Source organism: Aureispira sp. CCB-E (assembly GCF_031326345.1).
In the GTDB taxonomy this organism is placed as follows: domain Bacteria; phylum Bacteroidota; class Bacteroidia; order Chitinophagales; family Saprospiraceae; genus Aureispira.
Genome location: NZ_CP133671.1, coordinates 230,686 through 288,356, shown reverse-complemented (window position 1 = coordinate 288,356; position 57,671 = coordinate 230,686). Strand labels below are relative to the sequence as shown.

Here is a 57,671-nt window from a genome sequence, read left to right as displayed (position 1 = left end):
GACGGCTTATTTAGCTTGGAAGGGAAACAACCAAGTTTTGATGGGAACCAAACGGATGTGCGAACGCCCTATTGGCGTCTTGGCTGATGCCCTGAATGAATTAGGGGCAAAAATTTGTTATGTAGGCAAGCAAGGCTATCCGCCTTTGCATATGAAAGAGCATAAAATTGATGAATGGGGACAACGTATTACCATAGGTGCCCATGTTAGTAGTCAATTTATTTCTGCTTTATTGTTAATTGCACCAGTCTTGCCAAATGGGATGGAACTGATCTTGGAAGGAAAAATTATTTCTAGACCATACATCCAAATGACCTTGAATTTGATGGAAGAGTTTGGAATATTGGCTTTGTGGCACAACGATATGATTAAAGTGCCAAATCAAGAATATGTTCCCAAGCCTTTTGTGGTAGAAGCAGATTGGTCGGCAGCATCGTATTATTATAGTTTGGTGGCTATTGCCGATGAAGCTACGATTCAACTAAATGGCTTACAACAAAATTCTGTTCAAGGCGATGCTGTGCTGGTTGATATTATGGAGTCGTTTGGAGTCAAAACAACATTTAACGAACGAGGTATTTTGTTAGAAAAAATCCCTTGTAGAATAACAGAATTTAAATACGACTGTTCTGATTGCCCTGATTTGGCACAGACCCTAGCCGTGGTTTGTGCTGCATTAAAAGTAGATGCGGAGTTAACAGGGCTAGAAACCCTAACCATTAAAGAGACCGATCGAATTAATGCGGTAAAAGTAGAGCTTGAAAAGTTAGGTTGTTTGGTCGATGCAACGGAAAATTCACTTAGTATAAGAAAAGGAATTACCAATCAGCAACAGTCTATAAAAGTAAATACGTACGATGATCATCGAATGGCAATGGCTTTTGCGCCGCTTGCTTTAATTTTGGATAAAGTAAGCATGGAAGATAAAAAAGTAGTTTGCAAGTCGTATCCTAAGTTTTGGGATGATTTTCAAACTTTAGGCTTAGGGGATTATGAGTAAATCCCCCAAATGCCCCTTTTTGAGAAGTTTGGTTTAAAGCTCTAAGTGTTAGAATGGAGTTGCTCTAACAACCAAGGACGTTCTGTCAAAGGAGAAGTTTTAAAAATAAGTTGGCGCAACTTTTCTCGTTCAGCAGGTAGCTCCATTTTGGCGTAGATCATCTTTCTAGTAATGGAAATGATATTCCCATAAATTTGACGATGGTAAGCGAGCACTTTTTTTCGATTCAAAAAAACAGAAAAACTATCTAGATGCGCTTCTAATAGGTCAAATTCATTGAGCTGCCAATATATTTTTAATGATAAAAGTTTGATAGCTAGACTTATAAATAAATCTATGGCATCTGTATCTATTAAAATTTGTTGTGCGGCTAAGATTTGGTCCTGTTCAAATAAAATTTTAGCTCTAATATAATTAGTATAAGCTTTTCGGTAGTAAGGCTTAATTTGAGGACTATATTTCTGAACAAAATTATCGACCCATTGGTAAGCCTTGAGTCGCAGTGCTGCTGTTGCAATATTTTTAAATGTACTATGGCTTATATAACCTCCTTCCAACCATATGTTTTGTTCCAAGCCTAAGGAATAAATTTCAAAAACTTCTTTAACATACATTTCTGCATCGGTATTGAGCCGTTTGATGCAATAATTAGTGACTAACAAGTATATATATTTTAACTCACTAATCGGCAATGGAATCTGCCCTTCTAAAAGCAGCTTTTTTACAATTTTAAAATGAATTTCCTCATTAGGTTGTGTCAAAGCTCTATAACAGTGATAATAACTTTTAACAACAGTATTGTTTTTATAAGTATCTGTTTGAGCTTCCTCTAGTATAGCATCTAATAATGGAATCTGATAATCATTCTTATATAAGCTTCCATGAGATATCGCTGTGCAAGCATTTTTTAAGGTAGCCACAATCGTAAACGTTGTTAAGTCACTAAAAATAGCCTGTAAATTGGTCTGATGTTGCCGCAATTCTGTGCCCTTTAGTTCGAATAATGATTGTTCTAGCAAAAAAGAATGATGGTAATAAAAATCATTGTGATAGGGACTATCGTTGAGAGCATCTTGAGCTTTTTCTAAATTTTTTTGTGCTAAATGTGGTAGGGATTTTTTTTGGTAAAATTCTGATAGAAAAAAAAGTTCTTCAATGGGTTTATCCTGAAGGGTTATAAACTGAATATAGGCTTCCATTACTTCAAGCGTAAAAGAAAGAACATGATTGAGTCGATGTAGATTATACTTGGAATTAGGGTAGAGGTGCTTGTAAACACGTTCTCTCTGAATTGAAATAGGGGTTAACTTTCTTCTAGAAAACAAAAAATTAGTGAGCTTAATGACATCTTTATGCTGATTATGGATAGGTGAATTTACCCATCGACGAAACCCTAATTTCTCTTTTCTATTGAAGCTTTTAAATATTTCTATTAATTTACTCTTATACATATCTTGAAGATAAGAATTACAACTAAGATATGATAAATATAGAATAATGTTTTTTTATTTACTTGATATTGAATTTACCTTTGTTGTGTGTTAGACATAATTCGTTAGCGTAAAAATGTATCTAAAATATAATCGTTTTAAGTAAAAAAACTGAATTGCTATATAGAGTTTTAAAGCATTGATAATTAAGTTGGTAAGAGGGAATGACTTTTCTTGTTTTTTATTTGATAAAAAGCCACGACCATGCCGTAGGTAGCAGTGCAGTATTAAATTTTAATAAGTTAAAGAAATGAAGGACATATTTTTTATTCTCTTGTGGCTCAACTTATGTTGTACTGTTATTGTTGGTCAACAAAATATAGAAGGGAGCGTTTATCAAGATTTAGATGCAAATTGCACATTTACCAACGGAGATATTAATTTATCTGGAATTACGGTAAAAGCGTTGCTTAATGGTAGCAATAATATTTTTTATTATGGGACGACGGATGCTGATGGGCATTACTCTATATCCTGCCCTTCAGGAACCTACACCGTTTATCCTGTAAGAACACCCTATACACAGCCCAATTGCACGCCTTTTTCAGGAGTAGTGACAACACAAGCATCGGATACAATTGATTTTCCTTTGGAAGTATATATTTCTTGTCCTGCGATGAACGTAGATGTTTCTGCTCCCATCTTGACCAAAGCTTTTTCGAGTACTTATGCGATAGAATATAGTAATAGAGGAACGGCTACAGCTAACCAAGTACAAATAGAATTAGAAGTTGATTCTTTTTTGAATGTACAAAGTTTTTCAATTCCTCCTGCGAGCCAGTTGGGCAATGTATACCTATTTAATATAGGAACGGTTGGAGTTGCACAAAGTGGAACTATTGATATGGAGGTGCAGGTAAAACCTACTGCTATTGATGAGCAAACACATTGTGTAAGAGCATATATTACTCCTGATTCTAGTTGTTATTCAGGTAGTGCGATGGACTGGTGGCTAGACATAGAGGGAACTTGTCGGAACGATAGTGTTTTATTTACCATTAGAAATCAATCCGCACTACCAGCAATTAGCAAGCCTTATTGGGTTTTTGAGGATGATATTATTATGCGTACAGGAAATGTTAATGTGGTGAATGGAATAGATACAATTATAGGTCTATCGGCATTGCCTAGAAAATTTTACCGTATAGAGGTGGGAGATATTAGCAATGCTCCAGATTCTATCTTTAGTGCTTTTGTAGAAGGTTGTGTTCCTGATAATAATGGCGAATTTAATACAGGTTTTCCTACTCAATATAATAATGCCAATAGAGTATCTTGGGATGCTGTAGATTGTCAACAAAATACAGCTGTTACTCTAGCAAATCGCAAAATGGCACAACCTCAAGGATATAGAGCAGGGCATTATATTAATGTAGGGCAATTTATTGATTATCAAATTAATTTTCAAAATACAGGAGCAAGCACTGTTCATAAAATAACTATAATAGATACCCTATCTAATTATTTAAACCCATCTAGTGTTCAACTAACAAGTGCTAGTCATCCATATACTTGGAGTATAAAAGATCAGAACATACTAGAAATTCAATTGGATAGTGTCAATTTACCTAGCAGTTCTGTTGATATATCTCAATCTTATGGTTTTGTAAAATTTAGAATAGAACAAAACTTTCCTAGTCCAATAGGAAATGTTATTGAGAACTTGGCAGATGTTTATATGGATCAACAGCCACCCATTCAAACGAACCTTACTATTCACGAAACTGCCTCTGACTTTTTTATTACTCCTATAATTACTATCTGCCCAGAAGTAGTTCCTCAAATGAAGGTTTATCCTAACCCTTTTAAGGATAGGGTAACAATAGAAATGGGGGGAGAACCGCAAGAAGTGACTTTAGTTGTGTACGATATTATTGGTCGAGAAATGGTTCGTATCCAAGAAAGCAACACAACACGAATGGTTTGGACCCCTAATAATTTAAAATCTGGTGTTTACGTATTTAACCTATTTGCAGAAGGTAAAGTTATAGGAAAAGGAAGAATTATAGCCCAATAGAATTTCAGTATCTACCCTTCGATAAATTAAATATTTAGAGCGTGTTGTACAAAAAATACCTTTGTGCAAGAATGGCAAACCCATGCCATAAATGAAACAATTAAAACTTCAACAAATAAAAATAACAATGAATAATTTAAGTTTTCTTAAAAGCATTTTGCTACTTATTACTTTGGGAGGAGTAGCGTCTTGTTATGGTCAGACCAAGCTTTGGGGAGTCGGTGCTACTAGCGGTCAAGCAGAAGCTGAATTCCAAAACAATTTTATACAATCAACAACAGCTTCCAATTATTCACCTACGGCTTGGACAGCATTGTCGATTAGCGACGCAAGTGGTGTTAATGTACCTGGAGCAGCGTATTGGACTAGAAATACCACAGGAGTATCACAGGGAACATATGCTATTGCCCAATCTGCAAGCTCCAATTCTGTAGCTAATGGTGTTGCTATCTTTGATTCGGATTTTTTACATACAGGCGGACCAGGTGGAACGGGAACTTCTCCTAATCATCAACATGGAGCTTTAATTTCTCCAAGAATGGACTTAACAGGGGCAACCGATTCGGCACTTGTGGTCGAGTTTTATTCTTATTATCGTCATTTTGATGTAACAGAATACTCAGTTGCCATTTCTGTCGATGATGGCGCCACTTGGAGTACTTCTTTTGATATTAAGTCGCTACAGTTTTCTGTTCGAAACAATCCCGTAGATGGAACACTGCGCATTTTATTTCCTAATGTTACAGCAGGCGTTGCAAATTTGTCACAATGTCGTTTGAAATTTACATTTAATGGGAGGTATTATTTTACAATAATAGACGATGTTTCGGTAGAAATTGCTCCAGATTATGATATTGCTATTGGATTCGCAAAAGAAGTATCTGGCAGTGCTACTTATGGAGAAATAGGGGATATTGTTCGCTTTAGCAACAACACGCATCGACCATTGGTTAATGTTAATCCAAATAACTTAGGAGACTGGATATGGGGGGCTAAAGTTGTTAACTATGGTACAAAAACCATTCAAGCAGCAGATAATCCAAGAATACGATGCTCTATAGATTATACAGATGCAATGGGAAACACAACGTATGGAGTGTATTCGGATACCTTAGTTGGAGGTGGAGCGGATTCTATTCCTACTAATGACTTTGTAGGTGTTACAATGGTGACTCAAGTGCGTGATTTAGATTTTATTATGACCCACAAGGCAGGAACGTATGAGGTGACCTATTGGGTGGAGCATAATCATGCGGACGGAAGCGCTGCTAATGATACTGTCAAGCATTCTTTTGTGATTACAGATGACCAAAATGGCACAGGTTCGTATTACTTAACAAAATCAAAAGTCTCTCCAATTGACAATAGAGTATATGGCGAAGATAGATTTACACCAGCTAATCTTGCTGCTTTTGAGTACGGTTCTATTTTTAGTTTTCCAAATGGAGCAAGAGATTCTGTCAAAATAGACTCGATAGATTTTGTTTATCACTTGCACAGCTCTTTTTCAGGTCCTGCAACACAGACTGTTTTTATGAATATCTATGAGTTTGTAGACGGGGCTAACGGAGGTGCTGCGGACGGTAGCATAGAAGCCGTAGAGTTGACAAAAATTGCTTTCACTCCTGTTGAACTAACAGGATTAGGTACGACAATTTCTACACCTAGTTATAATCGTGCGACAGCAAACAATTTTATAGACCCAACGGGTTCAGGAAATGCAATTCAATTAAAAGACAATGCTTTTTATTATATAGCGCTAGAAATAAATCCATCCCAAACAGGTGGAGCAGCAACTTTTAACAGAAGCACGTCTCCCTTTTTAGCTGAAACGAGATTGAATTATGCCATGAACAGACATGGATCGTCTAGTGCAAGTCCGATTAGTGCAACGACATCGAAAACGGTGAGTGCAACAGGAAATGTAGATTTTTATGACAGTATAAGAGAAAGTAATACCGTTCCAGCTATAGGTATACATTTGAGTGCTTCTAAGCAACCTACTCCATTGCCCCCTGTACCTGTATCTAGTATAAAGCTAGAGGTTTATCCCAACCCAGTCACCAACTATCTAACTATAGATGTAGAATTAGAGGAATCGGCAGCCATTCAATATATAATAACAGATATTTCTGGTCGTGTAGTTTATCATCACCAAAGTATGAGTGTTTTAGAAGAACATCATACGATTGATATTAGTGCCTTGCCAACAGGTGTTTATGTAGTTACAGCCCAAACAGCCAGAGGGGTATCAACCAAACGTATTATTCATCAGTAGGGGAACTGAATGGGTAAAATTAGGGATAGGAGGTACTGCTGTAAAAAGTGGTACCTCTCACTATTTTTGAGAAAGTTATGTCAATTGTTCTAACAGCCAAGGTCGATCTGTTAGTGGAGTCGTTTTAAGAATCAGTTGACGCAATTTTTCTCTTTCTGTTGTTATACTTAGGTTGGTAGCCATCATTTTTCGAGCCAAAGAGATGGTATTCCCATAAATCTGACGATGATAGGCAAGTACCTTTTTTCGATTTAAATAAACAGCAAAACTATCTAAGTGCGCTTCTAATAAATCAAATTCATTGAGTTTCCAATAAATCTTTAGTAATAAAAGCTTGATATCTAGACTAATAAATAAGTCAATTAAATCTGTTTCGACTAAGACCTCCTGAGCTTCGGTGTATAGACCTTGTTCAAAAAATAACTTAGCTTTTGCGTAATTCGTATAATCCTTTTGGTGGCTATTTCTCAACTTGGAACCATAGGTTTCGATAAATTTCTGTGTCCAAGGATAAGCCTTCAAGCGCAGAGCAGCTGTGACGATATTTTTAAATGTACTGTGACTCAAATGTCCCTGTTCAATCCATATGTTATGTTCCAATCCATAACGGTAAATATCAAATACTTCTTGTACGTATGCTTCTGCCCCCATATTCAACCGCTTGATACAATAATTAATCATTAACAAACAATGGTATTTTAGCTCTTCAATAGGAAGTGGTATGTGTTGAGAGAGCAATAATTTTTTTAAGGCCTTAAAATGGATTTCATTTTCAGGTTCTGCCAAAGCCATGTAACTGTGGTAGTAACTTTGAACGACAAAATTGTTTTGATAGGTGACCGATTGCGCTTCTTGAAGAATGGCATCTAAAAGAGGCACTTGATATTCTGTTTGGTAGAGGCTTCGATGAGAAATAGCTGTACAAGCATTTTTAAGTGTCGCTACAATAGTAAACGTAGTCAAATCACTAAAGATAGCCTGCAAATTGGTTTGTTGTTGTCGCAACTCAGTGCCTTTTAAGCCAAAAATTGCTTGTTCTAGCAAAAAACTGGAATGATAATAATTATCATTTTGATAAAGACTGTTTTCTAGGCTCAACTGGGCTTTTTTTAAAGCTTTCTGCGCCAAATGAGGCAAGGATTTGCTTTTGTAGTAATTGGCAACAGAAAAAAAATCTAAAAAACGAGTGTTTTTAGACATTAGATAGCTGATATATTCTTCCATTACTTCTACCGTGAAAGATAAGACATGATTTAAACGGTATAAATTGTATGGCGTATCGGGATATAGGTGTTGAAAAACGCGTTCTCTTTTAACGGAAGTTGGCGTTATTTTACGTTTAGATAACAAATAAACAACCAACTTAGTCACATCTTTATGCTCATTGTGAATGGGGGAATAGACCCACCGTCTCAAACCAGATTTTTCTGCTTTGTTGAAGCTTTGGAATATTTCTATGACTTTACTTTTATACATTTTGTAAAGGTAAAAAATACATTTGATTTCTGATAAATAGGTAATAATGTTTTTTTATTCGTTTGATTATAACTTTATCTTTGGATTAAACAGTTGAAGAGTACTCGATACTAGTAATTATCAATCAATAGTCAATGATTAAAAAACTAAAAATTAAGTTACAATATGAGATTAATTAATCAAAAATGGAAATCGATCTGTTTGCTAATTTTATGCAGCTGTCTTAGTCACACAGCTAGCTTTGGTCAACAGACATGGGAACGAGTTTATGGAGGAGCAGGCAACGAATCTGCAAAATCAGTACAACAAACAACCAATGGAGGATATATTGTAGGAGGATATACCAATAGTTTTGGTGGGAGTGATGCTGATATGTATTTGGTGAAACTAGATGCTTTGGGAGATACCTTGTGGACAAGAACGTATGGGCAAAGTGTTTGGGAAGAAGAAATTAATGCCCTTCAACAAACATCAGATGGTGGATACATCTTAGCTGGACAAAGAAGAATGCCATCTGGAGTATCTTCAGAAAATATTTTTCTAGTAAAAACAGATGCAAACGGAGATACGCTTTGGACAAAAAGTTATAATAGTTTTGGTGCTTATGATAATGCATACTCGGTACAACAAACAACCGATGGCGGTTACATAATAGGAGGAAGAGGAAACTACCCATCTGTAAATACATATCTAATAAAAACGGATGCCAATGGAAATGCCTCATGGACAAAAACATATGGAGATGGAGGAGGAGAAGCAAAAGTGGTACGTCAAACAATAGATGGAGGCTATATTTTAGGAGGAATTTATGAGCAGTCGGGCGTAAATATTTGTGGGATTGTAAAAACAGATATGAATGGAGATACACTTTGGACATATCGTGCAGCAATAGGTTATCATACCAATATCCATGATATACAAGAAACACTAGATGGCAACTATATCGTAGTAGGTCAGACCCTAAGCCAACACGCTCCTAATGCTCCTTATAATGGTTTGATGTTAAAATTAAGTGCAACAGGTTCTGCTATATGGATGGCTAATTCTTTGGGGATAGGAATGCCTAACAAGTCCTTTTATGCTGTTTATCCTACGGCAGATAGTGGCTATATCGTGACAGGAACAGAACAAGAAGCTATTTTTAATACTGGACAAGGATTTGTAGGATTTGATTATCACTTTATTTTAGAAAAAAGAGACGCTGTGGGAGATTTGGTTTGGACTAGAACATTCAATGGAGATTATGGATACGATCTTCAAGAGACAGCGAATGGTCAAATCATTGTAGTAGGGCAAACCGATGCTTATGGCATGGGGGGAGATGAGATGTATGTTATCTTAACCGATAGTCTTGGAAATTATTTAGGTGGACACATCGAAGGAACCGTTTATCAAGATGCTGATGTGAGTTGTACGCAAACAATAGGAGATATTAACTTGGCGGGTATTGTTGTACAAGCCTCTTTAAATGGGGCAACAAATTTTAATTATTATGCTACTACAGATACTGCTGGACACTATGTTATTCCATGTCAGCCAGGAGCATACACAGTGACAATTCCAAACTTGCATCCGTATTATGATTTGAATTGCCCTCAAAATTCAGGAACAATTATCGCTCAATCTTATGATACGATAGATTTTGCTCTAGAAGCAACTATTTCTTGTCCTGTTATGGAGGTCGATGCTTCTGTACCTGCTTTAAGAGCAATTATGCCAAGTGTTTACACCGTAGAGTATTGTAATACAGGAACGGATAGTGCTCAAAACGTAGAAGTAACTGTTGAGTTAGATTCGTTTCTAAATATACTAGGGTTTTCTCAAGCGCCAGTTAGTCAAGTAGGAGATACGTACGTCTTTAATGTAGGAACAGTAGAGGTTGGCGAATGTGGTACCATTAATATTACTGTTCAAGTAGATACTTCAGCTATCTTAGGACAAACGCATTGTATTGAAGTTTCGATTACACCTGATTCTTTGTGTCTGCCCAACAATTGGACAGGTATGCTGCTAGATGTGGAAGGAAAGTGTCAGAATGATAGTGTCTTTTTTGTAATCGAAAATATGAGTTCAGCTAGCACGCTTACCCCTAGAACGTATTGGGTGTTTGAAGATAATATTATTATGAGAACAGGTACGGTAAACGTTCCAAATGGAGGTACAGCTGTTGTTTCTGTGCCCGCATTACCAAGAAAGTTTTATAGAATTGAAGTAGAACAAGAGTCTGGTATTCCTTGGACTGTTTCAGATCCGATTGTCAGTGCTTTTGTAGAGGGCTGTGTGCCAGACGGAAGTGGTTTGTTTAATGTTGGTTATCCTACTCAATTTCCAAATGGTCACTCACCTACTTTTAGAGCTATTAGCTGTCGACAAAACAACGGTTCTTACGATCCGAACAACAAAGAAGCACAACCAGCAGGGTACAATTCATCGCATTATATTGCCCCTAATCAGTACATAGATTATCAGATTAATTTTCAAAATACAGGAACAGATACTGCTTTCTTTGTTACCTTGATCGATACTTTATCGCCATATTTGGACCCATCAAGTATTCAGGTAACTAGTGCTAGTCATCCTTATACTTGGAGCTTGAAAGGAAATGGAATACTAGAAGTAAAATTTGATTATATCATGCTGCCAGATAGTAATGTCAACGAACCAGCATCTCATGGTTTTGTGAAATTCCGAATCCAGCAGAACGCCAATAATCCATCAGGAACAATTATCAATAATTTTGCCGATATCTACTTTGATTTGAATGCTCCAGTGCGTACGAATACTACTTACCATGAAATTGGAGTGAATTTTTACATCTTAACGGTTGTGCCCTTAGAAGATGCACCACAAGTAACGGTCAATGCTTATCCTAATCCATTTACTTACGGAACAACTATTGAAGTGGAAGGAGCTGAGTATGATAATTTGACTTTAGTTGTTTACGATGTTATGGGACGACAAGTAGCAACGTTGTCAAAAGATGCCACGAATCAGATAGAATTGCCTCGAAATAATTTAGAAAAGGGTGTTTATGTGTTTAAATTATTAGGAAATGGTGAAGCTATTAGTTCTGGAAAAATTGTAGCACAATAAATTTTGATTGTGTACAGTAGTTTGTTCATTACCTTAGAATTAATTTGATTTTGCTGCCATAGTTTGGTTTTAGCGGATGATCATTTGATTAAGTACAGTACAAGAGGTGTATGCCCACATTGGTAACCATTAATTGGTTACTGGTGTGGGATTTTTTTTCTAAATACAGCATCTTCTATAGGATATTTTGTAACTTCATTTGCACGAACTTCGGGGGGGGAGGTTGATAAATAAAAATCCATAACCACGGAGTAGCAGCAGAGCTAAGTATTAATCTAAAAAAGATAAAATGATATGGCAAAAAAAGATCAAGATATATGGATAGGGCTAGCACATGTAAAAAACATGGGGGTTAGCAGAAGTGTTGGGAATGGAGATGGTGCACAAACGTACATTGCGATTAGGGCAAATGACGCAGAAGAATTTGAAGCAAAAGTAATTGCTATTTTTCGCCAAAACAATTTCCAAGTGTTGAGTCTTGATAATGTTGAAATTGAGTACGATGTACCTAAGGACGAAAGTGATCCTGTCGCCGCAGAAAAAATAGCTCTATTTAAACGATTGGCAACAGGAGCCTTATTTGCATGGGGGAGTTTCTATCCTTATGGGGAAAAAGCTTAAGGAAGTATAGATTAGATAGGAAAGCATATAGATGTCCATACATATTACCATTTTTCTATGAAAACAGCTACAGTTAAAGAACTTAGGGCAGAATTAAGTGAAAGAAAACCTCAAGAGTTACTCCAACTATGTTTGCATTTGGCAAAGTTCAAAAAAGAGAACAAAGAGTTGCTCACGTATCTGTTATTTGAAGCGGATAATGAAGATGCTTATATAGAGAAAGTAAAAAAAGAGGTTGTAGAAGCATTTGGCAACATCGATAGAAAGAGCTTTTATTATATCAAAAAAAGTGTTCGAAAAATACTACGGATGTGCATCAAGTATATTCGTTATTCTAAAAAAAAGACAACCGAAGCGGACATTCGTTTATTTTTTTGTCATGAATTGGTTCGAATGACCCCTTCTCTAAAACGCAGTAGTATTCTCAAAAATATTTATTTTCAGCAAGTTAAGATGGTTGAAAAAATTGTCACCAAACTTCATGAAGATCTTCAATATGACTATCAATTAGAAATTGAAGATCTTCAAAAAGCGTTTAGGAATCGGTAGTATACCAAACAACTATCAACTAAGAAAGAATTTGTTCTGAACGCAATTGTTTGGTATACAGATCATAGTATTTGCCCTTTTTTGACATTAGAGTTTGATGATTGCCGTCTTCAAGGATCGTTCCTTTTTGGATAACAAGAATGCGATCACAGTTTTTTATGGTAGATAGGCGATGTGCTATAATAATCGCTGTTCTATTCTCCAACATCTGTTGAATACTCTGTTGAATTTTTGCTTCTGTAATCGTATCAATAGATGAAGTAGCTTCATCCATGATCAAAATCTTTGGGTTGGGCAAAATTGCTCTAGCAAAAGAAATCAATTGTTTTTCGCCCATGGACAAGTTTTCGCCTTCTTCCCCTACTTCTTCATCCAATCGATCCATAAAATAAGTTGCTCCAATCAAATCCAACGTTTGAATAATTTCGGCATCGGTTGCCTCCTTTTTAGCATAGCGAATATTGTCTCGAATTGTTCCAATAAACAAATGAGGCGTTTGCAAAACCATCCCCAACTGTTTTCTTAAGCTTTTTAATGTTTTTGTGGTATAGTCGATGCCATCAATTTTGAGTTTTCCTGCTTTGGGTTCATAAAATCGAGCGACTAAATTAGCAATAGTCGATTTTCCTTCTCCTGTCGCACCCACCAATGCAATAGATTCGCCAGCTTTGATATTTAGGTTAAAATTACTTAAAATAGCTTGTTCTGGATTGTAATAAAAGTCTACTTGATCAAACTGTATACTACCTTGAATAGCCTCAAAGTCTGTAGCAGTAGGGCTGTCTTTGATGTCTAAAGGTTCATCAATAAGTGAAAAAATACGCTCTCCTGCTGACAAGGAACTTTGTGCCCGTGCGTAAAACATGGAAATATCTACAATTGGAATAAAAATTTTAGTGGCATAATCCAAGGCAGCAACCAAAGTTCCAACAGTAATAATTGCGGGGACAGCAAGTACCATTTTTCCACCAAAGTAAACAACAAATGCGGCAGCAAACGAACCCGTTAAAATAACCAATGGAATATACATGGCAGTATAGTATGATGCTCGGTAGGAGGCTCGTTGCATTCTACCACTAAGGACTTGAAATTCTCGACTAACTCGTTTTTCTTGTGCCGTGCTTTTGTTAACAACAATCCCATTAATATGCTCCGAAAAGGTAGCCGTTAATTCACTGTTTATTTTTCTAGAAGCTCTAGAATATTCCAAAACAAGCATTCTTATTTTTACAGAAATAAGTAACATAAAAGGAATGGAAAGGGCTACGATTAACCCTAATTTCCAACTGTAAAAAAATAGCACCACTAAACAGAAAGAAATCATTGAGACTCCCCAAAAGGCTTCTAGCAACCCCCAAGAAATAACTTCCGCAACCCGATCTGTATCTGACGTTAAACGTGTCAGCAACCAACCAGAAGCCGAACGATCATAAAAAGAGAAAGATAATTTTTGTAGACGATCAAACATATCTTTACGCAGGTCGTGCATAACGTATTCTTGAATACGCCCAGCATACCGAATAAACAAATAAACTCCTATAGCCTGTACGATGCCAACCAATAAAAATAGCCCTGTGTAATAATAAATTAAATAAAAATCTAAATCATAGGTTAAGCCTTGGTCTTGTGCTAGTTTTATGGCTTCTAATTGAGGTGTAATGGCATCGTCAATAGTTACTTTTAGTAATAATGGAAATAAGGCATCGGCAACAGCGACAACCATTACCCAAAAAAGTAAGCCCAATACCCAACGTGGGTATTTCCACGCATATCGACCAATCCTTTTCAAGAAGGGGAGTAGGGCTCTCTTGTTGTCAAATTTTTGATCAACTAATTTTGTCGTTTTCATGATAATATTGACCTTAGAAAAATTACTCAATAGACGCTTCGATACTAGATTGAATATCGAATACCTCTTTGTAAAAAAGATTGTTTTGTAATAGGGTTTGATGATTGCCAAATTCTAAAACTTGTCCTTCTTTTAAGATTAGAATTTTATCAGCATGTTGTACAGACGTTAATCGATGCGAAATGATGAGCGTTGTTTTATCTTTCATCCTCTTATTTAAAGCTTCTTGTATTTTAAATTCTGTTTCTGTATCAACGGCAGAAGTAGCATCATCTAAAATTAAAATTTGAGGATTACTCAGTAGTGTTCTAGCTAGAGCAACCCGCTGTTTTTGACCACCAGATAACGTAACTCCCTTCTCTCCAACCAACGTATCGTATCCTGCACTCATTTTATCAATAAAATCAGTCACACAAGCATCGGTAGCCACTTGTTCAATTATGTTATCAGATACAGCATCTTGGGATAATAGTTTCAAATCTCCATGCAAATCATTTCGAGCATAAGCAATATTGGCATAAATACTAGTAGAAAATAAAAATGGTTTTTGTAAAACAACACCCAATTGTTGTCTCAAAAATAGCTTGTCATAGCTCTCTAAAGGTTTGTCGTTGAGCCAAATACTTCCTTTGTTTGGTTCGTAAAATCGTAGTAATAGTGCAATCAAGGTAGATTTTCCAGCTCCAGTTGGTCCCATTATAGCTAAGGTCTCTCCATGATTAATTTCAAAACTAACATCCTTTAAAGCCCATTGCCTAGAAGCAGCATTAGTCAATTCTTTTTCTGACGCAGGACTACTTTGAGGATAGGCAAACCAAACATTTTTAAATTCTATTTTTCCTAAAGATTCTACAGGAGTTGATGTTGGAGAAGCATGATACTCTTCAACATCTGCATGTAATATCTGAGTAATTCTCTCCATAGCTACCCCAGCCATACCCAATTGAGAAACAATTCTTCCAAGGTTTCGCATGGGCCAAGTTACCATAATAGCATAGGTGAAAAAGCTGGCGTACTCACCAATTGTAATCTCACCTAATAAGGAATAATACCCTCCTGCAAAAAGAGACAAAGCGATTTGAATGTTAACCAACCAATCTGATAGAGGCCAAAAGACCATGTGCAAATCGATATGTCGAACACCAATACTTCGTTTAGCTTTGTTTTGTGCTGCAAAGCGAATCGTTTCATTGGTTTCCTCTGCAAATGCTTTGACTACTCGAATGCCAGATAAATTCTCCTGGATGATAGCCGTTAGTTTGTCTTGTTCATTTTCGTGTTCTTCCCAAACCGATTGTTCCTTCTTGAAGAAAAAGTAAGAAGTGAGGATGATAGGGATAAATAAAACGACAGAAATAAGTGCATAAGTTGGATGAACCAACCACATCATCACAAAGGCACCAATGGCAATAGCCAACAACCGAATTAATTCAGATATTTGAGTTCCAATGAATTTTTGTATGGTTCCAACATCACCCGTACAGCGTTGAATCAATTCTCCTGTAGGTATTTTACTCATTTGGGAGAGTGATAACGTTTGTATGTGTGCAAACAACTTATCTCTAAAATTTTTAATGGCCTTTTCTGTACTGCTAGCAACTAATATGTTGGCAATAAACCAAGTAATCGCTTTAATACTGACAATACCAACCAATAAAATACCAATACAGAATAAAACCCAAGTCAAATTATCAGATTGTATTGTTGGTAATACCTTATAAAAAAGACCAACCAACCAGTCTGGTTCATTGTTTGTGGTAGATGGATCGAAAAATTTTATGACGCCATCTACGGCTATTTGTATAACCTTAGGTTCTAACATTCTTACCAATGAAGAGAAGGTTAAAAGCAATCCTGCAATCAAGTACCCGGTCTTCCATTTGTCTAAGACTGCCCAAAGTTGGTAAAATTTTTGCATGATAAATTTGTATTAAAATGATCTCTAAATTTTGGTAAATAGCTATAGGGAGAGGTGTTAAAGTGCGTGAAACAGCAAAAAAGAAGGAATAGTTCCTTTTTTTTAGATAAATTAGAGTTCTACAATCACGGAAAATGTTATTTATTTGTTAAATGTAATATTATTATTAATTTATTGTGTTGTGTGAAAAATCTTGGAAATAAGAGAATTTCTATTGTTGACAGGATAAATTCCCTTAGCAAATGTACTTAAAATACGTTATAATAGTTTGTCTAAAAATTGTCTAAAAAAATTGAGTAGCACCCATTAACAACAATATTATACCCATTTTTAATTGTCAGAAAAGTTCGATTCGCTTATGAAACAAATCTACGGCTTGTTATTATTACTATTTATAATCACAGGATGCCAACAGCAACAAGTCCCTGAAGTATTTTATGATTTAGATGCTCAAAGTCTTATAAATCAAACTAGAGCTATGCAGGAGTTAATTTTGTATCAAGCCCCTCTTGAAACAATTATAGACAAAGAACTGCAAGTATTTCATGGTCGAGTTGTCAATATAGATGCTCCTTCTAGTGATAGCCCAGCGATTGTTCAGATAGAGAATGAGATGGAAGTTATTTTAGAGTTTGAAGTAGAACAAGCCGTTGCCGATTTGATGACTCCAGAAATGCACTTAGCTGTTCGTTACATGCGTGAGCAAAAAAAGATTAACGTTGTAGAAATAAAAAAAGCACTGTGGTAGGTCCACAGTGCTTCATTGCTTAGGTATTGTCTGTTCTTATGTCTATTTGATTACATCAATTTCCACTCTACACTCAATGATTTTTCTAACCAAGAGAAACGAATAAAGGAAAAGCTCCAAGGAAGACTTTTTAACAAGATATCAAAGGTTTGTTTTTCAACCTCTAACAACCATTTATCTTCTTCTTCTCGAATAGAGCCTTGACGAATCAAAAAGGAGCCTCTCAAAGAGTTGGGAGTCATGTTTTTCATTTTAGCCCAATTTTTGATAACACCACCCAATAAACTTTCTGCTGCTTGTAGTTCTTTGGGATCAAATTCAACCCTAAATGGAACCGGATCGCTTATAGGGAAATTACAGAATATTTTATTTAAGACAAGTTCATTTTCAGGAGCTTCTGTTTTGCCAGTTACTAAATATTGCAAAATGTGAATGGCTTTATATTGCGCTTCTTCATCTACAAATTTTTTGTCTTTGACATAACCCAGCATATCAAACAATCGGGCAACAAAAGGCCAGAGCAATACCATCCCTGCGTTATAGACTTGCAAGGCTTCTTTAATTGGCGCAGGAGCAGGAGGTGTTGGAACTCGTTTCTTTTTTTCCTTTTTCTCAATAGGAGTTTCTTTTCTGATAACGTCCTCAATGATAAACTCTTTTTCTTGCTCTAGTTCTTTTAGTTGTGCTGTCTGTTCTGCTTCTTGAGCTTTGAGCAGTTGAAAATCTTCATCTATTAGATTGTTCGAACGCAGAATGCGATCATTTTGTAATTCTGTAAAGATGGCATCAATATTAGTTCTTAATTGTTTAAAATCTTGGCGTGTTTTTTCATCTCTTGCCACCTCGTACATCTCATCGACTTGAAACTTTTGCTGTTCCCATAGGACTTCTATTTCCTCTGCTATTTCTTTTAATTCTTCTAATTTGGCAGCCTTCTGCAGGCGTCTTTTTAGGCGATCTTGCGCAGTTTTGAGCAAGGTAGCATACGAACGCAAGTTTTGTTGATCTTTTCGTTGAATGGTACTTTTGATCTGTTGCTGTAATGCTTTTCTAGCAGGGGTAAGTAGAGTTGGGTTTTTCTTATAATGAGTTTCCAAGGCATCCCATCTCCGCCAAAGTTCGATAGGAGCTGTTTGGTCAATATCATCCAACAAAGCTTTTTGTTGTTGGTCCAAATCAACTGACTGTTTCAGTTTTTCCAAAGAAATGACTTGAGGTTTTGCCTGTTCCAAAAGCTGAATTAGCGTTGATCGGTAGAGCGTAGCACTTATACTTTGAGCAATACGTTCTAAATCTTGGAAAAAGGACAAATGATCTGGCAAACTATCTCCTAAATCATCCAATAAATCAGGAAGTAAACTTAAAGCATCTGGAGCTTCTTTTTGCAACAGTTCCAAGAGCTCAATTTGACGTTCAATCAAAGAGGCTTTAAAAACGGGAGGAGCGGGCAATTTTGCTTCTAACTTGCTTTTCGCAGCTTTTTCTTTAACCAATTTTTCAGTTGCTGCCAATTCAGTTTTCAACACTGCAATTTGACGCTCTACTTTTCTTAATAATGGAGGACGAAGCTGGGCTAGTAACTTGAGTTGAGCGATATGTTGGGCAATTTTTCGCTTTTTCTCCAATGCTTTGAATGCATCTTCATCTTGACGACTCTCCTCTAATTCTTTTAAATCTTGACGATGTTTTTCAATCAGTTGATTTAATTCTGGTAAGGTATATTTCTTTTCTGGAATGCCCTGTGCTTCTGCCATTTCTTCAGATAATACATCAATTAACTGAGCAGAGGTCTCGGTATATTCTTTAGAAACAAAATTAATTTGCTCATTTAAATTGACTAAAACCTCCATATCCGTTGCCTGTTTTTGTTCCATTTTTAAACTGTCAACTTCTAACATTAGAATAGAGACAAGCCAAGAACTACTAGGGTTACTTAACTTTTTAACCTTTCGTTTCCATTCAGACAAAATAGCAAGGGGGGATCTACCCGAAGCCTGATGCTTGGCTAGCAAGATGGCTTTTACATAATCTATGGTATCAAAATTAGCCTGTTGCTGTGCCAACAAATGGTTGAATAGGACATCTTTTTCTAGCCCTAATTTAGAGTCGCCAAACACCCGTTCAAAATCTTTGAAGTGCCGTTGTACAGGCAACAACGCTTTGGGACGAATAAGGTGAATAATTTCCCAAAAGATGGCTTCTGGCATTTCATTAATAATAAAATGCCGAGCATTAGACAGGCGCAAGAGGTTAAAAATGACATAGCCTGTATCTTGTCTATTATTTTGAATTTGTTCCAAAAGCAACATTTCAAACTTTTCAGGCAAATCATATTTGTACTCTTTGGCTCTTTTGGTGATCCTGCCCGTCGAGAGAAACTCTACCAATAGCTCTAACTTTTGCGTATCGTTGAGATAAATTCCCTCTTCTTTTAGTTGTTGTTCTTGTTCCTGTAGGATTTGTTCCCGCTCTAAAGCGATCACTTTTTTATCCTCAACCAAGGCCTGATTCCATTCAAACCAATCGCTATCTTGATTTCCATTATTTTGAATAATATTGCTACTATATTCAATTAGTTTAGTGGGAGATAGGTTATAAAAACGAGCAGTCTGTAAAAAAATTTCCTTATTAAAATCTTGAGCGCTAAACGGTTGCTTGTTGCTGAGCAAATATTCTAAAATAATACCCCACTGAAATTTTTTGCTATCCGTATTTTTTAATTTTTCAAAACCTTGCGAGTAATGTAACGTAAATAATAAACTAGCTTGGTCAAAGATCGTTTTTTTTGCAGTTGGATATAGCATTTCGATAACAGATCGAATAGCAGCAGTAGAAAGCTGATTGATAATACGTTCCCAAACAACAGGGTATTTACCAATATTTTGAAGAGTACGTTGCAATTTTATAGGATCTTGTTTGGCAAATTCTAAAAATAATTCTTCGATAGATTGCCTAGGTAAATCCTCTGCCCACCAAGGTGTAGAGCCATATTTGAGCATAAAAACCAAGGCATCTAATTTTGAAGTTCCTGTCGGTTCTATTTTGTCGGGTTCTACTGTATTGCCTTCTAGTACATCCAATGTATCTTTTAGAGCCGTATCGAGCGCTTTGGCTTGTTCCTCTAAATCTTTAATATAAGCTTCTAGTTGAACATACTCTTTTTGTAAGGCAGCTCTTTGTAAGCGCAATTGCTGCTTTTCTTCGGAGGTAATAGGGCTACGCAAGGCACGGTTAATATCCGCCAAAAAGAGTTCGATATCTTTTTTATCTAAATTGAGTTGTTGCAATACATTATTGATGGCACGATGGTGCCTTCTCATTCGGTTGTTGGTTTGTTTTATTCTGTATTTGGCAACGCCATGCACTTCTGTGTGCAATTTTTGTTGATCAGCCAACAACGCCGCAACCTCTTTTTTTAAGACATCCTGTAGTTTGGCAAATTCTTTTTCTGTATTGTTCAGACGCTTTTCGAGTTTGGCTTTTTCGTGGTCTTTGGCAATGTTTAGTTGATTTTTTAGAGACAAACGTTGTTTTAGTAAGACCTCAATTTCCAAAGGCATATCTATATCTCTTAGCTCTTCCATGTTTTTCTCGAGCTGTTGAATGCTTTTTGTTAGTGTTTTGAGCTCTTTTGCCTCATTATCCGACAGGGTACCTTTCGTTTGTTTGTCAATAAGTTTTCTTAACGTCCGTTCTAACTGTTGATATTCTTTTTTGGCTAAGCGTAGTTCCTTACGTTCTTTATCTAATTTGGTTTGCACATTTTTGTCTAACTCTTCTAACGTAGAACGAATGGCTGTTGCTTTCTTCTTTCTACGAACATTTTTATAGCTTTCTTTGACTAGAGTTGTATAGTCTGTTTGAGTAACCGTAGAGAATGTTTCTAAAACGGATTTTATAAATGTTTTTTTGACAAACTTATGCTTCTTTTGTAGAAAAAAATACTCTAAAACTTCTGTTAGAACGACTTCTTTTACCTTTGAATTAGTAATGGTTTTTTTGACATTTTGGCGAGAAGAAGTTAGAAATTTAAAGTCATTGATGGTATTTGCAATAAACTGTATGTTCTCTTTAGGAGTTGGGGTGAGCAGTTCTAATATTTGATCAGAAGGAAACTGAAAAATCAATCGGCGCATCGAATTGGGCTGCTCAATGAGGCGCTCAATCATTCGCTGTATTGGAACCAATTGATGCTCTAGGAGTGTCTCAAAAAGTTCTTGAAGTGATTTTTGAGAATCAACATCTGCCCAATCTGGAATGGCGCCAAATTCTAGAAAATATTCAAGGATTTGAATGTCTTGATGTTGTGTTTCAAATCCAGCTCGAACCCTTGTTTTTTGTTTGCTAGGTAGTTTTCGGTTTTGTACTTCCTCAATTACCTGCTGAGTAAATGATCGTTCATTGTATTGAACCGTTCCCGTTGATGTGCTGCGATCCAAGGCATAGTTAATAGCAGCACTAATAATGGCTTTTTCAGATGCATTCCCCAAGCGTTTTTTTAAGGTTTCTATCTGTTTTTTGGCAAGAGCGGTATTGTTTTTATAAATTAAATCAAAAAGCAATTGCAATTGTTTGACAGAAAATTGTTGGTACAACCTTTCTCGGACTTTTTTATCTTTGCGCAACTGAAAAATTCGCTGTACAAAAGTTCTTGCATTGCGGCTAGTTAAGTCATCGAAAATATCGCTAATAGTACCGTTTTCAGGGCTTGCCCAAGAAGGATAATAGCCCTTTTGCAAAAAGAACTCCAATAAGTTTTCTTTAGAAAACTTTTGTTTGCGACCACCACTAACCGTACTACTTTGCGCCCGCATTTGGTGCATTTTTTCCTTAAGAGCTTTTTCGATGATGCTGTTTATTTTGGTGGCAATAGCCCGTTCCAAATCAGCAGGTTCTTTATAGTTGATAGAGCCCAAGTCCAACTCAAGTTCATCGATTTGAATGTGAACACCAGGAGGAGCCAGTTTATCAAAAATGTCATTTAGTGCTTTTCCTATACGTTCTTTGAAGAAGTATAGAAAATTTTGTTGCAATTGATTAATTTCTTTCTCATCATCCATCCCAAAAACTTCGAGGTTGATGATTTGAGTTTCAATGATATGTTTATTTTCCTTCTTTGCCAAGGTTTTATAGTATGATTTGAGGTGACTATTATTTGTATAACTTTACGGAACAATTACTTTATTGTATACTTATAGTTTTTATACAGTACAAAATATAAATATGCTCAATTTAAGAATAGATTCAGACAATATAGAACATTTTTTTGACCAAATTGCCATACAGTTATTTAATGAATATGCAATCAGCACTGGTTCGTCCTTTTATCAGGCAACAGAATTGGAATTTTATTATAACAATACATCACAAACAATGGATAATTTTGCGCATGACCATCGAAAAAAGGAATATAAAAATGGTACTTGGCGATTGCATGGGGCAGGAGTGGATATTGTATTGAAAAATGAAACACATTACGGAGGAATATTGATACGTGGAATTCAGTTATTGAATCAAGACTATATCCCTGTCAATGAGGGATACATTGATGGTCCTTGGAACACTATAGAGCGGCTGATTCAGCAAAAAGGCATTGTAGAAACACAAAGTGGCTTTTATTTGTGTAAATTACCGTACAAAAAAAACAGAGCATTTAAAAAAACGCCACGAGTCGGCTTGAACTTACGGAATATAGAAGATTTAGAATATATTTGTAAGCCTTGGCGTTATATCACTACTCCAATTCAAACCCAAAGATGTCGAGAACTTATTTTCTTGCAATTGCATTTTAATGAAGATGAGGAAAAGAATACCTTGGGCTTGAGTGAGCGCACAAAAGCAAATTATTTGAACTATTTTCAAGAAGGACAAAACATGGCTTTGGATCTCCTTGTTAAAAAGCCAAAATCAGTGGCAAAAAATTGCCAACTATTTGGGCATTACATCAAAAAATATTCAAAATGATGAGGTACTTTTTTTGTTTAATCATAGGGTTACTTATTGTAGGGCAAACCGAGGTCAAAGGGCAGTATTATGACCAAACACTTGGTTTTAGAGCAGGCACATCTCTAGAGCTAAGCTACAAGCGTTTTATTTTTTATACGCCTAATATTCAACAAGCGATAGAAGGTCTGGCAGGTTTTCAGATAGATGAAGGGATTTATTTTCCAGGAATATTATACGATGCGCCTCAAAATAACGGGTATGTCTTTGAAGCACTATGGGTCTTTCATTTAGATTTGGGGTTTGATACTAACTTTTCAGGCTTTGCAGGTGCTGGAGGTTATTTAGGGGCTTATACTGAAACAGGACGGACTCCTTTCTTTGGTGGTGGTTTTACAACTGTAGTGGGAGTCGAATATACTTTTTCACATGCTCCTGTTAGTCTAAGTATTGATTGGAAACCTATTTTTGGTTTTCCTCGATTTAGTTTGGCAAGAGGCGCCTTGACACTTCGATACATCTTACCAACAACTTGGCAGTAATCTATTAGGTCTTAGTTTTGAAAATTTCTTTATATACGCATTGATTTAGGCCATTTTTAAAAAATGCTACTAGAATAAAAGTATTTATCTGAATTGCCTCCTTTATCAAGGTTTTACCAAATGATGGGAATAAATATCTTATTAGACAACAACAAACCGATAAATAGAACATTGTAGTGAATAGTCATCCTTCGAGATGGTAACACACCATATGCAGATCTTAATTATTTATCAACTTGTACGATTTTACAGCTTGTATGTTTTTAGTTTTTATTCTATTTTGTCATACAAAAAAACTTATAAGCTAGAAGTTTTTTCATAGAAGTGCCATTTTTTATATAAAAAAACGTATTGTATGATTATTAAGATTGTATGTTTTTGAAAAAAAATGTATAATTGCATACATGGAAGAGGATATTATACATATTGCAATTGAAAATTTTTCTGCTAACTCAAATTTGAATATAGTAGTCAAGGATTTATTTCCCAAAAAACAAGATAACGGTTATGATGGAGTGCTGTCACTTTCAACTAATCGAAAAAAAATTGATTTTGTCTTTGAAAAAAAAAAAAGACTAACACTTTCAAAACTTCCTAAAATTTTCAATCACATAAATCTCCTAACAAATATTATTTTAGTTTCAGATTATATCCCCAAAACTGTAAAAGAATTTCTAAAAGGAAAAAATATTTCATATTTAGATACAGCAGGAAATGCATTTATCACCGACAACGAAGAACTTTATATATACATAGAAACAAATAAGAATGCTCCTTTAACTCCTCCAAATCCTAATAGAGCCTTTTCTAAATCAGGGTTAAAGGTCGTTTATCAATTATTAATAAATGATAAAACACTAGATACCTCATACAGACAGATTGGCGAGGTGGCTAAAGTTTCTATAGATACAGTCAGAAGAGTATTAAAAGAGCTTCAAAGAGATAAGTTTATAGTAAAAATAAATAAGACAAAATCTAAGCTACAGAACAAAGAAAGACTATTTCAAGAGTGGGTAATCTTGTTTAATCGGGTACTTAGACCTAAATTAAAACAAAAAAGTTTTGCCCCAAAAAATTTTTCAAATATTCGATTTATTATAGATGAAAGTAATCCATCATCGATTGGGGGAGAACTTGCAGGAGAAATGCTATCAAACCATCTTATTGCAGAAAAAGCAATTATTTATACGGATAAATCTTTCATGGATCTTTCAAGAAAACTAGGATTACGCCCAAGCACGAATGGGGCTATTACTTTTATTGAGCAATTTTGGGCAGGTCCCATTCTAAGTAATAAAAAAACAGTCCATGCTATGTTAGTATATGCTGATCTAATAAACTCCCCTACTCCTAGAAACTTAGACACTGCCAAAATAATTTATGATAAATATGTCAAAACTTTTTTATGACTCCTTAGGCACTACTAATCTTAAGGATATAATAATTGATTTACAAAAAGCTGCTAAAGAATTAGACTTTGATTTTTTTGGTGTTGGAGCACTTGCTCGTAATGTTTGGTACGCCTCAAATGACGAAGTTCCAAGAGGTACGAAAGATATTGACTTTGCTGTTTATGTACCCAACTCTACAATTTATAATCAACTAAAAGATAAACTTATCAAGGATTACGACTATGCAGATGTACCCAATAACTCGTTTTGTTTAAATTCTCCATATGGTATTCCATTAGATTTATTACCTTTTGGTGAAGCTGAAATTGATCATACAGTAGAAATTGATGGGGAAGGGCTTGTTTCAATAAGTTTGGCTGGCTTTTCAGACACTTATATGAAGGGATTAGTTATCAAAGAAATTGAAGATGAAAAAATAAAGGTATGTACAATTCCTTCTGTTGTCTTGTTAAAACTAATTGCTTATGATGACCGACCAGAAAATAGACCTAACGACCCTATTGACATTGATTCGATAATGAGCCATTATCCTGATATTGAATTTGAGGCTATATGGACAGAAGAATATGCTTTTCTGTATGAAAATGAAGCTGAAGACAATGCTATTCCTTCTGAAAAAATTGGAGTCGCAGTATTAGGTTACGAAATAAGTAAAATTATCCATGGCAATAGTGATTTGACGACGAGAATATTGCATATACTAGACAAAGCTATAAATTTGGATTCTGAATTAGCTCAACAAATGATACAAGATACCGAAAATGAAACTATTGAAACAAAAACAGATGTTCTTACTATCCTAAAAAGAGGTATTGAAGATGGCTTAAAAAAATAACTCTCTGAAATATTCGTACACTTCCAGATTTAAAGATTCACGATCTTCTTGGGAAGACGTAAAGAAAGAAGTTGAAACTCTTATCCTTTCAGATATACAATCTAAGTTAAAATAATTGTATTATATCTAAAGGTAAAGATGAAGAAACCATAGAGATTATCCTACATAAAATCCCTACGCCCAAAATAGAATGAAAAACTTCCTAAAAATCTACTAGAAAATCAAGTACTTGATCAAATTGCATATCCCGAGGATTTAGCTCATAAAAATAGAAAGTTTAGATACGAATCTTGTGCAACTTACAATACTCACTATTGGCAGATTCCCTATTGTTGTGCGATTTTTCAACCGTTTTAATTCTTTGAATAAGCCTAGAATGCTCACTTTTACACTGGAGATTTGACTCCTTGATTTTGAATCTTTCGTTTCTTATACTTTTTTCGTTTTAAAAAGCATATGGTGGTCTTTTTCGCAACTTTCCTGTTGGCTACACCGATAGGTGTTTGGTGCAACAAAGTTATCTATAGTTTTGTCTGTTTTAGGGATACTTTCTATTTTTATTCTAAAAATAGACCTAATTTATTTCCCGTGGCTTATACACAACATATGCACATCCAAAAAATACTATGAAATTATCACCATTAGAATTAAATGCTAAAACTCTAGAAGCCGAACTTTCTTGGCTAAATAAAGTAATTATGACCCGTATGGACCTACGATTTGGGCAAGAAAGTGAATATACGAGTGTCTATGAGGTTCCAATGCCTTCTGTGGAAAATGATGAATCGTTTTATGCAAAGATTATTAAGTTTTGCAATTTCGGTTTTAAAGAAAGAGTTATTTTGGCACTGAGTATAGCACCTCATGTCCGCCCACAATTGTTGGATCGCTTTTTTCTGAAAAATAAGATATATGATCGTGTTTATACGGAATTTGGAGGCTTAAAAGGACGTTACCACAGTGGTTTTTTGCCGACTGGTGAAACGGCAGCTTTTTTGATTGCAGGACGAGATATTGAAGAGCGAATTAGAATTATTGATTTATTCAAGCCTCAACATTATTTTTACAAAAATAATATATTAAAGCTTGATTTGAATCAAGGAAGTGAACCACTATTTAGTAGTGGTTTAGAGTTGAGTGAGGAGTATTTGAGCTTTTTTACTTCTGGAAATCCATATAAACCAGACTTTAGTACTAATTTCCCTGCCAAGCATTTGTCTACAAAATTAGATTGGTCAGATTTAGTTTTGGACCCGTATGTGTTGGGGGAAATCTCAGAAATATCCGCTTGGTTAGAGCACCAAAATACTATTATGAATGATTGGGGGTTAAGCAAGCAATTAAAGAGAGGTTACCGAGCTCTGTTTTATGGACCTCCAGGAACAGGAAAGACGCTAACGGCTTGTTTGATTGGAAAGCAAATGGGGCTAGATGTTTATCGAGTAGATTTGTCGCAGGTCGTTTCTAAGTATATTGGAGAAACAGAGAAAAATATGTCGAATATTTTTGATCAAGCTGAAAACAAAAATTGGATTTTGTTTTTTGATGAAGCGGATGCCTTGTTTGGAAAACGGACGGCTACTTCTGACTCCAAAGACCGCCATGCCAATCAAGAGGTGGCTTACTTGCTACAACGAGTAGAGGATTTTTCAGGAGTGGTTATCTTGGCGACGAATCTTAAAGCAAATATGGATATTGCATTTACACGTCGTTTTCAATCGATTATTTACTTCCCAGCCCCCAATGTAGAGCAGCGTCAGCAGTTGTGGGAAAACAGTTTTAAAACTGTAAAAAAAGAGTCTGATGTAGATTTTTCTATTATTGCGAATGAACATAAAATAACAGGAGGTAGTATTATTAATGTCTTGCGGTATTGTTCTTTAAGTGCGTTGAGAAGAGGCAGCGATGCCGTTGCAATGGAGGACATCCGAGAGGGGATTAAACGAGAGTTGAGAAAAGAAGGAAAAACGATGTCATAAATTATAGAGATTTGATGACAATGATTGCAGATATGCAATTGTCTTATATAAGGCAAAATATGGAAGTAAAAGCAGAACAAATTTTGTTTGTGGTTGTTATCCGTATAGAGTGAGTATGAAATAGATATCAACAAAAAGTTAAGTTTACTTAAACGGTATCTATTTTATACTTACTGGTAAAACCCCTCATTGTTCCAATTAAAACCATCCATTATGTCAAAGCTTTTATCTATCCCCAGCTTAGTATTTATAGCGATTATCTCTTTCTTTGCAAGCTGTTCGACTACCAATTCATCTATTTATATAGATGAGTTAACTCAAAACCCTAACAAAAACACCAATAATAGGCTAGAGCACATTACCAATTTATGGGTAGGGCATTTTTCTAATAAAATGTCTATAGAAAAAGGGTATGCCGATACAAATGTAGAACAAGAAATTATAGGCAGGCGAATTTGGAAAAAGAACCGTTTTGGAGAGTACTGGATTTATTCAGGATGGTTTCAGGCAGGAGCCTACGAGTCAGCATTGTCTAGCAGTATAGCTCAAATTACCAAGGTTTCACCAGATACAGCCTTCATTGCGTTTTATCGCATAAAAGATAGGGTTGAGGTAGATGCTTATGAGTGGCAAAAAGATGAACCATTTGATAATCTAAAACCATCAGATTTAGAAAATTGCGGGGAGGGATGTGGTAGTTATTTGGTTCGGGAAAAAGATGGTAGTTATCGCGCAATTGCTAAGAACCCTTGTTATAGCCCTATCTCTGCGGAACTGAAATATTACAAGATAGATGCTAAATTAAAGAAAACAAGTATTGTATTTAATACTAAGTTTTTAGATGAGCAACTTAATGTTTTGGTACATTATAAAGACAATACCTTTTTTAGGTTTAATAAAAGTGAGTTGGAAAAGAAATATGAAAATTTTGCGCTTGCTAATTAAGTAGATTGAGCCGTCCTATTGTTATATTGAACAACCTTGAAAAGGAGCTTTCACGTAAAACGTACTTCTTTTCAAGGTTATTTTTTGTTTGAAGTAGTACCTAGTAGAGAATCTTAGTTGTTTTTTGAACAAATTGATGTGTTAAATGTATCTTAGCATGTGTATATCAGAACTATTATTCTAATATAATGCTTATTTTTCCTTTTGGTTTCGAACCCAATAGTCTGGTGTAACCTATATTTGACAACTAATTTGACAGATCGTAAATATATCCATAGATAGTGAATAACTTATTCTTGCAATCCAACATTATATTTCAATACCCTACATGGTTTATCTTTTTGTGTGTTTTGATGGGAGCTTTGTATGCTCTAGCATTGTATTATAGAGACCGAAGTTTTGGAGAACAATCCAAAAAACTGAATACAGGACTTGGAACCTTGCGTTTCGTTACTGTAACAATCATTTGCTTGCTGTTGTTGGCTCCTGTGATTAAACGAACGATCACGCAGACACAACAACCTATTGTCGTTTTGGCACAGGACAACTCGGAGTCAGTAGGGCGAAGCATGTCAGAAGAAGCTCAAGTGCAATACCAAAAGGATATGGAAGCACTTAAAGAAAAACTAAGTGCAGATTATGACTTAAAAACCTATTCTTTTGGGGCAGAAGTGCGAGAAGGAATTGATTATTCGTTTGATGATAAAGCAACCAATATAGCTGGGTTCATGCAAGAAATGTATGATTTGTATAGCAACCAAAATATAGGAACAATTATTTGGGCTTCGGACGGAATTTATAATCAAGGAAGTGATCCTGTTTACTTGGGAAATAAATTAAATACACCTGTTTTTAGTGTCGCATTGGGAGATACTATTCCTAAAAAAGACTTGGTACTTAAGAAGGTATATAACAATCAAATTACTTATTTAGGCGATCGGTTTACGGTGCAAGTAGATGTTGCTGCTATTAATTGTAGCGCAGGAGCTACTAAGTTAACGGTATCCAAAGGAGGAAAAAAGTTACAAGAAAAATTGATTTCAATTGATAACAATGACTTTTTTATAACAGAAGAGATTACGTTAGAAGCAACTAGAAGTGGTGTTCAAAAATACACCGTTTCGTTGAGTCCAATAGGTGGGGAGGCAACCAAAGCGAACAATTCTAAAAACTTTTATATAGATGTTTTGGATGCTCGTCAAAAAATCTTGTTACTAGCAGAATCACCCCATCCAGATATGGCTGCTTTTAAGAGGACGATTAAGAACAATAAAAATTATGAAGTAGAAATAAAATACGCCGATGATTTTTCGGAGTCGGTTTCAGGTTATGACTTTGTGATCTTGCATCAGTTGCCAAGTGCTAGAAATAGTATTACAGATGTACTGACAACGATTCGAACAAAGAAAATTCCACATTTATTTGTTGTTGGAACCTTGACCAATCTGCCTAATTTGAACCAAAGCCAAGATTTAATTCAGATTAATGGGAGAGGTAATCAAACCAATGATACAGAAGGTGTACTGGAACCTTCTTTTAATACTTTTACATTAGATGAGCGAATCAAGGATTTGATAGCTCAATTTCCACCTGTAACAACTCCTTTTGCCGATTTTAAACCTAAGGCAGATGCAACCATTATGCTGAGTCAAAGAATTGGTTCTATTAATACAGAATATCCATTGTTGGTCTTGGGAGAAGAACAAGGTGCTAAAAAAGGTGTTTTGGCAGGTGAAGGAATTTGGAAGTGGCGTATATTTGATTATGTACAAAATCAGTCACATGATTTATTTGACGAATTGTTGGGCAAGGTAATTCAATATTTAAGCACTAAAGAGGACAAACGGAGGTTTAGAGCTTTTGTTAGCAATACGTTGTATAATGAGAATGAAGTAATTTCGATTGATGCTGAATTGTATAATAGCAATTACGAACGTATCAATACCCCCGAAGCACGGGTGGTAATTACAAATGACAAAGGAGAAAAATTCCCATTTACATTTAATAAAACAGAGTCTAGTTATGCGCTGAATGCAGGACGATTGCCAGAAGGTAGTTACGAGTTTGAAGCTTCTACGGTATTTAATGGAGAAGAATTAAAATCAGGAGGTGCTTTTAGTGTACAATCTATACAGTTAGAGGTATTCGAAACAACAGCCAATCATCAACTCCTAAATTTGATTAGTACTAAAAATGGTGGTGCTGTTGTAGGGCCTAACGAACTCTTGAAGCTGCCAGAATTAATAACCGCAAAAGGGTTTGCAAAACCAGTTTTGTACGATACTGTCAAAACTCGATCGTTGATTCATCTTAAATGGATTTTCTTTTTACTATTAGGTTTGCTGACTTTGGAGTGGTTCTTAAGAAGGTATTTTGGAAGCTACTAACGACTCTAAAGATGTGTTATAGTCTCGTCCTAAAAAAAGGAGGCTGTCAGGAAAGATAATTTTCTGACAGCCTCTTGTATTTTATGTGTTAGATAATAATTATGACGTTCTATCTTTTTTATCGTTGGAATGAATTCCAGAGCGTTCTATCTCCTTTTGGTTGATTAAGTCAATAATGACAATAATAGCAATATTAAAAAAGAAGAATGAGCCAATTTTGTCCGTTTCAATCATATCGTTCATCAACAAGAAGGCATCAATAACAATGGTAGATAAAATAGTCGCCATTACAAGATCCCTACGCTCTCTTGTTGGAGATTGGTGGTATACTTGCTCACCATAAATAATAGTTGTATAGATAAGGAGCAAGAAGATAATTAGACCAATGATGCCCTGTTCTAAAGTTGTCATCAAGTAATAATTATGAATTCCAGATTTCTCAGGATTATCACTCACATAAGTCGAAAAGCGATTTAACGTGTAATGTTTATAAAAATGATAAAAATTGCCAGGACCAAAACCCAAGATAGGCTTTTCGGCAATCATTTGTGCACCTGCAATCCACCGATAATAGCGTTCCATGGTAGAAACATCTTTTAGCTCAGAGGTAGATGAGACAATATCTGACAATTCTGTGTGTGCAATTGTTTGATCTGTCGGAACAAGTTCCATAAACTTATTTTCTGTAATTAGAAACGATAAGATACCAAGAGCACCAATAGATGCAATAATTGCAGCTAGCTTGACAAAACGCAAACGGATGATCCAATAAGCGACAGGAATGATTGCTAAGGCTACATATGCTGCTCTCGTATAGGCTGTGAGAACACCAAAAACAAGCACTCCTAATGTGATTTCCAAGATGCGTTTTTTTAACCCCACACTCCATTTCCAAAGGTAACACATAAAAGGAATGAATACCGAAAGAATTGCGGCGTAGTTAACATGGTTTCTAAAAAAAGGAGGGCAGGCTTCATTGATTTTTTTAAAACCAAACTCTAGAGTTGCATGGTGTATAATAACTTTTGTAGTTGCAAGAGCCAACGGAATTGCAATTAACCAAAGTAGGAGATTAACTTTCTTCTGATCCTTTACCAAATAACCTGTAAAATAAAAGAAGGTTACGACGTACCACAGCTTTGCTAATAAAAATTTAAACGAAAAACCAATGGCAGATGATGTAAACGTGGTAATGGCGACCCAAGCAACATGCACCAAGATTAGTATCGATAAAGGATGTTTTATGTATTTTCGATCTATGCTCAACGGATTGGTTAAGACAACTAAGAAATAAATTAACATAAGCCCCACAATAAGGGGTTCTGTTGGTAAATCCGTTGCTAAATGGTCGGTCAAAAATACTTCTGTAGATATTGGAATCGACAGAAACAATAGAAAATAAATTTTTTCGTAATCTACTAATACCTGAAAGACAAATGCTAATGCAAGAGGGAACAATAATGGAGTGGGCGTCTCAAAAAAGATCGCCCCCATTATCGAGGCAACAATACAAAAAGCATAGCCAACAAATAAGTTGTGCGAGTATTTACGTATGGCTAACTGGCTTCTCATATAAGACTTCTTTCCAATCGATGCGTTTGTAGGCATCTAATATTAATACACCTATGACTCCTAAAATAACCGAAACTAAGATGGCTCCAACTACCATAAAAGAACGGACTGGATACGATTTTAGATTCGGAACTTGCACGGGCTCCAAGACAATAATACCCGCAATATTAGAATAGGCATGGGTTTTAAATTTTGCAAATTGTGTGATAATCAAAGAGAGCTCTTCGTTCAAATTAGCAATTTTAGTTTCCCAATAAATAACAGGGTCTCTTCCTTCATTAAAGGCATAAATATCAGAAGAAGTCTCTACGTCGGGGTTTCGAATAGAACCTCCTCGCATCAATTGACGTTGTTGCAACGCACCTGCAATACGAGCTTTTACGTTGATAATAGAATCTCGTGGCGCTTTCATTTCTTGAAAACTAATTAGTTTTGCTTGGTCATAAGCCAATTGCCCTTCTAAAGCGGTCAACATACCAGAAAGCGTTTTACTTTGTTGGTTTACATCAAAAATATTGAATTTTTTACGCAAGGTTGTCAAAGTATCTGCTACCGTAATTAATTCTGCTTCTTTTTCAGCGATTGCTTTTTCGTAGGTTTCTTTAATCAACCCTTTGTTTCCAGAAGTAGCAGCACGATACAAGTCTTCAATTTTATCCAAAGCCGCTAAAACCATGTTAAAAGCTGTTTCAGCATCTTTATCTTGTATAGAAATCTCTAAACCACTATGTTTGTTTCGTTTGATATCATATAGTTTTCTAAAGTGCTTCTCAATTTTATTGCGCCCTTTGGGAGTACTATCATCAATACCATAGTGCTCTGATAAATTGAATTTTTTAATCATGTGATCAACAAAGGGAGATGATTCGGCAAAAATTAACACACGGCTAACAGCATCATCGCCACCATACAAGGTTAAGTTACCCGCAGAGTCAAACAGTTTTTGTTCCTCATTAGTTGGAACAAAAGTAGCATAAGCGGTGTAATAATCATCTAATAGCAACGTAACAACAATAGCCCCAATTGTAGTGCTAGCAATTAAAATAAGCAAGGGCTTTTTCCATCGGTAAAGAATACCAATAATGTCTAATAAAGAATAGCTATTTTTTTCTTTACTCATTGTAGTATTTGTATTTTATTTGAATAACCTATTTTGAACATTGTTCAAATCTCTTTGATAAATATTTGCAATAGTTCGTTGAGAAACTTTATTAGTTTGATAATTAGCAAGTTGTGTCTTTGTTGTGTTTTGTGTTAAAATTCTGATTATCAAACTAATATAAATGTGCTTTTTTGTCTTTTTGGTAAAAAAGTAAAAAACTAAGCTTGCGCCCTCATGAGCGTAGCGAACTAATCAACGAACTACTATATTTGCAAAAGTAGAAAAATTATGCGGCTTTTGTTTTAATAACTCTTAAAATGCCACGTACATCTATAATTTTGGTTATTAAGGCCCAACCAACAGAGCATATCCCTGCCAATACAAAGCCACAAAACCAAGGAATAACCATCCTTTGCAATCCCCAATTAATTAATCCAACGCCTATAACAAATAGTAAAATTTGACCTAAAAACAGAATGTTAGTAGACAAATTGAAGGTCCTTCGTGCAAGTTCTAGTTCTGCCAAAGCCACAAAAGATTGTGTAATAATGGTACTAATAGCGGCTCCCCAAGCGCCATATTCTAAAATCAAAAAATAATTAGAACACATATTAATGACAATTCCTACGACAAAGACGATGTTCATAGACATAAGGTTGCCATTAGCCGTTAATAAAGTTCCTACAATATGAATCATACCTATAGAATTGAAACCAATCATGAGTAAGATCAATACCTCGGACATAGAGGGGCTATAATTGACATACAACAAGGGCATGATTTCCTGTGCATAAAAACAAACAGCAATACTAAAACTAACTGTAATAACTAGCATGATACTGCTACTTAGTTTCAAAAGAGGTTGAACATCTTCTTTGTTTTTTAGCATTCGAGCAAACATTGGTAGTAATAAACCCGCAAACAAAAAACAAATCATATTAATAGCATCTAATAAGCGATAGGCCGCAGCATAGATATTGCCCTCTTGAATACCTTTATTGGTAACAGGATCATAAAGCAACCGTTCTATCATGACCGCATCAATTCTAGTATAAATATTCATTAATAACACGACCAAAGAAAAAGGAATGCTCTGTTTTAAAATAGCTCTAAGTAGCGGTTTATTCCAATACAAGACCAGTTTACCTTTTAAATACCTTCGAGTAAGGGCAAACGAAATGAATGTCGTTAAACCAAATGCTGCTGTTTGGGCATAAATAAACCATTCAATTTGAAAAAATGCTACCCAAGGTCCCCACAACAAAGGGATACAAATGAGCATCATTAACAATTTATCTAAGATGGATAAAATGCTATCTAGGCGATAATACTGTAATCCTGAAATATTGGAGCGAAAAAAGAAGGTAAATGTGATGAAAATCTGATTGAGTAATAAAAACAACAATAGATAAAGTTCTTTCCAACCATAGCCTAGTATTAATGCGGTACTGAGAGACAAGAATAAAAAGACAAGTGATAAACCACCTTTTAACCCTAAAATATGGGGAAAATATTTGTCAAACAAATAATCGTGTTGAGCGATGTTGCGATTGTTGTATTGTTGAATACCTAAATCACTAAATATTTGAAAAATATAAGAGAAATTCAATAAGGCAAAGTAGAGACTATAATTTTCTACTACATTTTGTACCTTCAAGTCAATTCCAAAAACATAAAAAGGCTTTATGATTAAATTGATTGAAATAAGGAAAACTAAATTTAGAAGAAATTCTCTATTCATGATATAAATTTAGGATAACTTAAGTGCTCATATTGATCAAATGTCGAATAGGGGAAGTGAAAATCCATTGATACAATAGGAGGGCATAGAGGAGATCATAGGAGTTTTGAGCTACCAAAACGGATAGAGTAAGATTGTTTTAGTAGCTCAAAACGACTAAATGGTGCTCAATAGCACAGCAAGGAAAATTATTGAGCTTCCTTATTTTTTTCACGAGCAGCTCGAATTTCCTCTTTGTTTTCAGGGAAAGATTGGGTTGTTTGAGCTTCGTCTTCATCTAAGATAACAGCTTGTTTTTGGAAGAAGAAATCGTATCCCCAAAGCATAGAACGTAAGACCAAGTGTTGCCCTAAGAAGAAGTTATCTTCGTCAATATCTATAAAATAACGCTGTATTTTTTGACGATGCCCAACTTCACCATCACCACGATCTGCATTAGGGTTGTATAAGGAGTATAATCTGAATACTTGAGGTTCATTGTGATATGTTGCTTTGTAGGTAACAACAGCAAAAGGTGTAGTGGTAATAATAGAGTCTCTAGTCTCCTTATAATCTTTACCAAAAATTTTCTCAGCACTAATAACGTCAAAATCTTCAAAGTAAGTAGCCGCATTGTCTTGGTTGACCAAACTTTGATCATAAACAGGAGAAGAAGGATCAACAGGATCTACGGTATATTGGTCAGATCCAATTTTTGAAACTTTGAAAGATTGCGTCTTTTGACTGGGAGCTTGATATTCGACTTGCACAAATTCTAATTTATCGACATCATTTCTAAAAATAGCCTTATCCCTCCAGTCTTTTTCTGTTGTAATAAATCGAGTGTCAATCGTTCCTTGGAAATTTGGAATATACCCGACATAAGGTTGATCAGAGCCTTCCATGATAATCAAATTACCCGTTCCTCCACTGGTCATTGGACCTACATAGAAAACACGAAGCTTATTTTTATCTTTATCATAAATTTCAACTTTTGTTGCTTTGGCAGCCAAGGACTTGACAGCATTATCCATTGCAGCTTTGTTGATAGGTTCTCTAGTACGAACCTTTCGGATCGTTTCTAGAAGCATATAGACAGCACTAGGGTTGGCTCTATATTTTTTCCCTGTTGTTTTATTGGTGTATGTCCAATTTAATTCTTCTACTCGTTCTACTAACGCTTCGTTGCCAAAGCGATCTACTAAAAAAACACGTTGTATTTGATCCGTGTTTTTTAGAGCAAACATAGTATGTAGATTTTCTGAATAAGTGTCTTTTACAGTACCAGGATTATTGATTTTCCAAAATGTAAAAGCTCCTAAGCCCAAGAAAAGGACTAATAATGCAATGATTCTACCCATAATTTAAAACTAGTTTTTGCACCTCTTTTTTTATTTTATTTGTATTCCTAGAGGTGTTTTTCACAAAAGTAAAGAGTTTTTGAATAGTTTGTTCATTTTTTTACTTTTTAGCAAAATAAAAACAAACGAAGGTTGAATAGACGAGGGGTAAACGGTGTCTATTAAGGTAGAAAGTTGGAAAAGAGAAGGCTTGATGCTTGTATCAGAACATAACACACAATATAACTATTTGGTGAAAGAAATGAACAGCCCTCTATTGTTTTGGATTATAAAGTACAAAAGTTCGTTGTATAAGTTTGAAGTAGTCGACCTAAAGAGCAATAATTTTCCAATCACCATTAATTTTTCGAATAACAAAACGTGCCATATCACCTGCTCTAAAAACACGAGTATAGCCAGCTGCAATAGGGTTGGCTCCATCAAAGAAAAAATCGCCTGCTTGCAAATTCAAATGATTTGCCCATTCAGGAAATTTTTGGCTCAATTCATTTCTGTCATAAACAACAGGTTTGTAATTTTCTTGATACATTTGAAACGTTACTGCCATATCAGGACGAAGTGGACTTTCAGAACAAAACAAACGACGCAGTTCAGGAGTGATTTGAATCACTTGACCTCCTTCAAAACTGGTAATTTGCTGATCCAAATTATCAAACATAAAGTCACAGTTTTGATCAAAAAAGCTTTGAACAACACTCATTCCAAAAGCTTCAGCAGAAGCTCTGTCTCGTTGAGCAAATACCATACTTGCAGAGAGCAAGAACCCACACAGGATAATAACGATCTTTTTATTCATAATATAGACAATATTAATAATTCGTTGATAGCAAGAAAATACTTTTGGAGATTATTTCCCTTTTGAATACAAGTAGCAATGACTAATCGCTAACTCTTCGGTACTAAATTTACTAAAATCTGGATGAATTTTCAAGGATTTAACCGCCTCGATGTCTCCAGGTCTAATTTCTTGATCTGTTAAAGGGATGTTCAAACTGTTATATAAAGCAACAAATTGGGGAAAACGCCATCTATTTTGTGGCTGAATGCTATTGTCAATAACATTGTCCCAAGCCTTATTGCTGTATTGCAAAAAGTTGTAGATATTAATGGATTTATCAAAATGAGCAAAGTGATCCGACATATCTATGAAATGAGACTGTAGCCCTTCTTTTTTTACAATGCGCTTGAATTCTTTCAAAATATCTTTCAAAATACTTGGATAAACATGTTCAAACGTATTATTAGAATGCACCAAATCAATAGAATTATCCGCCAAATGCTTTAAATTACGAGCATCCATAAGGAGATATTTAATGTGCATTTTAGCTAAAATATCCTCAAAACTAAGCGTTTCAAAGTTTTTGGCAATATCTTGAAGAACGGTAATTCGTTCTGGTTTGGCATCAATATATTGCTTTAAGGTATCGTTTTCTATCAACTCAATAAATCTGCCAATTGTATCTTTTAGTTTTTCCTTATTGGTCAAATTAGAAATATCAACCGTGTTAATTTCGGCTGCTCCCGACAGAAAAAAACTAAAGGGAATAACAGGATACCAGCCCGTGCCCAATTCCAATGTTCTTTTATCTTCAATCGTACCACAATGCTTATTAAAGGCACTAAGATGATGTTTTACATGTTCTAGACGGTCATAAAAATATTCATCGCCCAAATAAACACCTTTGGTAATATTTTTTTGAAACCAATGGTTAATTTTATGCCCATTGGGCATAAAAGAAATGGTTTTTTGGATAATAGCTTTTAAATGCCACTTACGTATCATTGAAATATAGTTTAATAAGTAAGTTGCAAATATAGTAGATATTATTGAAAAATGCTGCGGTTATAATGAAGAGGGAGAATGATTGTTGTTCAATTGGAGGTGCAACGTCTAGAAATAGTAGCAGCGCAGCTAGCTATTGCTAGAAAAATAAGTTAAAATTAAAAATATGAATTGGAGCAATACAGAATACAAAGGTTACTGAGGTTGTTGCGTAGCAATGTTTTCAATAGCTTGAACAATCGCATCTAATTCTTTAGGATAATCAATTAACGAGTTATGCTTGCCTCTACCATCCCAAATCGGAATGGTAATAATTTTTCGGCGAACTCCTTTGGTAATAGCAATTCGAAGGGCAATAGGACGAGGTTTGTTTTCCAATCTTTTGATACAAGCAGGCGTATTACAAGTATAGATTTGGTCAAATTCAAAAAACTGCTTTTCTTCTATAAAAGTAATTAATTCCTCTAAAGTTTCTCTGGAAATATTATGTTTGCTAACCTGCAAACCTTGTAATTGACTTTGGTATTCCTTAATCACACGACCATCGGTTTTTATCAAAATCATATTGCGATAAACAGGATCTACGCCACCATAAAAACCACCACCAACCAATTCAATCTGCATCATTTCCTTAGGTTCTTCTTTTGCTAATTTTGCACGACCTTTGACCGTTTTTTGCAAGCGAGCAATACGTCTTGCCTCTCGACGTTGGCGGCGTTCTTTGCGCCGTTGCCAGACTTTGGGGTTGTATTTGATGCCTCTTTTTTCCAAAAACTGGGTATAACTTTCTGTTTCTGCCACAATCGCATCTTCTTCAAAGTTAACATTGATGTCAGGCAAATCATTGGGAGAGCGCTCAAAAGGAGCATCAGCATCTGTTACTCGTACAAAATGATAACGGTAAGAAGACTTTCTATTCATGGTAAACTCTAAGATTAAAGCTTCTTCGTTAAAAGAAGCAATACGCCACCATTCTACCTTTCGGAAATTGTACATAATCTCATTTTGCTCTTTGTTCAAACGCCAAAGCCCCCCTGAAAGTGTTCCGTTTAAGTAGGTTTGATAGCCGTAGTCGTATCGAAAAAAAACAAAGTAATCGTAGGTGTCATCTGCCTTATGGATGATTGTGTTGCTTTCTGCATGAGTAGTATACGTATATTTCCATTTGGTATTAACAAATAAGTTTTCGTTAATAGCAGGATAAATGGTCGCAGTGCTATCTGTTATTTGTGCATTGAGTTGAAGACCACAAAGGAGCAAAATAGTCCATAGAGAACAGAAGACGATTTGTTTTTTATAGAACATAAACCAAGAAATTTGGTACTTTGACTTATCTTTGTTATGGAATATTGTCATAAAAATATTCTAGCAGTATTTTTGCTAACCATATTCATAAAGATTGTACAATGAATAATTGTTACTCAAGTTTAAATGGCTTTTTTACCTCAAAAGGTAACCATTCGATAGAGTACTGTTAGAATAGTAGTTAGCTGCGCTGCTACTACATGGCTTCAACGAACGAATTGTTAAAAGCAACCTTTACAAAAATACTAAAATTTACAAAAAGATGTTACGATTAAGCGGCTATCTACTCCTTCTTATGTTATTTTTAACAGCTTGCACTTCAAATAATAAGGACGAGCCTAAAATTGGAGCAGATGGATTCCCTGAATTTACAGAAGAGCAGTTGCAAGAAATGATAAAAAACCATCCGAAGTCTCAACAGCCAATGCCAGCGCAAGAATCATCCAACCAAATAATAGAAAAAATGGAAAGCTTTTTGGCCAAAGATCCAGATGACATAGCTACGAATTATAACTTAGCCAAATTACATTATCAAAAATATATGAAGGATAGCTTGGTAGAGGCGATTCAAAAGGCACTTCCTTATTACAACAAAGTGATTGCATTACAAGCCGATTATGAAGAAGGACGCCCTTATTATAATCGAATGTTGTGTTACCTAAATACTGGTGAATACGATGCTGCATTGAATGATCTAGATCGTTTTGTTGCAATCAACCAAAATCGAACCCCTGTCAATCATGAATCGATGCGAGCAGAGATTCTATTTCAAAAGGGACTTGAAGTAGAAGCTTGTGCTGTTTATCAGAAGGCTTTGGTGCGATACCAACAAGATAGTTTGCCGATTCACAACGAAAAAATTTGGAACAAACGCTGTTCAAACTAAAGTTAAAATTTAGTTATTGAAAGAAAGTGCCTTCAACTATTTGAGCTTAAAAACGTATCTTGTTATATTGAGCACACTTGCTTTTATCACAACTATTTATACATAGCCCAACACCTCATCAAACTTTCTTGTTGCTGAAAACAGGAGGATTAATACAAAAAAATGAACATGATAAGATTATTTCTTTTTTCTATAACATTATTGATAACAAGTCAAGTTTCAGCTCAAACGGCTTCATTGGCACGAAAGTATTTTTCTGATGGAGAGTTTGAAAAGGCTGCTGCGTTATACAAAGAATTACACGAAAAGAATCGAGCCAACGATTACTTTTTTGAGCGTTACTTTGTCACCTTGTTAGAGTTGGAAGATTACAAAGAAGCTGAGAAAATGATGAAAAAATCAATTAAAGCTTCTCCCGAAAAAGTCGAACGTTATGTGAGTTATGGTGTTTTGTACGAACGTCAAGGAAATAGAGATAAAGCGAATGAGCAATATCAAAAAGCAATTAAATTATTAGCCCCCAACCAAGTTCAAATCGTAAAACTAGCCAACTCATTTATCAAAAACAAAGGCTACCAATATGCGATAGAGACCTATGAAAAAGGATCGAAGTTGATGAAAATCAAAAATATGTTTGCCTATGAAATGGGGTCGGTTTATCGCTTGAAAGGAGATATTCCTAAAATGATCGAAAGTTACTTGGATTGTTTGGAGTATTTGCCCAATCGAATGACCAATATTCAAGCTTTTTTTCAACGAGAATTGTCTCAAAATGATGGTTTTACAGAGTTGAAGAAGCAATTGTATGCTAGAATAAATAAAGCCCCCGAAGTGACTATTTACTCTGTTATGTTGATTTGGGTTTTTGAGCAGCAAGGAGACTTTGAAAATGCCTTACGTCAAGCTAAAGCGTTGGATAAGCGTCAAGGAGAGAATGGAAATAGAATTTATCGTTTGGCACAAGTAGCTATTCGTGAGAAAGCATATGATGCAGGAATTGAGGCGTATAACTATATTATCAACGAAAAAGGAATCGACAGTCCTTATTATATTGACTCTAAGAGGTTTGTGTTGATAGCCAAAAGAGATCGTTTGGTAGAAGGATTTAAGTATACTAGAGAAGAATTAGTGCTGTTAGAAGGCGAATATCAGGCTTATATAGACGAATTTGGGCGTAGTTATACTACGGCTACAATCATGCAAGAAATGGCAGAGTTGCAAGCGTTTTATTTGAATGACTTAGACAAGGCTATTATGGTATTAGAAGAGGTAGTAAAAATGCCTCAATTGTCTAGAGTAGCTCAATCGGAAGCCAAGCTTGATTTGGGAGATTATTATCTAATGCAAGGAGAAGTTTGGGAGTCTACTTTGCTATACTCTCAAGTAGATAAAGAGATGAAAGATGCGCCATTGGGTGAATTGGCTCGCTATAAAAATGCAAAATTATCGTATTATAAAGGAGATTTTGAATGGGCGCAAGACCAATTGGATATTTTAAAAGGGTCAACTTCTGAGTTGATTTCTAACGATGCGATTGGTTTGTCGGTATTTATATTGGAACATTCAGCCTTGGATACCACAACGCGTCCTATGGAAATGTTTGCAAAGTCAGAGTTGTTGCGTTTTCAAAATAAATTTGATGCTTCTATTGCTGTTATGGATAGCATTATGACACAATATAGTGATCATGGATTGGGAGACGATGTTTTGTTTGCAAAAGCAGAAATAGCTTTTAAATATCGAGATTATGAAACAGCAATTAATTATTTGGAGCGTATCCCAAAAGAATATGAAGATGGAATATTAGTGGATAATGCTATCTTTAGAATGGCAGAAATTTATGAGCAACGATTGGGGGATTCCAAAAAGGCAATGGAATTGTATGAAAAAATCTTATTCGAGCATACAGGTTCTTTGTTTATTGTTGAAGCTAGAAAACGATTCCGTAAGTTAAGAGGCGATGGCGTGTAAGTAATCTAACCTTATCAAAAAATATTATGATATATACAGTAGAGGTTACTTCGCATCAAAAGGGGTAGCCTCTTTGTTATAATGTAGAAAAATACTATGAAGCAATACGACATTACAATAATAACCGCAGTTGATTACCTTAATCCTACTGAGATTAATTGGTATGTTGAACAAGTATTGACTGAAGATCGTTTGGTGCAAGAAGCATTGGAAAGACAAGGCTTGAAGGTGGTCAGAACGAATTGGGACAACCCTGATTTTGATTGGTCTGCCACTACATTTGTATTGCTGAGAACTTGTTGGGACTATTCTGGTCGATATTTGGAATTTTCGAGGTGGTTAGAACGCGTCAAAAAGCAGAGTAAGTTAATTAATTCTGCGACCCAAATTGAGTGGAATATTAATAAGCACTATTTAGAAGATTTGATGGACCGAGGGGTGTTGATACCTCCTACTAAAATTATTACGCCAAAAACTAAAACAACATTGCAAGAGTGGCAAGAAGAATTGGGGTGGGAAGAAATGGTTTTAAAACCTGTTGTTTCAGCAGGAGGACGACATACATATCGAATCAAAAAAGAAACAATAGCATCCTATGAGGAAATCTTTAGAGAATTAATTGAGCAAGAGGCGATGCTTTTGCAGCCTTTCTTAAAACAGATTGTTACGAAGGGTGAAATTGCTCTTATGGTAATAGATGGAAAGGTAACTCATGCTGTTCGAAAACGTGCCAAAGCAGGCGATTTTAGAGTTCAGGATGACTTTGGTGGCTCTGTAGAAGATTATAAGGCAAATGTTGAAGAAATTGCTTTTGCCGAAAAAGTAGTTGCAGCTTGTCCCGAAAAACCAATTTATGCTCGTGTAGATTTGGTGTGGGATAATGATGACCGAATTGTCTTGTCTGAGATAGAACTCATTGAACCCGAGATGTGGTTTAGGAAACATCCAGTAGCAGCGGACCAACTTGCAAAGGCTATTCTAATGTACAAGCAAACTTTAGAAAATAGAACTCTAAAAGCAAAGTAAGGGCATATTTTTTTGTACAAAAAAACTACTATAGCCTGCTAAAAATCGTATTAGCATTAACAACAAACAAAACATGACACAAAAGGCAATTTGGCAAATCGTATTAATGGTTACTAGTGCTTTGATTGGCATTTTTGGAATGCAAGTGTATTCTATTATTTCTGCTTTTCAGTTGAATAGCGAGCTTTTTGATGGCAATATCAACAATGCATTAGACCATATTGTCTCTAAAATGGAGCAAACGGAAATTGAAAAAACTGCTGCTTTGTATGATTTGCCTCGCTTGACAACAGTTATTACGAATAACTCCAGAGAGATTGCAACGGTTTTGGAAGTGAATGAAATTTCGGATTATTATGAGTCTGATTCTACACAACAATACTCTTCTGTAGATACACTGCCCAAGCAAGAAGTCGAACATTTGGTGGATAACTTCAAAACAACAGAGACTACTAGGAGTTGGAAGAAAGGAAATAAAGAGGCGTATATGATTCACTTCGAACGTTTCTTTGTACACCATGGAATTGTTCAAGATATTCCTGTACAACAAAGAATTAGTATGAAGTCCTTAGATACTTTGATACAAGAGGAACTTATCGAAAAAGGTATTACAACACCTTGCGCTTATGGGGTTTATTCAAATAAAGAAGAGGACTTTGTTTTGCTCAATCCTGTAGCCAAAGAATGTGGCGAGCGTTATCGAGATCGCTCCAATTTTAGGTATAAAATTAGCCTCTTTCCTAATTCTAACGAACAAATTGCTCGACTTTATGTGGATTTTCCTGCCAAAGGAAGCTTCTTGTGGAGTGGACTGTGGTTGCATTTGATTAGTACATTTATTTTTACAGGTATTGTCATTTTTTGCTTTTATTATACCATTAAAGTCATTGTAGAACAGAAGAAATTGTCAGAAATGAAAAACGATTTCTTAAATAATATGACGCATGAATTTAAAACACCTATTGCCACCATTTCTATTGCAACAGACACCATCAAAAAGTGGATCGACAAGGGACGAGCAGAAAAAGCCATGCGTTTTGTTAATATTATAGAGGAAGAGAATAAACGGATGAACAGCCAAGTAGGGAAAGTTCTACAAATGGCGAGGATTGATAAGCGAGAGTTTAAACTTAATTTGGTGGAAGTTTATGCCGAAGATGTGATCTTAAATGCTGCTGAAAAAATTGCTTTGCAGGTAGAACAAAAAGGAGGACAAGTTATTCTAGAACTGAATGCGAACAATTCGGTTATTCAAGCAGACGAAACTCATTTTACCAATATCATTCACAATTTGTTGGACAATGCCAACAAATATTCCCCTGAAAAGCCAATTATTACCATACGAACAAGAAATGCTGGCAATGGCTTTCAATTTGAAATTCAAGATAATGGCTTGGGAATTAGTAAGGAAGCAAGAAAGTATATATTTGATAAGTTTTACCGAGTTCCTACAGGGAATTTACATGATATAAAAGGCTTTGGATTGGGACTCAGTTATGTGCAGGCCATTGTAACGGCTCATGGTGGAACGATTGACTTAAAATCAGAACTAGGCAAAGGGTCTACGTTTATTGTTTCAATGCCATTTAATCAAGAGGGATAAAATATGATAGAAAAACAGGCACTCATTCTACAACAAACGTCGGCTTTTGTACAAAAAGATTTTGAAGTAGAACACATCCCCGAAGATGTTACAGAACAAGAATTGTTACAGTTCTTGGAACAATTTGTATTAGAGCTTTTAGATAATAATATGGAGCAGCTGTTTTATGTATTGTATCGTTTGGATATTAACGAACAAAAAGTCCATCGAGCACTCCATCCAGCAGCCTCTGAACCTCCCCACAAAGTACTAGCAGCATTGATTTTTGAACGAGAAAAACAAAAAGCAAGGACTAGGATTGAGTATAATGAACGTTACGAAGAGGAAGGAGATGGATGGAATAGCTGATGGAATAAAACATTATCGATTGGATGGAGAAATAGACAAACATATAACTGCCAATCACTAGTTTGGAGTGGGTTTTAAAATTTTCTAAATAATTACTTTTTAGTAAATAAAAGGAGTATAAAGAATAAATAGACTATGAGTTGGACAAACGTAGAAATAAAAGCAAGGTGCGCCAATATTGCAGCATTGAGAAAGATACTTGAAGAGTATGACGCAGACTATAAAGGAGAGGATCATCAAATAGATACTTATTTTGAAGTACCCAAAGGTCGTTTAAAACTACGAGAAGGCACTATTGAAAATGCTTTAATTCATTACAATAGGGGAAATCAAGCGGCTCCTAAAGTATCTTCTATTACTTATTACAAACCCAATGAAAGTGCTGCATTAAAAGCTACTCTAGAAGCTGCTTTAGGAATTAAGGTAGTTGTGGACAAAAAGCGTCAAATCTTTTTTATTGATACTGTCAAATTTCATTTGGATAGAGTAGAAGGTCTTGGAACCTTTGTAGAAATAGAGGCTATCGACGAAGATGGTAGTATAGGACAAACTAAGCTGCAAGAGCAATGTCATGCCTATATGAATATTCTAAACATTAAGAAAGATGACTTATTGGCTGTTTCTTATAGCGATATGTTGTTGGACTTAATTGGCTAAAGCAATAGCTGCAACACTAACTTTTGTATTGTTGACTTGTAGCAATGTCTGTGTGCAAGCTTCTAGTGTTGCGCCTGTTGTAATTACATCGTCCACTAATAATAAATGTTTGCCTTCTATTTCGTTACCGTTGCCTATCTCAAAGGCATGTTCCACATTAGCGAAACGATCTAATCTTGACTTTTTGGTTTGCGTTTCGGTGTTATTGGTTCGAATTAAATACTCTGAAGACCATTTTGTACCCATTGAGATGGCTAATCCTTTGGCAATCATTGCAGCTTGATTATAACCTCGTAGTCGTTTCTTTTTGGGATGTAGAGGAACAGGAATAATATAATCAACCGTACTATAAAGAGGGCTATCTTTTAGGATACTCCCATACATTTTGCCCAGCTCTATGCCAATTTGAGGCTTGTTTTCATATTTAAGTTGATGAATCAAATGTTGCAATATTCCTCCTTTAGAAAAAGAGTAGGCTGTTGTTGCATGGACTAATTCTACTCTTCCCCAAAAACGTTCTAGTACAGGGTTAGGGGAAGTACAGTGGTAGTTAGTAGGTGTTAATTTGTAATTGCAATGAATGCAGATTGAAGTTTGCTCAGAAATGAGGTTTTTTTGACAAGCAAAGCAGAGTCTTGGGTAAAATAAATTAACAAGACTTAGAAGTGGCTTAGAGAGTATTTGGAAAGGCGTTTGCATGTTTAATAGAGTCAATTTATTTTCAATGCTTTTTTTTGTAGAAAATAGTATAGCATGATATTTGGTGTATTTGATTGATGATCAAGAGTTTATATGATTGTGAATTTATATTTAAATTGTTGTTTATCAGTTGTTTATGTGTTATTTGGTTGCGAAATAAAAAAATGAAAAATGTTAAATTAGTAGAAATATAAATGGATTAATTGATTTTTATTATAATAAAAAAGCAAAAAGAAATAAAAAATACAAATAAGCTATTGAATTATTGAGTTTTAAGTATTAAATTTAATATTCCCCCTAAACAAAGATAAATTATTACCATTCAAACTTTATTATTATTATGAATAGAAAAACTACAATTATCTTAGCATTCGCTATCTTAGGGTTTGCTAAAGTCAATGCACAAAATGTTGGTGTGGGCATCGCTGCCCCAACAGCGAAACTGCATGTTAATCAAACAGCGGGTGTTGATGCTATTTTGGTAGATCATGCAGGTGCAGCAGGTAATTCAGTCGAATTAGTCCCAACCAATACTGCTAATACCAGCTCTGTTTTATTTATAGCGAATGCTACATCTGGCGCAGGTATCAATAATGTTATGGCACACACAGCTTCAACAGCAAGCTCGATTATATCTAATAACCAGGGTTTGGGAGTAGGGTTAGACGTACTTCAAGCAAATGCTGGTGCTACACAACCTGCTTTACAGGTAGTACAAAATGGTACAGGAAACTTTTCTAGAGGAGTTGATTTATATATGGATGCAGCGAATGTAGCAGCAGGATATACGTTATTTCATCAAGGAACAGGTGTGGGCATGTATGTGGATATGAGTAATGCTGCGAATGCATCTACTGGATATGATTTGAGACATGCAGGAACTGGACGAGGTGTGTATGTGGACTTATCAGAGGCAACCAATGCGTCTACAGGCACCGCTTTATATCATGCGGGAACTGGGCGAGCTTCTTTTATGAGCTTGACCAATGCTGCCAATGCTGCAACAGGATCTGCTTTATATCATTCAGGAACAGGTGTAGGAGGCGAAATTGGAATTCTAAACACTGCTAATACTAGTATGATATACTCCCTATTTCACGATGGTTTAGGTAGAGGAGAGCAAATTGTGTTGAGCAATGCTGCCAATACCGATATGGGGTTGGGGGTTTTTCATAGTGGAGATGGTACAGGGCAATATATAACGATGAGTAATACCGCAGCAACTAGAAATAGCTTGGGGTTGATTGTTAACTACAATGGTACTGGTGGCGGTGCTGGTGGTGGTGGAAATGCTGTAGAGGTACAACATTATGGAAACAATGGAAATGCTGTGGATGTATTTATGGGAAACCCGACAGTGGCAGCAGGACCAGCGAATACAACTTCTGAATATGCCGTACTTTCTGTTAGCCATATGGCAACAGGGACCTCTCCAACTCCAGGTTTAGTCAAAACTGCTATTAGTGCCTCCAATAATAGTGCTGACCCTACTATATTGGTCAACAATAATGGAACCGCAGACGGAAGTGGTGTAGAAGTCTATATTACACCTGTTGTTGCAGCAAATCAGGCTGCTGCTATTTATTCTCAATCTGCGGATGCAGGAGGGGGAGAAGGTATTGGTGTTTTTGGTTTTGGTGGTGATTTGGGAGTTGTTGGTTCTACCAATGGAGGAAATAATTTGGGTTTATTTTCGAATACCGATTTTGCTGCTGTGGGAACGAAGGCATTTATGATTGACCACCCATTAGATCCAGAAAACAAAACCCTACGTCATTTTTGTATAGAATCTGATGAGGTCTTAAATATGTATAGAGGGGTGATTGAGTTGGGTGCCAATGGACAAGCTATTGTAGAGCTACCAGATTATTTTGATGCGATTAATATTAATCCAAGTTATCAGTTAACAGCAATCGGAACGGCGACACAGCCTTATGTGCTTTCTGAAATTGCGAACAATCAATTTGTTGTTGCAGGTGCTCCTAACACTAAAGTTTCTTGGACAGTACATGCACAAAGAAATGATCCTACTATTCAATATTACCAATCAAAAATTGATAATTATACAACTAATGTTAGAATGAAACGTCCGCACGAGATTGGCAAATACTATACACCAGAAGCTTATGGAAAGACAAAAGAATATGGTATTCTGTACAATGCGGGAAGAGAAAAAAATTACTTGGAACGTGGAGCTATTGTGAAACAACAAAGAGCTGTAACGGCAGGAGAACTTAACAGTGTTTCAAGGGAGAAACATGACAAAAAGGAAGCGGCTGCAAAACAAGAAATGCGTTCTAACAAAACAAGAACAGCAGAAACTGTTACCAAGCGCTAGAGCGTACTTAGGTATCGCAAAATGAAAAAACGCAGCAGTCTAAAATGGATTGCTGCGTTTTCTTTTTTGTATAAGATATTTTAAGCCAACTAACTACTTAGACCAATTTGAGAGCTGATGCATTAATCTGCAATTTCTAAGACAATGGTTTTTCCTTTTTTATCAATTAGAGTGATGGAATCAAACGATATATTAGACAAGGTGTACTCTAGTTTAAACTCATCTTCATCTTCAGGGCTGTTGGTTAGAGTTAAGGTCTTTTGGTTGTTGGAAATTTCCCAATTGCCGTACAAATCAGTTTGGTTGTTGACAGTACCTTCAAATGAACCATTAATATTTAAATCAAGAAAAATAGTACCACTAACCCACTTATGTGCTAAAAGTAAATAAGTGTCTTCTTGGTTTAAAATAAAGGGAGGTTGATAAGATGTATTAAAACCTGCTTGTAAGGTAGGGACTGTGGCAAGCATTAAAAAGGTTAGGATGGAAAAAAATACGTGTTTACTCATAGTGTGTGATAGGTTAAATCATGCTATTTGATAATAATTAGAAGATAGTAAAGGGACGTTTTTTTAAAGAGGTAAAACTTCTCTAGTGTTGTGCGCAAAATTATTCTAGAAAGTTTATTCTATGAAAAATAAAATATTAAATCATTATTAACAATAATAGCGAACTAATTTTTTGTATTACTAGCATATTTAAGCTAAAAGCGGCTTAAATATAGGGGACGTTCCATACGATCTTATTATGTAACAGCTTCGTAGGTAGAATGTTTGGGAGGAATCAGTACTTCATGGATATAATAAGAAACTATAAAATCAACTAGGAATAATAGCCTGTGATGTCTTGACAATATCGTTTGGTACGTAAAAGGGGAAAAATTAAAATCAGTAGAGTGAACATTCCCTACTGATTTTTTACTTGCTAAATAGCAACACAACTAAAGGTTTTATAAAAAAGTTGGTGCTATTTGTCAGGTGAAACAAATGTTAATTCCTTTCCATCTTGATCCAACACCTTCATGTTGTTTAAAGACATATCTAGAATAGTATAAGAAACATTCAAGTTATCACCTTTGCCGTCTGATGCTTTGGTGCCTTGTAGAGTCAATGTTTTTTGGTCGTCAGAAACTGACCATTGACCAACGACAATGTTTTCGCTGTCAAATTGCCCTTCGAAAGAACCATCAATTTTTAGGTTGATGTAAATTTCTCCACTTTCATTTTGCCATTTACGAGCCAATAAAATATTGAAGTCTTCTTCTTGATTAGCTGATGGAGCACTTCTTGTATTAGAATGAACATCAGCCGCAGCTCCTGCTGATTCTGGAGATGGAGTTGAACAAGCTACGACCATTAGCAAGAAAGCAAGACTGAATAAAGTTAAAATATTATTTTTCATAAAAGTTGGTTTAAGATAAACTAAAGACTTATTTTTTGTAGTATAACACTCAATATTTTACTAAAAGCATAAAGTACTTCTGATTTTATAAATTATTATAAATCTATAAAAAACATTTGAGGTATTTATGTATGCATTTGGAAAACATATTGTTACCCTTATAAGAATGAGGGATTGAATGTTTATTGCAAAAAACAAAAAAACAAGAAAAAAAACAAGTAAATGTAGAATGTTACTTAGCTTTTATAAAGCTTGCAGTTGTTTTTTCGCTTTTATTCTTGGCATAAATCCAATATATGCCAGCAGGAAGTTCCTTAATATTAAACTCTTGTGGGGCACTTGCTGTGTTTTGTGTCTTTGTTTGAAGAATGCGACCAGAAAAATCGGTTAAAAGGTATTGAATTGATGTTTGGTTCTTAAAATTAGCACGAACATTAATGAATTCTTGTGCGGGATTAGGGGAAATATTCAAAAGTGTGGACGGATAAGCTGTGGTTTCTATTGTACTACAATATCCAGACCTGCCTCCCAAATGAAGACCTATTGATGGGACTGTATGGCTCCCATGTTCTTGTGTATTGATAACTTTATTTTGGTTAGAGTCTATAGCTATTGTAACAAATGAGTGAGGTATTACATTGCTAACATTGGTTAAAGCCATATTTTGAGCAAAGTTGCTGTATGCATCTACTCCAAACCAGAGATGTTGTGTGGAATCTAAGGTGGTACTGCTGACTGGTTCTTGTTTTATAGTCACTAAATAATATCCATTGTTTGTTAAGTTGTTCATTGTAATACCTGAAATGGGATTGACGAAAGAAATAACTCGCCCAAAACCATAGGAACCTGGTGGAACGATTGTTCCTATCCCTGTTAAGCGAATCATGCCTGTTCCAACATGTTGCAATTCGTTGAGATGATCAAGTATACCATTGTTGTAAACCGTATCTCTAAATTGATAAATCTCTGCGGTGAGGTTCATAATACTATCTCCCGTGTAGTCCCAAGGCACGAAATACCCAAAGTCAATAGAATCAATTCTAATTTGGTTGGTATTGCCTCTTGGAAAATAATACATGGAACCATATTCGTAACTTGTTAGATCTTTTCGTGCTGGAAAAATAGCGGAGGTTGTAAGTACTTTTGCTGTTGAATTAGAGAGTCGTGCTTTAGATAGATAATTAATATAGGTATGTTGGTAAAGGTGCGCTGCATTGTTCAAATAATACCTCGCACTATCATTATCGTTGTAAGCATCGACTTGGCGGTGTTGTAGAGTATAGGTAATACGATATGTACCTTGACCGTATAACATGAAGAAGTTAATGTTTTTTAGATTTTTGGTTCCAAAAATAGAATTTTGAGCGTGAGCAAGTAATGTATCTGTTACGAGGATGGTGTCGTTATAAACATTAGCCACATTGGTATGATTGTTATAAAAATCAATTCTTAGGCAAATCATAGCAGAGTCGCTGGGCAGCAGATCCTTTGAACCATGATTCACAACTCTCAAACCAAAGTACCACTGCTGAATATCGTCAACGGACAAGTTAATGGGGGCAAAGTACTGATTATTGCCAATCTTTATGTAATCGCCTTGTTCTTCTAATTGTGGACTACTAGGGTTGGGACGAGCAATCGCAAAGTCATAATCTGCCGCTACCTCAATAGAAACATCATCAATCATAGCGAAATAGTACTCTCCTTCAAATGTAAATTTTAGGCGACAATTGGTGAGATTATTACTACCATTAGTCAAACTAGGAAAATACGTTCTTATCCACCCAGGATTAAAAGGAGCTTGTAACGTTAGGTAGTTAATAGAAGGAGTCCATGTTGTACCATCATCGGTAGACATAGCGATACTTAATTCATCTATGTCATAACTTCTATAGCTAGAAAAAAATTGAACCATTAAACTACTGTCTTGATAAGCACTCAAGTCAATTCTAGGAGAAATTAAGGCACCTTTGTGTCTACTGGGAGAAGTTCCCGTTCCTAAAGCACCTGTTACAGCATTATTATCCAAAAGATCAGAATCAAAAATGGCGACCCCATTAGTTTGAGATGGTGAGGGGAGAGGAGCAGGTGTTTGCCAAGGATGAGCGGCATAAGCTCCTTGCGAATACCCTAAAGTATTTCTAGTCCAATAGGCATTTCCAGGAGATATAGAATCTGTATCATAGATGGATAGGGCTGTCCAGGCATTTGGAGCGTAGTTGTTATTGGTTCCTGTAGTAATAAAAGGCGTTTGAAATTCTCCTTCGGCAGCACCATTATTGGTTCCTGCACCCCAAATTTTGGTTTGAGCACGCAACGAGTACATAGATAGCAATAATAAGAGGTTACAAAGTATGCTAGTTTTCATAGTGAATGATATTAGTAAAATAGGTTAGAGTTGTTGCAGCTGCAAAATTTTACTTTATGGATTAGTAAATAGTGCGTTGTGGGGATATTAAAAATACTAAAAAAAAATGTTAATTATAAGATTTTGAATTATTTAAACATTGGTTAAATGTTTTAATTGTATTGCGGGCTTGAAAAAGGAATAAACCTCATCAGAGATTGATGAAATTCTAGCTTTTGAATAGAGATTGTTTATCTTTAGCTTTCTCAATTTCGGATTTATATGATTTATAATTTTAAAAATGCAACTTGAAAAAATAGTAAATAAAATTGGTGAAATTTACGCGCCACTGTCTGCCGAATGTCAACGTGAATTTATCGCTAATTCGAATTTAATGACGATTAATAAAGGAACAGTAGTTGTTCGAGAAGGACAATTTTCAGGCAAAGCGTTTTTGATTATAGAGGGTTGTGCAAGAGCCTATTATTTAAAAGATGGAAAAGATGTTTCAGATTGGTTTGCCTTTGAAAATGAATTTATGTGTTCCATTGTCAGCTTTTTTAGCAAAGAACCAAGTCCTCATTATATTGAGTTTGTTGAAGATTCGATAGTTATGGAAATTTCGAGAGATGCGATAGATAATCTTTGTAATAAATACCATGATTTTGAACGACTGATTAGCAAAGTAGTTACCCAAACAATGCTCGGGTTGCGAGAAAGACTATCTTCTATATTATTCAATAAAGCTCAAGAGAGGTACGAGCAGTTGATTGGTATTCGCCCTGATATAACCAATCGAGTCCCTCTGATGCATATTGCTTCCTATTTGGGAATAACACTAGAAACTTTGAGCAGAATAAGGAATCCTAAAAATCGAATTTGATTTATATCAAATGAATTATCTCCTATTATGTTGAGTTTTGCAGAGAAAATAACAATAGCGAATAAAAACATCAATAGGATGAAAAAAATACTCATTATTAACGGACACCCTGATAAAGAAAGTTTCAATTTTGGTCTTAGTAATGCTTATAAAAAAGGAGCCAATGCATCTAATGCAGAAGTAAAAGAAATTATTATTCGAGAATTAGATTTTAACCCTAATCTTGAATTTGGTTATCGAAAGAGAATGGAATTGGAGCCAGATTTGGTAGATGCTCAAGAAAAAATACGATGGAGTGAACACATTGTTATTGTTTTTCCTGTATGGTGGGGAGGTTTTCCTGCTATTATGAAAGGTTTTTTTGATCGAACATTCTTAGCGCCATTTTCATATAAAAAAAGAGAAAATTCTCTTTGGTGGGACAAAATGCTAGGAGGAAGAAGTGCCAGAGTGATTTGCACATTAGACCAGCCTAGGTGGAGTTATGGACTCCTGTTTGGGAAGCCAAGTCATCACTCTATAAAAAGATCCATTTTACATTTTACGGGCATCAAACCTGTTAGAATAACGTCTATTGGTCCTTTGAAAGATTCCACAAGAGAATGGAGGAATAAATGGATTGAAAAAATTGAGCAAATGGGGAGTCATTTGAAATAATTGTAGGTGCCAATGGGCTGATTTTGAATGCTAACCTAGTGAACGCTTTGCTTTTAGTCAGCGATGTTACTACTGAGTAGCTTTAACGAACGATTGAATAATTAAAAAATATAAAAATATAAAAATGAGAAAATTAATGATTATTGTATTGGCCACTATTATAGTTGGCTGCAATACCAACAGCTCAGAACCAGAAACCATTCAAGGCACAAGTCCAACTCCCCAGCAACAAAATCAAAAGGATGGATTAGCAAAACATTTAAAACCGTTTAAACCTGAACTACCAACAATAGGACTTCTTATGTTCGATGGCGTTTTGCAGGGAGAAGTTATTGCAACGTCAGATGTTTTTGGCAAGCCAAGTAGAGATTTCGAACAACTTTTTAATGTCATAACGATAGCTGAGGCCAAGGCTGCCATTACGACAGAGGAAGGCATTCATTTGGTTCCTGATTATACATTTGATAATTGTCCTAAATTGACAGCCTTATTTATTCCAAGTGGTTACGACATGCATACACAGGTTCGTAATGTGAAAATGATTGATTTTATAAAAAAGAAAAACGAAGAAACTCAATATATAGTAAGTAATTGCGCAGGAGCTCAACTAATCGGTGCGTCAGGAATTGCAGATGGTCATAAAATTGTTACTTACATTGGAGGTGGTCGGGAACTACAGAAACAGTATCCCAATTTAAAAGTTCAGGATGACAGTTTGGTAACCTTTGTTGAGGATGGAAAATTTAGTTCCTCAAATGGAAATTTAACCAGTTACATTTCTGCTTTGAATTTAGTAGAAAAAATGACTAGTACTGCGCATAGAGAATTTGTCGAAGAGTATTTGTATATTGATAGACTTAGAAATTGGAAAAAATAAAAAGAAGGGCTTTTAGCTTATCTTTTTGAAAGGTAAAGGGAGGGAGCAAAAGTATGTAAAATACCCTCCTTTGCTTTTCGTTATCTCATAAAGCAAATAAAATAATGGGTAAGCAAGTCATCTCTATTATAGGTATTGGCGAAGTAGGAGGAGTAACAACATCATTACTTTTGTCCAAATTTACAGGCACCTTGTTCAATTTGATGGATATAAATATTCGGGAAATCAAAGGGAAGTTGCTTGATCTCGAACATGCAGCCACTGCTCGGAACAATACAATTATTATTAATAGTGATGCATTGTTGTGTCAGTCGAACATAATTATCTATAGTGCAGGTTATGGCAATGCTCCTGGAATGGATCGAAATAGTGTTGCTCAGCACAATAAAAAAATTGTAGATCAAGTATTTAAAGGAAAAAAACTATTAAAATCTGCGATAATAATTGTAGTGACAAATCCTGTAGAATTAATTAGTTGTTGGATTCGTCAAGTATTGCATAACGAGATATTGGTTGTTGGGACGGGAACCTCATTAGATACATTTCGATTGCAGTATCTATTGTCCAAACATTTGAAGATAGATATAGATGGTGTTCAGGCCTTGGTATTGGGGGAACATGGAGCGCATATGACTCCTATTTACTCACAGAGCCAATTAGCGAATAAAAATACAGATAGTAGTATTGATAGTTTGCTTTCTGAAGAGGAAAAGGAGCAACTCTTGAGTGATTTGAAAATGGCAGCTACTAAAATTAGAGCAACAGAGTCAGCTACTAAATATGGTGTATCAGAGTGCGTTTGTCAGATTGTTGAAGGTTTTGTAGGAGAAAATAAAAAGCCAAAATTTATGCCTTTGTCTATCAATATAAATTCTTTTTATAAAGAGCTATTGGAAATCCAAGAAGATATTTTTATTAGTTTGCCTTGTAGCATAGCACGGTCAACAGTGACAATTGTCAACTTATTAGAACTTAGCAAAAAAGAAGTACTTGCTTTGAAGCAAGCTGCTATGGCTCTAGAAGGGTTATTAAAGGAATAAAACTCATAATAGAAAAGGATTGCCAAAGAACTAGAATAGTTGCTCACAGTTTACGGAAAAAAGCATAAAAAAAGTCCCTAATCTATCAAAGAATTAGGGACCAATTTAATAGTTACCGCGTCTGTAAATTATACTGATTGTTAATCGGATACGGACAATTTAACAAACTGAAACTGTTATTTTAAATTTATTTTTTAATGATACGTTGTGTCTTAGCTCCTTTATCTGTTTCAGCAGTCAAGAAATAAACACCAGTAGGGAAACGCTCTACATTGATAGTTTGTGTTTCTGTTGTCACATTATCACTATTGAACATTAACAATACACGACCAGAAACATCTGTTAAGATATAACGTACATCGCGTGCTTCTTCAAACTCTACTTTAAAGTTTAAGTTTGTTGATACAGGATTAGGGAATACAGTAAGACCAACTTCCTCACCTGTTTGGATCACTGGATTACTAGTTGATAATGGGAATGGTGCCATGTGAATACCAATAGAAGGAACAATGTTTGCCCCAAAACCTAACCAGTTCCAGTTAGTCGAACCACCAGCATCTGTTCTAGAAGAAGGAGATGGGTTAATGATAGTATCGTTCATAGACATGGCTGCATTTAAGCTATAGTTATACTCGTCTGCACCGATCCAAAGTCCTGTTGTTGATGTGAAGGTTGACATGGCTCCACCTAAATTAGCAGGATCTTGTAACAAAGAAATATAATATAAACCGTGATTATCCAAGCCACCCATTGCAGCACCACTTGCATCTACAAAGCTAGATACAGTAGCTACTTTATAGCTTCCCGCAGCAGTTGTGGTACCAAGACCAGTTAAAGGTGCAACAGCCAAACCAACTTCTGTCAATTCATCGCTATCCAAAAGACCATTTGAAGCAGAAGATCCAGATCCATCAACTAATCTATAGATTTTAACAGCCATAGATTGTGATGCTGGACCAGTATAGCCATTAGGTACTTGATAACGGAATTCTATAGAGTCAATTGATAACCCA

Annotated in this window: 42 protein-coding genes (2 of these 42 only partly in view); 25 read left to right on the top strand and 17 right to left on the bottom strand. The window is 35.5% G+C overall.

Annotation, left to right across the window (positions count from 1 at the left end; genetic code table 11):
* On the top strand, positions 1-1,000 hold the 3' portion of the coding sequence (locus QP953_RS01160; RefSeq protein WP_309553702.1) for a 3-phosphoshikimate 1-carboxyvinyltransferase. It extends 218 nt beyond the left edge of the window; only the last 1,000 of its 1,218 coding nucleotides appear in the window; the start codon falls outside the window, past its left edge; its stop codon occupies positions 998-1,000.
* Between the two features lie 41 nt (positions 1,001-1,041).
* On the opposite strand, the gene QP953_RS01155 is transcribed toward QP953_RS01160, so the two are convergent.
* On the bottom strand, positions 1,042-2,451 hold the full coding sequence (locus QP953_RS01155; protein ID WP_052596412.1) for a hypothetical protein: 1,410 nt from the start codon (positions 2,449-2,451) through the stop codon (positions 1,042-1,044).
* Positions 2,452-3,820: 1,369 nt separating this feature from the next.
* Here QP953_RS01155 and QP953_RS28595 point away from each other — a divergent pair.
* Together QP953_RS28595 and QP953_RS01145 are read left to right on the top strand one after the other, a co-directional pair.
* Positions 3,821-4,507, top strand: coding sequence for a T9SS type A sorting domain-containing protein (locus tag QP953_RS28595; protein ID WP_408913525.1), 687 nt, complete (start codon positions 3,821-3,823; stop codon positions 4,505-4,507).
* Between the two features lie 91 nt (positions 4,508-4,598).
* Positions 4,599-6,785: a T9SS type A sorting domain-containing protein gene (locus tag QP953_RS01145; RefSeq protein WP_309553700.1), complete on the top strand. Its 2,187-nt coding sequence runs from the start codon at positions 4,599-4,601 to the stop codon at positions 6,783-6,785.
* 75 nt (positions 6,786-6,860) lie between these two features.
* On the opposite strand, the gene QP953_RS01140 is transcribed toward QP953_RS01145, so the two are convergent.
* Positions 6,861-8,261 carry a hypothetical protein gene (locus QP953_RS01140; RefSeq protein ID WP_052596405.1) on the bottom strand — a complete coding sequence of 467 codons (1,401 nt, stop codon included), beginning with the start codon at positions 8,259-8,261 and terminating at the stop codon, positions 6,861-6,863.
* 165 nt (positions 8,262-8,426) lie between these two features.
* Here QP953_RS01140 and QP953_RS01135 point away from each other — a divergent pair, with 165 nt between their 5' ends.
* The 3 genes from QP953_RS01135 to QP953_RS01125 all read left to right on the top strand — a co-directional run bounded on the left by QP953_RS01135 (position 8,427) and on the right by QP953_RS01125 (position 12,524).
* On the top strand, positions 8,427-11,354 hold the full coding sequence (locus QP953_RS01135; protein ID WP_309553699.1) for a T9SS type A sorting domain-containing protein: 2,928 nt from the start codon (positions 8,427-8,429) through the stop codon (positions 11,352-11,354).
* 294 nt (positions 11,355-11,648) lie between these two features.
* Positions 11,649-11,975 (top strand): hypothetical protein, encoded by a 327-nt coding sequence (locus QP953_RS01130; RefSeq protein WP_309553698.1) that lies wholly within the window; start codon positions 11,649-11,651, stop codon positions 11,973-11,975.
* Positions 11,976-12,032: 57 nt separating this feature from the next.
* The gene (locus QP953_RS01125) at positions 12,033-12,524 is read left to right on the top strand and encodes a hypothetical protein (protein WP_309553697.1); all 492 of its coding nucleotides are present in this window, start codon (positions 12,033-12,035) and stop codon (positions 12,522-12,524) included.
* Positions 12,525-12,543: 19 nt separating this feature from the next.
* On the opposite strand, the gene QP953_RS01120 is transcribed toward QP953_RS01125, so the two are convergent.
* On the bottom strand, positions 12,544-14,373 hold the full coding sequence (locus QP953_RS01120; RefSeq protein WP_063833090.1) for an ABC transporter ATP-binding protein: 1,830 nt from the start codon (positions 14,371-14,373) through the stop codon (positions 12,544-12,546).
* A gap of 22 nt (positions 14,374-14,395) precedes the next feature.
* Positions 14,396-16,291, bottom strand: a complete 1,896-nt coding sequence (locus QP953_RS01115) for an ABC transporter ATP-binding protein (RefSeq protein WP_309553696.1) — start codon at positions 16,289-16,291, stop codon at positions 14,396-14,398.
* A 358-nt stretch (positions 16,292-16,649) separates the two neighbouring features.
* On the opposite strand from QP953_RS01115, the gene QP953_RS01110 reads away from it, so the two are divergent.
* The gene (locus QP953_RS01110) at positions 16,650-17,039 is read left to right on the top strand and encodes a hypothetical protein (RefSeq protein ID WP_052596382.1); all 390 of its coding nucleotides are present in this window, start codon (positions 16,650-16,652) and stop codon (positions 17,037-17,039) included.
* A 50-nt stretch (positions 17,040-17,089) separates the two neighbouring features.
* Here the strand turns inward: QP953_RS01110 and QP953_RS01105 are convergent, their stop codons facing one another.
* Positions 17,090-22,162 carry a contractile injection system tape measure protein gene (locus QP953_RS01105; RefSeq protein ID WP_309553695.1) on the bottom strand — a complete coding sequence of 1,691 codons (5,073 nt, stop codon included), beginning with the start codon at positions 22,160-22,162 and terminating at the stop codon, positions 17,090-17,092.
* 100 nt (positions 22,163-22,262) lie between these two features.
* On the opposite strand from QP953_RS01105, the gene QP953_RS01100 reads away from it, so the two are divergent.
* The 7 genes from QP953_RS01100 (at position 22,263) to QP953_RS01070 (ending at position 31,082) form a co-directional block, all read left to right on the top strand.
* A complete protein-coding gene (locus QP953_RS01100) occupies positions 22,263-23,003 on the top strand; it encodes a hypothetical protein (protein WP_052596379.1) in 741 nt (246 codons plus the stop codon).
* Positions 23,000-23,524 (top strand): hypothetical protein, encoded by a 525-nt coding sequence (locus QP953_RS01095; protein WP_052596376.1) that lies wholly within the window; start codon positions 23,000-23,002, stop codon positions 23,522-23,524. Before QP953_RS01100 ends, QP953_RS01095 begins: the two co-directional genes overlap by 4 nt.
* Positions 23,525-23,928: 404 nt before the next feature.
* A complete protein-coding gene (locus tag QP953_RS01090) occupies positions 23,929-24,933 on the top strand; it encodes a type IV toxin-antitoxin system AbiEi family antitoxin (RefSeq protein ID WP_309553694.1) in 1,005 nt (334 codons plus the stop codon).
* Positions 24,914-25,771 (top strand): hypothetical protein, encoded by an 858-nt coding sequence (locus QP953_RS01085; RefSeq protein WP_309553693.1) that lies wholly within the window; start codon positions 24,914-24,916, stop codon positions 25,769-25,771. The genes QP953_RS01090 and QP953_RS01085 overlap by 20 nt, the downstream gene beginning before the upstream one ends.
* A gap of 626 nt (positions 25,772-26,397) precedes the next feature.
* Complete coding sequence (locus QP953_RS01080) at positions 26,398-27,750, top strand: ATP-binding protein (RefSeq protein ID WP_052596375.1); 1,353 nt, start codon at positions 26,398-26,400, stop codon at positions 27,748-27,750.
* Positions 27,751-27,963: 213 nt separating this feature from the next.
* Positions 27,964-28,695 carry a hypothetical protein gene (locus tag QP953_RS01075; protein ID WP_309553692.1) on the top strand — a complete coding sequence of 244 codons (732 nt, stop codon included), beginning with the start codon at positions 27,964-27,966 and terminating at the stop codon, positions 28,693-28,695.
* Between the two features lie 281 nt (positions 28,696-28,976).
* A complete protein-coding gene (locus QP953_RS01070) occupies positions 28,977-31,082 on the top strand; it encodes a hypothetical protein (protein WP_231512786.1) in 2,106 nt (701 codons plus the stop codon).
* Positions 31,083-31,181: 99 nt separating this feature from the next.
* Here the strand turns inward: QP953_RS01070 and QP953_RS01065 are convergent, their stop codons facing one another.
* The 7 genes from QP953_RS01065 to QP953_RS01035 form a co-directional block, all read right to left on the bottom strand.
* Positions 31,182-32,654 (bottom strand): O-antigen ligase family protein, encoded by a 1,473-nt coding sequence (locus tag QP953_RS01065; RefSeq protein WP_309553691.1) that lies wholly within the window; start codon positions 32,652-32,654, stop codon positions 31,182-31,184.
* Complete coding sequence (locus QP953_RS01060; protein WP_052596368.1) at positions 32,629-33,774, bottom strand: hypothetical protein; 1,146 nt, start codon at positions 33,772-33,774, stop codon at positions 32,629-32,631. The genes QP953_RS01065 and QP953_RS01060 overlap by 26 nt, the downstream gene beginning before the upstream one ends.
* A 268-nt stretch (positions 33,775-34,042) precedes the next feature.
* Entirely contained in the window at positions 34,043-35,497 is a 1,455-nt protein-coding gene (locus tag QP953_RS01055) for a polysaccharide biosynthesis C-terminal domain-containing protein (RefSeq protein ID WP_309553690.1), read from the bottom strand.
* Positions 35,498-35,685: 188 nt separating this feature from the next.
* Positions 35,686-36,837: a DUF4340 domain-containing protein gene (locus QP953_RS01050; protein WP_052596364.1), complete on the bottom strand. Its 1,152-nt coding sequence runs from the start codon at positions 36,835-36,837 to the stop codon at positions 35,686-35,688.
* A 310-nt stretch (positions 36,838-37,147) separates the two neighbouring features.
* Positions 37,148-37,633, bottom strand: coding sequence for a hypothetical protein (locus tag QP953_RS01045; protein ID WP_052596362.1), 486 nt, complete (start codon positions 37,631-37,633; stop codon positions 37,148-37,150).
* Between the two features lie 51 nt (positions 37,634-37,684).
* Positions 37,685-38,620 carry a class I SAM-dependent methyltransferase gene (locus tag QP953_RS01040; protein ID WP_052596360.1) on the bottom strand — a complete coding sequence of 312 codons (936 nt, stop codon included), beginning with the start codon at positions 38,618-38,620 and terminating at the stop codon, positions 37,685-37,687.
* 195 nt (positions 38,621-38,815) lie between these two features.
* Positions 38,816-39,925 carry a hypothetical protein gene (locus QP953_RS01035; RefSeq protein ID WP_309553689.1) on the bottom strand — a complete coding sequence of 370 codons (1,110 nt, stop codon included), beginning with the start codon at positions 39,923-39,925 and terminating at the stop codon, positions 38,816-38,818.
* A 262-nt stretch (positions 39,926-40,187) separates the two neighbouring features.
* Here QP953_RS01035 and QP953_RS01030 point away from each other — a divergent pair, with 262 nt between their 5' ends.
* From QP953_RS01030 to QP953_RS01005, 6 genes are all read left to right on the top strand, one after another.
* Positions 40,188-40,811, top strand: coding sequence for a tetratricopeptide repeat protein (locus tag QP953_RS01030; protein ID WP_309553688.1), 624 nt, complete (start codon positions 40,188-40,190; stop codon positions 40,809-40,811).
* A 168-nt stretch (positions 40,812-40,979) separates the two neighbouring features.
* Positions 40,980-42,782, top strand: a complete 1,803-nt coding sequence (locus tag QP953_RS01025; protein WP_309553687.1) for a tetratricopeptide repeat protein — start codon at positions 40,980-40,982, stop codon at positions 42,780-42,782.
* 96 nt (positions 42,783-42,878) lie between these two features.
* Positions 42,879-43,808 (top strand): RimK family alpha-L-glutamate ligase, encoded by a 930-nt coding sequence (locus tag QP953_RS01020; RefSeq protein WP_052596350.1) that lies wholly within the window; start codon positions 42,879-42,881, stop codon positions 43,806-43,808.
* A 73-nt stretch (positions 43,809-43,881) separates the two neighbouring features.
* Positions 43,882-45,411 carry a sensor histidine kinase KdpD gene (locus QP953_RS01015; protein ID WP_052596347.1) on the top strand — a complete coding sequence of 510 codons (1,530 nt, stop codon included), beginning with the start codon at positions 43,882-43,884 and terminating at the stop codon, positions 45,409-45,411.
* A 3-nt stretch (positions 45,412-45,414) separates the two neighbouring features.
* Positions 45,415-45,759: a hypothetical protein gene (locus tag QP953_RS01010; protein ID WP_052596345.1), complete on the top strand. Its 345-nt coding sequence runs from the start codon at positions 45,415-45,417 to the stop codon at positions 45,757-45,759.
* A gap of 135 nt (positions 45,760-45,894) precedes the next feature.
* Positions 45,895-46,416 (top strand): class IV adenylate cyclase, encoded by a 522-nt coding sequence (locus tag QP953_RS01005; protein ID WP_309553686.1) that lies wholly within the window; start codon positions 45,895-45,897, stop codon positions 46,414-46,416.
* Here QP953_RS01005 and QP953_RS01000 read toward each other — a convergent pair.
* Positions 46,405-47,115, bottom strand: a complete 711-nt coding sequence (locus QP953_RS01000; protein ID WP_052596342.1) for a ComF family protein — start codon at positions 47,113-47,115, stop codon at positions 46,405-46,407. The genes QP953_RS01005 and QP953_RS01000 overlap by 12 nt on opposite strands.
* Positions 47,116-47,455: 340 nt before the next feature.
* Between QP953_RS01000 and QP953_RS00995 the strand changes: the two genes are divergently transcribed.
* Positions 47,456-49,453: a hypothetical protein gene (locus tag QP953_RS00995; protein ID WP_309553685.1), complete on the top strand. Its 1,998-nt coding sequence runs from the start codon at positions 47,456-47,458 to the stop codon at positions 49,451-49,453.
* 122 nt (positions 49,454-49,575) lie between these two features.
* Here QP953_RS00995 and QP953_RS00990 read toward each other — a convergent pair whose 3' ends face one another.
* The 3 genes from QP953_RS00990 to QP953_RS00980 form a co-directional block, all read right to left on the bottom strand.
* Positions 49,576-49,962, bottom strand: coding sequence for a hypothetical protein (locus QP953_RS00990; protein ID WP_052596338.1), 387 nt, complete (start codon positions 49,960-49,962; stop codon positions 49,576-49,578).
* Positions 49,963-50,419: 457 nt separating this feature from the next.
* Entirely contained in the window at positions 50,420-50,854 is a 435-nt protein-coding gene (locus QP953_RS00985) for a hypothetical protein (protein WP_052596336.1), read from the bottom strand.
* A gap of 232 nt (positions 50,855-51,086) precedes the next feature.
* Positions 51,087-53,222 (bottom strand): T9SS type A sorting domain-containing protein, encoded by a 2,136-nt coding sequence (locus QP953_RS00980; RefSeq protein ID WP_309553684.1) that lies wholly within the window; start codon positions 53,220-53,222, stop codon positions 51,087-51,089.
* Positions 53,223-53,595: 373 nt separating this feature from the next.
* Here QP953_RS00980 and QP953_RS00975 point away from each other — a divergent pair, with 373 nt between their 5' ends.
* The 4 genes from QP953_RS00975 (at position 53,596) to QP953_RS00960 (ending at position 56,658) form a co-directional block, all read left to right on the top strand.
* Positions 53,596-54,084: a Crp/Fnr family transcriptional regulator gene (locus QP953_RS00975; protein WP_197043829.1), complete on the top strand. Its 489-nt coding sequence runs from the start codon at positions 53,596-53,598 to the stop codon at positions 54,082-54,084.
* A 78-nt stretch (positions 54,085-54,162) separates the two neighbouring features.
* Positions 54,163-54,741 (top strand): NAD(P)H-dependent oxidoreductase, encoded by a 579-nt coding sequence (locus tag QP953_RS00970; protein WP_309553683.1) that lies wholly within the window; start codon positions 54,163-54,165, stop codon positions 54,739-54,741.
* Positions 54,742-54,865: 124 nt separating this feature from the next.
* The gene (locus QP953_RS00965; RefSeq protein WP_309553682.1) at positions 54,866-55,618 is read left to right on the top strand and encodes a DJ-1/PfpI family protein; all 753 of its coding nucleotides are present in this window, start codon (positions 54,866-54,868) and stop codon (positions 55,616-55,618) included.
* A 104-nt stretch (positions 55,619-55,722) separates the two neighbouring features.
* Complete coding sequence (locus QP953_RS00960) at positions 55,723-56,658, top strand: lactate/malate family dehydrogenase (protein WP_309553681.1); 936 nt, start codon at positions 55,723-55,725, stop codon at positions 56,656-56,658.
* Positions 56,659-56,845: 187 nt separating this feature from the next.
* Here QP953_RS00960 and QP953_RS00955 read toward each other — a convergent pair whose 3' ends face one another.
* Positions 56,846-57,671 carry the final stretch of a T9SS type A sorting domain-containing protein gene (locus tag QP953_RS00955; RefSeq protein WP_309553680.1) on the bottom strand. It continues 1,322 nt past the right edge of the window, so 826 of the gene's 2,148 nt are visible here — the last part of the coding sequence; its start codon lies beyond the right edge, outside the window — the gene reads right to left on this strand; the stop codon is at positions 56,846-56,848.

Coding starts and splice junctions, on each gene's coding strand:
- QP953_RS01155 (WP_052596412.1), bottom strand. CDS start 2,451: ATGTATAAGAGTAAATTAATAGAAATATTTAAAAGCTTCAATAGAAAA.
- QP953_RS28595 (WP_408913525.1), top strand. CDS start 3,821: ATGGCACAACCTCAAGGATATAGAGCAGGGCATTATATTAATGTAGGG.
- QP953_RS01145 (WP_309553700.1), top strand. CDS start 4,599: ATGAAACAATTAAAACTTCAACAAATAAAAATAACAATGAATAATTTA.
- QP953_RS01140 (WP_052596405.1), bottom strand. CDS start 8,261: ATGTATAAAAGTAAAGTCATAGAAATATTCCAAAGCTTCAACAAAGCA.
- QP953_RS01135 (WP_309553699.1), top strand. CDS start 8,427: ATGAGATTAATTAATCAAAAATGGAAATCGATCTGTTTGCTAATTTTA.
- QP953_RS01130 (WP_309553698.1), top strand. CDS start 11,649: ATGGCAAAAAAAGATCAAGATATATGGATAGGGCTAGCACATGTAAAA.
- QP953_RS01125 (WP_309553697.1), top strand. CDS start 12,033: ATGAAAACAGCTACAGTTAAAGAACTTAGGGCAGAATTAAGTGAAAGA.
- QP953_RS01120 (WP_063833090.1), bottom strand. CDS start 14,373: ATGAAAACGACAAAATTAGTTGATCAAAAATTTGACAACAAGAGAGCC.
- QP953_RS01115 (WP_309553696.1), bottom strand. CDS start 16,291: ATGCAAAAATTTTACCAACTTTGGGCAGTCTTAGACAAATGGAAGACC.
- QP953_RS01110 (WP_052596382.1), top strand. CDS start 16,650: ATGAAACAAATCTACGGCTTGTTATTATTACTATTTATAATCACAGGA.
- QP953_RS01100 (WP_052596379.1), top strand. CDS start 22,263: ATGCTCAATTTAAGAATAGATTCAGACAATATAGAACATTTTTTTGAC.
- QP953_RS01095 (WP_052596376.1), top strand. CDS start 23,000: ATGATGAGGTACTTTTTTTGTTTAATCATAGGGTTACTTATTGTAGGG.
- QP953_RS01090 (WP_309553694.1), top strand. CDS start 23,929: ATGGAAGAGGATATTATACATATTGCAATTGAAAATTTTTCTGCTAAC.
- QP953_RS01085 (WP_309553693.1), top strand. CDS start 24,914: ATGTCAAAACTTTTTTATGACTCCTTAGGCACTACTAATCTTAAGGAT.
- QP953_RS01080 (WP_052596375.1), top strand. CDS start 26,398: ATGAAATTATCACCATTAGAATTAAATGCTAAAACTCTAGAAGCCGAA.
- QP953_RS01075 (WP_309553692.1), top strand. CDS start 27,964: ATGTCAAAGCTTTTATCTATCCCCAGCTTAGTATTTATAGCGATTATC.
- QP953_RS01065 (WP_309553691.1), bottom strand. CDS start 32,654: ATGAGAAGCCAGTTAGCCATACGTAAATACTCGCACAACTTATTTGTT.
- QP953_RS01060 (WP_052596368.1), bottom strand. CDS start 33,774: ATGAGTAAAGAAAAAAATAGCTATTCTTTATTAGACATTATTGGTATT.
- QP953_RS01055 (WP_309553690.1), bottom strand. CDS start 35,497: ATGAATAGAGAATTTCTTCTAAATTTAGTTTTCCTTATTTCAATCAAT.
- QP953_RS01050 (WP_052596364.1), bottom strand. CDS start 36,837: ATGGGTAGAATCATTGCATTATTAGTCCTTTTCTTGGGCTTAGGAGCT.
- QP953_RS01045 (WP_052596362.1), bottom strand. CDS start 37,633: ATGAATAAAAAGATCGTTATTATCCTGTGTGGGTTCTTGCTCTCTGCA.
- QP953_RS01040 (WP_052596360.1), bottom strand. CDS start 38,620: ATGATACGTAAGTGGCATTTAAAAGCTATTATCCAAAAAACCATTTCT.
- QP953_RS01035 (WP_309553689.1), bottom strand. CDS start 39,925: ATGTTCTATAAAAAACAAATCGTCTTCTGTTCTCTATGGACTATTTTG.
- QP953_RS01030 (WP_309553688.1), top strand. CDS start 40,188: ATGTTACGATTAAGCGGCTATCTACTCCTTCTTATGTTATTTTTAACA.
- QP953_RS01025 (WP_309553687.1), top strand. CDS start 40,980: ATGATAAGATTATTTCTTTTTTCTATAACATTATTGATAACAAGTCAA.
- QP953_RS01020 (WP_052596350.1), top strand. CDS start 42,879: ATGAAGCAATACGACATTACAATAATAACCGCAGTTGATTACCTTAAT.
- QP953_RS01015 (WP_052596347.1), top strand. CDS start 43,882: ATGACACAAAAGGCAATTTGGCAAATCGTATTAATGGTTACTAGTGCT.
- QP953_RS01010 (WP_052596345.1), top strand. CDS start 45,415: ATGATAGAAAAACAGGCACTCATTCTACAACAAACGTCGGCTTTTGTA.
- QP953_RS01005 (WP_309553686.1), top strand. CDS start 45,895: ATGAGTTGGACAAACGTAGAAATAAAAGCAAGGTGCGCCAATATTGCA.
- QP953_RS01000 (WP_052596342.1), bottom strand. CDS start 47,115: ATGCAAACGCCTTTCCAAATACTCTCTAAGCCACTTCTAAGTCTTGTT.
- QP953_RS00995 (WP_309553685.1), top strand. CDS start 47,456: ATGAATAGAAAAACTACAATTATCTTAGCATTCGCTATCTTAGGGTTT.
- QP953_RS00990 (WP_052596338.1), bottom strand. CDS start 49,962: ATGAGTAAACACGTATTTTTTTCCATCCTAACCTTTTTAATGCTTGCC.
- QP953_RS00985 (WP_052596336.1), bottom strand. CDS start 50,854: ATGAAAAATAATATTTTAACTTTATTCAGTCTTGCTTTCTTGCTAATG.
- QP953_RS00980 (WP_309553684.1), bottom strand. CDS start 53,222: ATGAAAACTAGCATACTTTGTAACCTCTTATTATTGCTATCTATGTAC.
- QP953_RS00975 (WP_197043829.1), top strand. CDS start 53,596: ATGACGATTAATAAAGGAACAGTAGTTGTTCGAGAAGGACAATTTTCA.
- QP953_RS00970 (WP_309553683.1), top strand. CDS start 54,163: ATGAAAAAAATACTCATTATTAACGGACACCCTGATAAAGAAAGTTTC.
- QP953_RS00965 (WP_309553682.1), top strand. CDS start 54,866: ATGAGAAAATTAATGATTATTGTATTGGCCACTATTATAGTTGGCTGC.
- QP953_RS00960 (WP_309553681.1), top strand. CDS start 55,723: ATGGGTAAGCAAGTCATCTCTATTATAGGTATTGGCGAAGTAGGAGGA.